The 56,366-nt window shown below is 58.0% G+C and carries 55 protein-coding genes and 1 pseudogene (2 of these 56 cut by a window edge); 28 read left to right on the top strand and 28 right to left on the bottom strand.

The annotated features are described in order from the left end of the window. Positions 1 to 340, top strand: the 3' portion of a protein-coding gene (locus AO242_RS07485) for a DNA-3-methyladenine glycosylase (protein ID WP_099268217.1). Its footprint begins 332 nt before the window's first position; the window shows 340 of its 672 coding nt (coding positions 333-672); its start codon lies off the left edge, out of view; its stop codon occupies positions 338 to 340. A 2-nt stretch (positions 341 to 342) separates the two neighbouring features. Then, complete coding sequence (locus tag AO242_RS07480) at positions 343 to 1,659, top strand: bifunctional DedA family/phosphatase PAP2 family protein (RefSeq protein ID WP_099268216.1); 1,317 nt, start codon at positions 343 to 345, stop codon at positions 1,657 to 1,659. 640 nt (positions 1,660 to 2,299) lie between these two features. Here AO242_RS07480 and AO242_RS07475 read toward each other — a convergent pair. Genes AO242_RS07475 through AO242_RS07465 form a run of 3 tightly spaced genes read right to left on the bottom strand, consistent with a single transcriptional unit; the run spans position 2,300 to position 3,975 of the window. Further along, a complete protein-coding gene (locus tag AO242_RS07475; RefSeq protein ID WP_027897921.1) occupies positions 2,300 to 2,890 on the bottom strand; it encodes an LON peptidase substrate-binding domain-containing protein in 591 nt (196 codons plus the stop codon). A gap of 10 nt (positions 2,891 to 2,900) precedes the next feature. Beyond that, positions 2,901 to 3,617: an LrgB family protein gene (locus AO242_RS07470; RefSeq protein ID WP_027897920.1), complete on the bottom strand. Its 717-nt coding sequence runs from the start codon at positions 3,615 to 3,617 to the stop codon at positions 2,901 to 2,903. Then, positions 3,607 to 3,975, bottom strand: coding sequence for a CidA/LrgA family protein (locus tag AO242_RS07465; RefSeq protein WP_099268215.1), 369 nt, complete (start codon positions 3,973 to 3,975; stop codon positions 3,607 to 3,609). The genes AO242_RS07470 and AO242_RS07465 overlap by 11 nt, the downstream gene beginning before the upstream one ends. A gap of 189 nt (positions 3,976 to 4,164) precedes the next feature. On the opposite strand from AO242_RS07465, the gene AO242_RS07460 reads away from it, so the two are divergent. The 3 genes from AO242_RS07460 to AO242_RS07450 all read left to right on the top strand — a co-directional run bounded on the left by AO242_RS07460 (position 4,165) and on the right by AO242_RS07450 (position 7,148). Then, on the top strand, positions 4,165 to 4,620 hold the full coding sequence (locus AO242_RS07460; protein ID WP_027897918.1) for a MaoC family dehydratase: 456 nt from the start codon (positions 4,165 to 4,167) through the stop codon (positions 4,618 to 4,620). A gap of 136 nt (positions 4,621 to 4,756) precedes the next feature. Then, positions 4,757 to 6,481 carry a C13 family peptidase gene (locus AO242_RS07455; RefSeq protein ID WP_099268214.1) on the top strand — a complete coding sequence of 575 codons (1,725 nt, stop codon included), beginning with the start codon at positions 4,757 to 4,759 and terminating at the stop codon, positions 6,479 to 6,481. 25 nt (positions 6,482 to 6,506) lie between these two features. Continuing rightward, on the top strand, positions 6,507 to 7,148 hold the full coding sequence (locus AO242_RS07450) for an oxidoreductase (RefSeq protein ID WP_099268213.1): 642 nt from the start codon (positions 6,507 to 6,509) through the stop codon (positions 7,146 to 7,148). A gap of 173 nt (positions 7,149 to 7,321) precedes the next feature. Here AO242_RS07450 and AO242_RS07445 read toward each other — a convergent pair whose 3' ends face one another. The 3 genes from AO242_RS07445 to mpl are packed head-to-tail and all read right to left on the bottom strand — an operon-like array spanning position 7,322 to position 9,574. After that, positions 7,322 to 7,606: a YceK/YidQ family lipoprotein gene (locus AO242_RS07445; protein WP_027897915.1), complete on the bottom strand. Its 285-nt coding sequence runs from the start codon at positions 7,604 to 7,606 to the stop codon at positions 7,322 to 7,324. Further along, positions 7,599 to 8,228: a flavin prenyltransferase UbiX gene (gene ubiX, locus AO242_RS07440; protein WP_027897914.1), complete on the bottom strand. Its 630-nt coding sequence runs from the start codon at positions 8,226 to 8,228 to the stop codon at positions 7,599 to 7,601. The genes AO242_RS07445 and ubiX overlap by 8 nt, the downstream gene beginning before the upstream one ends. Beyond that, a complete protein-coding gene (gene mpl, locus AO242_RS07435) occupies positions 8,225 to 9,574 on the bottom strand; it encodes a UDP-N-acetylmuramate:L-alanyl-gamma-D-glutamyl-meso-diaminopimelate ligase (protein WP_099268212.1) in 1,350 nt (449 codons plus the stop codon). The genes ubiX and mpl overlap by 4 nt, the downstream gene beginning before the upstream one ends. A gap of 258 nt (positions 9,575 to 9,832) precedes the next feature. Between mpl and exaC the strand changes: the two genes are divergently transcribed. The 9 genes from exaC to AO242_RS07390 all read left to right on the top strand — a co-directional run bounded on the left by exaC (position 9,833) and on the right by AO242_RS07390 (position 22,211). Further along, on the top strand, positions 9,833 to 11,353 hold the full coding sequence (gene exaC, locus AO242_RS07430; protein ID WP_099268211.1) for an acetaldehyde dehydrogenase ExaC: 1,521 nt from the start codon (positions 9,833 to 9,835) through the stop codon (positions 11,351 to 11,353). A gap of 341 nt (positions 11,354 to 11,694) precedes the next feature. Continuing rightward, a complete protein-coding gene (locus AO242_RS07425; protein ID WP_099268210.1) occupies positions 11,695 to 13,089 on the top strand; it encodes an ethanolamine ammonia-lyase subunit EutB in 1,395 nt (464 codons plus the stop codon). Positions 13,090 to 13,100: 11 nt separating this feature from the next. Then, positions 13,101 to 13,937 carry an ethanolamine ammonia-lyase subunit EutC gene (eutC, locus tag AO242_RS07420; protein ID WP_176560583.1) on the top strand — a complete coding sequence of 279 codons (837 nt, stop codon included), beginning with the start codon at positions 13,101 to 13,103 and terminating at the stop codon, positions 13,935 to 13,937. Between the two features lie 88 nt (positions 13,938 to 14,025). After that, positions 14,026 to 14,484 (top strand): GNAT family N-acetyltransferase, encoded by a 459-nt coding sequence (locus AO242_RS07415; RefSeq protein ID WP_027898136.1) that lies wholly within the window; start codon positions 14,026 to 14,028, stop codon positions 14,482 to 14,484. 375 nt (positions 14,485 to 14,859) lie between these two features. Next, positions 14,860 to 15,507 (top strand): DedA family protein, encoded by a 648-nt coding sequence (locus tag AO242_RS07410; protein WP_027898624.1) that lies wholly within the window; start codon positions 14,860 to 14,862, stop codon positions 15,505 to 15,507. A gap of 3 nt (positions 15,508 to 15,510) precedes the next feature. Continuing rightward, on the top strand, positions 15,511 to 16,323 hold the full coding sequence (locus tag AO242_RS07405) for a zinc-dependent peptidase (protein WP_099268208.1): 813 nt from the start codon (positions 15,511 to 15,513) through the stop codon (positions 16,321 to 16,323). 111 nt (positions 16,324 to 16,434) lie between these two features. Next, the gene (gene ppa, locus AO242_RS07400) at positions 16,435 to 16,962 is read left to right on the top strand and encodes an inorganic diphosphatase (protein ID WP_003317259.1); all 528 of its coding nucleotides are present in this window, start codon (positions 16,435 to 16,437) and stop codon (positions 16,960 to 16,962) included. 375 nt (positions 16,963 to 17,337) lie between these two features. Continuing rightward, entirely contained in the window at positions 17,338 to 18,063 is a 726-nt protein-coding gene (locus AO242_RS07395; RefSeq protein ID WP_099268207.1) for a LexA family transcriptional regulator, read from the top strand. A 698-nt stretch (positions 18,064 to 18,761) separates the two neighbouring features. Then, complete coding sequence (locus tag AO242_RS07390) at positions 18,762 to 22,211, top strand: glycosyltransferase (RefSeq protein WP_099268206.1); 3,450 nt, start codon at positions 18,762 to 18,764, stop codon at positions 22,209 to 22,211. 632 nt (positions 22,212 to 22,843) lie between these two features. Here the strand turns inward: AO242_RS07390 and AO242_RS07385 are convergent. Continuing rightward, complete coding sequence (locus AO242_RS07385) at positions 22,844 to 23,128, bottom strand: hypothetical protein (RefSeq protein WP_257153392.1); 285 nt, start codon at positions 23,126 to 23,128, stop codon at positions 22,844 to 22,846. A 124-nt stretch (positions 23,129 to 23,252) separates the two neighbouring features. Then, a complete protein-coding gene (locus AO242_RS07380; protein WP_099268236.1) occupies positions 23,253 to 23,708 on the bottom strand; it encodes a winged helix-turn-helix transcriptional regulator in 456 nt (151 codons plus the stop codon). A 141-nt stretch (positions 23,709 to 23,849) separates the two neighbouring features. Here AO242_RS07380 and AO242_RS07375 point away from each other — a divergent pair, with 141 nt between their 5' ends. Then, positions 23,850 to 25,079: an MFS transporter gene (locus AO242_RS07375; protein ID WP_099268205.1), complete on the top strand. Its 1,230-nt coding sequence runs from the start codon at positions 23,850 to 23,852 to the stop codon at positions 25,077 to 25,079. A 147-nt stretch (positions 25,080 to 25,226) separates the two neighbouring features. On the opposite strand, the gene AO242_RS07370 is transcribed toward AO242_RS07375, so the two are convergent. The 4 genes from AO242_RS07370 to AO242_RS07355 form a co-directional block, all read right to left on the bottom strand. Next, complete coding sequence (locus tag AO242_RS07370; protein WP_099268204.1) at positions 25,227 to 26,120, bottom strand: helix-turn-helix domain-containing protein; 894 nt, start codon at positions 26,118 to 26,120, stop codon at positions 25,227 to 25,229. 341 nt (positions 26,121 to 26,461) lie between these two features. Beyond that, positions 26,462 to 27,538 (bottom strand): Fic family protein, encoded by a 1,077-nt coding sequence (locus AO242_RS07365; RefSeq protein WP_099268203.1) that lies wholly within the window; start codon positions 27,536 to 27,538, stop codon positions 26,462 to 26,464. Between the two features lie 240 nt (positions 27,539 to 27,778). Further along, positions 27,779 to 28,750: a FecR family protein gene (locus AO242_RS07360; protein WP_257153391.1), complete on the bottom strand. Its 972-nt coding sequence runs from the start codon at positions 28,748 to 28,750 to the stop codon at positions 27,779 to 27,781. A gap of 48 nt (positions 28,751 to 28,798) precedes the next feature. After that, a complete protein-coding gene (locus AO242_RS07355; RefSeq protein ID WP_027902034.1) occupies positions 28,799 to 29,317 on the bottom strand; it encodes a sigma-70 family RNA polymerase sigma factor in 519 nt (172 codons plus the stop codon). A gap of 217 nt (positions 29,318 to 29,534) precedes the next feature. Between AO242_RS07355 and AO242_RS07350 the strand changes: the two genes are divergently transcribed. From AO242_RS07350 to AO242_RS07340, 3 genes are all read left to right on the top strand, one after another. Next, positions 29,535 to 31,988: a TonB-dependent siderophore receptor gene (locus AO242_RS07350; protein WP_257153390.1), complete on the top strand. Its 2,454-nt coding sequence runs from the start codon at positions 29,535 to 29,537 to the stop codon at positions 31,986 to 31,988. A 160-nt stretch (positions 31,989 to 32,148) separates the two neighbouring features. Next, complete coding sequence (locus tag AO242_RS07345) at positions 32,149 to 33,726, top strand: PepSY-associated TM helix domain-containing protein (RefSeq protein WP_218927828.1); 1,578 nt, start codon at positions 32,149 to 32,151, stop codon at positions 33,724 to 33,726. A gap of 207 nt (positions 33,727 to 33,933) precedes the next feature. Further along, complete coding sequence (locus AO242_RS07340; protein ID WP_099268201.1) at positions 33,934 to 34,239, top strand: DUF3649 domain-containing protein; 306 nt, start codon at positions 33,934 to 33,936, stop codon at positions 34,237 to 34,239. A gap of 3 nt (positions 34,240 to 34,242) precedes the next feature. On the opposite strand, the gene AO242_RS30065 is transcribed toward AO242_RS07340, so the two are convergent. Continuing rightward, positions 34,243 to 34,956 (bottom strand): methyl-accepting chemotaxis protein, encoded by a 714-nt coding sequence (locus AO242_RS30065; protein WP_373562199.1) that lies wholly within the window; start codon positions 34,954 to 34,956, stop codon positions 34,243 to 34,245. Between the two features lie 141 nt (positions 34,957 to 35,097). After that, a pseudogene (locus AO242_RS30060) lies at positions 35,098 to 36,132 on the bottom strand (methyl-accepting chemotaxis protein); the annotation flags it as partial. Between the two features lie 325 nt (positions 36,133 to 36,457). Between AO242_RS30060 and AO242_RS07330 the strand changes: the two are divergent. Next, positions 36,458 to 37,780 (top strand): UDP-glucose dehydrogenase family protein, encoded by a 1,323-nt coding sequence (locus AO242_RS07330; RefSeq protein ID WP_099268199.1) that lies wholly within the window; start codon positions 36,458 to 36,460, stop codon positions 37,778 to 37,780. A 334-nt stretch (positions 37,781 to 38,114) separates the two neighbouring features. Here the strand turns inward: AO242_RS07330 and AO242_RS07325 are convergent, their stop codons facing one another. Together AO242_RS07325 and AO242_RS07320 are read right to left on the bottom strand one after the other, a co-directional pair. After that, positions 38,115 to 38,996: a LysR family transcriptional regulator gene (locus AO242_RS07325; protein ID WP_099268198.1), complete on the bottom strand. Its 882-nt coding sequence runs from the start codon at positions 38,994 to 38,996 to the stop codon at positions 38,115 to 38,117. Between the two features lie 50 nt (positions 38,997 to 39,046). Further along, complete coding sequence (locus AO242_RS07320) at positions 39,047 to 39,799, bottom strand: maleate cis-trans isomerase family protein (protein ID WP_099268197.1); 753 nt, start codon at positions 39,797 to 39,799, stop codon at positions 39,047 to 39,049. Positions 39,800 to 40,048: 249 nt separating this feature from the next. On the opposite strand from AO242_RS07320, the gene AO242_RS07315 reads away from it, so the two are divergent. The 3 genes from AO242_RS07315 (at position 40,049) to dxs (ending at position 43,231) form a co-directional block, all read left to right on the top strand. Further along, positions 40,049 to 40,291 (top strand): exodeoxyribonuclease VII small subunit, encoded by a 243-nt coding sequence (locus tag AO242_RS07315; protein WP_027901904.1) that lies wholly within the window; start codon positions 40,049 to 40,051, stop codon positions 40,289 to 40,291. After that, a complete protein-coding gene (locus tag AO242_RS07310; protein ID WP_027901905.1) occupies positions 40,288 to 41,175 on the top strand; it encodes a polyprenyl synthetase family protein in 888 nt (295 codons plus the stop codon). Before AO242_RS07315 ends, AO242_RS07310 begins: the two co-directional genes overlap by 4 nt. Before the next feature lie 160 nt (positions 41,176 to 41,335). Continuing rightward, positions 41,336 to 43,231, top strand: coding sequence for a 1-deoxy-D-xylulose-5-phosphate synthase (gene dxs, locus AO242_RS07305; RefSeq protein ID WP_099268196.1), 1,896 nt, complete (start codon positions 41,336 to 41,338; stop codon positions 43,229 to 43,231). A 372-nt stretch (positions 43,232 to 43,603) separates the two neighbouring features. Here the strand turns inward: dxs and AO242_RS07300 are convergent, their stop codons facing one another. The 11 genes from AO242_RS07300 to nrdR all read right to left on the bottom strand — a co-directional run bounded on the left by AO242_RS07300 (position 43,604) and on the right by nrdR (position 51,959). Further along, positions 43,604 to 44,236 (bottom strand): Vat family streptogramin A O-acetyltransferase, encoded by a 633-nt coding sequence (locus AO242_RS07300; RefSeq protein ID WP_099268195.1) that lies wholly within the window; start codon positions 44,234 to 44,236, stop codon positions 43,604 to 43,606. 157 nt (positions 44,237 to 44,393) lie between these two features. After that, complete coding sequence (locus tag AO242_RS07295; RefSeq protein WP_099268194.1) at positions 44,394 to 44,831, bottom strand: MFS transporter; 438 nt, start codon at positions 44,829 to 44,831, stop codon at positions 44,394 to 44,396. Beyond that, complete coding sequence (ribA, locus tag AO242_RS07290; RefSeq protein ID WP_027901909.1) at positions 44,828 to 45,445, bottom strand: GTP cyclohydrolase II; 618 nt, start codon at positions 45,443 to 45,445, stop codon at positions 44,828 to 44,830. The genes AO242_RS07295 and ribA overlap by 4 nt, the downstream gene beginning before the upstream one ends. Before the next feature lie 359 nt (positions 45,446 to 45,804). Continuing rightward, on the bottom strand, positions 45,805 to 46,314 hold the full coding sequence (locus AO242_RS07285) for a phosphatidylglycerophosphatase A family protein (protein ID WP_027901910.1): 510 nt from the start codon (positions 46,312 to 46,314) through the stop codon (positions 45,805 to 45,807). Beyond that, entirely contained in the window at positions 46,311 to 47,276 is a 966-nt protein-coding gene (thiL, locus tag AO242_RS07280; protein ID WP_099268193.1) for a thiamine-phosphate kinase, read from the bottom strand. Before thiL ends, AO242_RS07285 begins: the two co-directional genes overlap by 4 nt. Before the next feature lie 159 nt (positions 47,277 to 47,435). Beyond that, a complete protein-coding gene (gene nusB / locus AO242_RS07275; RefSeq protein WP_027901703.1) occupies positions 47,436 to 47,936 on the bottom strand; it encodes a transcription antitermination factor NusB in 501 nt (166 codons plus the stop codon). After that, entirely contained in the window at positions 47,933 to 48,409 is a 477-nt protein-coding gene (gene ribH, locus AO242_RS07270; RefSeq protein ID WP_027901702.1) for a 6,7-dimethyl-8-ribityllumazine synthase, read from the bottom strand. The genes nusB and ribH overlap by 4 nt, the downstream gene beginning before the upstream one ends. A gap of 114 nt (positions 48,410 to 48,523) precedes the next feature. Continuing rightward, the gene (gene ribBA / locus AO242_RS07265; protein ID WP_099268192.1) at positions 48,524 to 49,615 is read right to left on the bottom strand and encodes a bifunctional 3,4-dihydroxy-2-butanone-4-phosphate synthase/GTP cyclohydrolase II; all 1,092 of its coding nucleotides are present in this window, start codon (positions 49,613 to 49,615) and stop codon (positions 48,524 to 48,526) included. Positions 49,616 to 49,633: 18 nt separating this feature from the next. Next, positions 49,634 to 50,305 (bottom strand): riboflavin synthase, encoded by a 672-nt coding sequence (locus tag AO242_RS07260; RefSeq protein ID WP_027901700.1) that lies wholly within the window; start codon positions 50,303 to 50,305, stop codon positions 49,634 to 49,636. A 47-nt stretch (positions 50,306 to 50,352) separates the two neighbouring features. Further along, positions 50,353 to 51,453 carry a bifunctional diaminohydroxyphosphoribosylaminopyrimidine deaminase/5-amino-6-(5-phosphoribosylamino)uracil reductase RibD gene (gene ribD / locus AO242_RS07255; protein WP_176560582.1) on the bottom strand — a complete coding sequence of 367 codons (1,101 nt, stop codon included), beginning with the start codon at positions 51,451 to 51,453 and terminating at the stop codon, positions 50,353 to 50,355. 41 nt (positions 51,454 to 51,494) lie between these two features. Beyond that, positions 51,495 to 51,959 carry a transcriptional regulator NrdR gene (gene nrdR, locus AO242_RS07250; RefSeq protein ID WP_027901698.1) on the bottom strand — a complete coding sequence of 155 codons (465 nt, stop codon included), beginning with the start codon at positions 51,957 to 51,959 and terminating at the stop codon, positions 51,495 to 51,497. 219 nt (positions 51,960 to 52,178) lie between these two features. Here nrdR and AO242_RS07240 point away from each other — a divergent pair, with 219 nt between their 5' ends. From AO242_RS07240 to trxA, 3 genes are all read left to right on the top strand, one after another. Then, the gene (locus AO242_RS07240) at positions 52,179 to 52,631 is read left to right on the top strand and encodes a hypothetical protein (RefSeq protein WP_027901697.1); all 453 of its coding nucleotides are present in this window, start codon (positions 52,179 to 52,181) and stop codon (positions 52,629 to 52,631) included. Beyond that, on the top strand, positions 52,628 to 53,329 hold the full coding sequence (locus AO242_RS07235; protein ID WP_099268190.1) for a class I SAM-dependent methyltransferase: 702 nt from the start codon (positions 52,628 to 52,630) through the stop codon (positions 53,327 to 53,329). The genes AO242_RS07240 and AO242_RS07235 overlap by 4 nt, the downstream gene beginning before the upstream one ends. 133 nt (positions 53,330 to 53,462) lie before the next feature. Next, the gene (gene trxA / locus AO242_RS07225) at positions 53,463 to 54,335 is read left to right on the top strand and encodes a thioredoxin (protein ID WP_027901696.1); all 873 of its coding nucleotides are present in this window, start codon (positions 53,463 to 53,465) and stop codon (positions 54,333 to 54,335) included. A 10-nt stretch (positions 54,336 to 54,345) separates the two neighbouring features. Here the strand turns inward: trxA and AO242_RS07220 are convergent, their stop codons facing one another. Beyond that, entirely contained in the window at positions 54,346 to 54,702 is a 357-nt protein-coding gene (locus AO242_RS07220) for a hypothetical protein (RefSeq protein WP_099268189.1), read from the bottom strand. 515 nt (positions 54,703 to 55,217) lie between these two features. On the opposite strand from AO242_RS07220, the gene AO242_RS29275 reads away from it, so the two are divergent. The 3 genes from AO242_RS29275 to AO242_RS07200 form a co-directional block, all read left to right on the top strand. Continuing rightward, positions 55,218 to 55,412, top strand: a complete 195-nt coding sequence (locus tag AO242_RS29275) for a hypothetical protein (protein WP_141562192.1) — start codon at positions 55,218 to 55,220, stop codon at positions 55,410 to 55,412. 203 nt (positions 55,413 to 55,615) lie between these two features. Beyond that, a complete protein-coding gene (locus AO242_RS07205; protein WP_099268187.1) occupies positions 55,616 to 56,209 on the top strand; it encodes a DUF2796 domain-containing protein in 594 nt (197 codons plus the stop codon). A 74-nt stretch (positions 56,210 to 56,283) separates the two neighbouring features. Further along, positions 56,284 to 56,366, top strand: partial view of an ABC transporter ATP-binding protein gene (locus AO242_RS07200; protein WP_099268186.1) — the 5' portion only. 628 nt of this gene lie beyond the right edge of the window; 83 of the gene's 711 nt are visible here — the first part of the coding sequence; the start codon lies at positions 56,284 to 56,286; its stop codon lies off the right edge, out of view.

Genomic DNA, 56,366 nt, shown 5'->3' with positions numbered 1-56,366 from the left:
CCTTGCCAGAATGCAGTTGAACAACCCCGATGCCAGCGGCGCGCTGCGTGCGCCCGAGCGTCTCTGTGCAGGCCAGACACTGCTGTGCAAAGCGCTAGGCCTTAAAGTGCCGATGTGGGACGCGAAACGTTTCGATGCAAATTTATTGCTCGTGGAAGATGTGGGCCAAACGCCACCCCGTATCATCCAGACCACGCGGCTGGGCATACCTCTGGGCCGTGATGAACACCTGATGTACCGCTTCGTGGACCCTGAATACGCTCGCTTCTGCACACGGAACCCGCTGCGACGCGGTCAGGTCGAAGGGCGCGACTACTTTTATCTCGATCAAGGAAATTAACCATGGGCCAATGGCTCGACAGCATCACCGGCTGGCTGGCGGTCAATCCCTCGTGGCTGAGCGTGGCTATCTTTTTGATCGCGTTCGTTGAATGCGTAGCGATTGTCGGGATTATCGTGCCGGGGACAGTCGTACTGTTTGCTGTTGCAGCGTTGGCCGGCAGCGGGATTCTGCCGCTGGGTGAGGTCCTGCTGCTGGGTTTTCTCGGCGGCCTGTTGGGCGATGCTGTTTCCTACTTCATTGGTCGCAAGTACCATCAGAGCATTCGACGCCTTCCGGGCCTTCGTACCCATCCGGAGTGGATCGGCGGCGCAGAAACCTATTTCCAGCGTTACGGCATCGCCAGCCTGCTGGTCGGGCGCTTCATTGGGCCACTGCGGCCGATGCTGCCCATGGTGGCAGGCATGTTCGACATGCCGTTCCCGCGCTTCGCCGCCGTAAGCGTCATCGCTGCGGTGGGCTGGTCGATTGCTTATCTGCTACCGGGCTGGGCTGCAGGCGCGGCTGTTCGCTTGCCATTGCCGGAAGGTTTCTGGCCTCAGGCGGCCGTAGTCGGCGGTGGACTGGCGATACTGATCGGCGTCGCCATCCAGACCAGCCTGCGCTCCAAAAAGTACGCCACTGAAATCATCGCGGCGACCAGCGCAGTTCTACTTGCCGCCATATTCTTCGGCTGGCCGCACCTGACGCAGCTTGATAACGGCATCATGACGCTGATTCAGGAACACCGCAGCACGGTGGTCGATCAGTTCGTGATCGTTGTGACGGGCCTTGGTGATTTCCGTACCCAGTTCTTCGCCGCAGCCTTGTTGCTGGTGATATTGCTGATCACCCGACAATGGCGGCATGCGCTGTTTGCGTGCATCACCACTCTGGGTACAGCCTGCGCTAATGGCGGGATGAAATGGGTGTTCGCACGCCAGCGTCCGGAAGTGCTGCTTGAACCATTGACGACTTACAGCATGCCGAGTGGACACAGCTCTGCCGCATTTGCATTTTTCATGACCATGGCAGTACTGGCTGGTCGCGGCCAGCCGGTGCGGCTGCGCCTGACATGGCTGATGCTCGGCGGATTACCGGCGATCTCGATTGCCATGTCACGGGTTTACCTCGGCGTGCATTGGCCAACCGACGTACTGGCCGGAATGCTGCTGGCATTCACGCTGTGCGCTATCAGCTTGAGCGTGGTGCAACGTCAATCGTCGCTGCCAGCCTTGCCGGTGCGTATCTGGTGGCTGATATTGCCTTCGCTGGCCGTGCTGTTCACCGGCTTCGCGCTGCACTCGCTGCCCCATGCGGTGCTGCGTTATCAGTACTGACCCAGAAGCTGAGTGAAAGAAACTCCCGGTAGGAGCGAACTTGTTCGCGAGACGATAGACCTGCTTGCACAGAACTGACGCCTCGCCAACAAGTTGCCTCCTACCCGTTCTGCGGTATCAGTACTGATCCATAAGCTGAGTGAAAGAAACGCCCGGTAGGAGCGAACTTGTTCGCGAGACGATAGACCTGCGTACACCGGTATGACGCCTCGCCAACAAGTTGCCTCCTACCCGTTCTGCGTTATCAGTGCTGACCCAGAAGCTGAGTGAAAGAAACGCCCGGTAGGAACAAACTTGTTCGCGAGACGATAGACCTGCTTGCACAGATATGACGCCTCGCCAACAAGTTAGCTCCTACCCGTTCTGCGTTATCAGTACTGATCCATAAACTGAGTGAAAGAAACTCCCGGTAGGAGCGAACTTGTTCGCGAGACGATAGACCTGCTTGCACAGATATGGCGCCTCGCCAACAAGTTAGCTCCTACCCGTTCTGCGTTATCAGTACTGATCCATAAGCTGAGTGAAAGAAACTCCCGGTAGGAGCGAACTTGTTCGCGAGACGATAGACCTGCTTGTACAGAGCTGACGCCTCGCCAACAAGTTGGCTCCTACCCGTTCTGCGTTGTTCCAAGGAGCAGGATCAAGCCTGAAGATCGCCCTGCATTTCGTCGAGCAGATCCTGAATGGCGTCCAGACGATCTTCCGGGTCGTCGATTTCCAGCAGCTCGATCTTGTCCTCTTCGGTGAACGGCAGCAGGTAGGCCAACTGATTGGCCAGCGACCACTGACCATTGGCCTTGAGCCCCATATTCAAGGCCTCCACCATCGGATGCTCAGCCAGGGCTGCCAGCAGCGCTACCAAGTCAGCGTCTTCCTCCTGAAGCGGACGTTCCTGCGGCTCATCCAGCCATTGCACCTGTGCGATCAGTAACTGATCGCGCTGGGTTTCGGTACTCAACACGCGAAACCGCCGCCCGCCTTCGACGCGAATCCCCAGCAGACCGTTGTCCTGCTTCTGGAAGTCACGCACCAGTGCTTCACAGCCAATCAGGGAATATCCGCTGGGAGCATCGCCGACTTCACTGCCCTGGGTGATGCACACCACGCCAAAACCTTCTCCCTGCTTCATGCAGCGCCCGATCATGTCCAGGTAGCGCGCCTCGAACAATTGCAGATCGAGAATGCACCCTGGAAACAGCACAGCGTTAAGTGGAAACAGCGGCAATGTCATACATGCACCTTTAAACGACCAGAGACACCGCCAACGGCAGGAACAACGCCGTCGCGACTCCCATCAGACTCATCCCGAGCGCAGCGAACGCGCCGCACTCCTCGCCTTCCTGCAACGCGATTGAAGTCCCGACAGCATGCGCCGTCAGGCCCAGCGCCATACCCCGCGCAGCAGGATTATCGACCCGCGCCAGCGTCAGCAAGCCGGGCCCGAATATAGCGCCAAGCACGCCGGTGATCAGAACGAACACTGCGGCCAGTGCTGCAACTCCGCCGATCTGCTCAGCCACCAGCATGGCGATCGGTGACGTCACTGATTTCGGCGCCATGGTCATCAAAATCATGTGATCGGCACCGAACCACACACCCAGCAGCAAACACAGCCCGGTGGCGAACACGCCGCCCACTACCAGCGTAGTTAAGGTCGGCCACAACAACTGACGAATTCGACGCAAATTCAAATAAAGGGGCACGGCCAGCGCAACGGTCGCCGGGCCCAGCAGGACGCTGAGGATTTCCGTGCTCTTGCGGTACTCCACGTAGCTCACGCCACAGGCGGTCAGCACACCAATCAGCACCAGCATGGAGATCAACACCGGTTGCAGGAATACCAGACGAGTCTTCTCATAAGCGGCCAGCGCCAGTTGATAAGCGCCCAGAGTAATCGCTATACCAAATAGCGGATGATGAATCACCGACATCCCGGCGCCGTACCAATCAAGCGTCATGATGCCTCCCGGCACGCGCCTGACGTTCGATCAGTTTCTGCATCAGCCATCCGGCAAAAGTCAGGGCAATCAGCAGCGACAGCACCAGCGCGCCGACAATCGCCCAGAAGTCTTCGGCAATCGCCACTGCGTAAACCATCACGCCCACTGCAGGCGGCACCAGCAACAGTGGCAGGTAGCGCAGCAGGCTGCTGGCAGCCTGACTAATGGGCTCACTGACTTCGCCGCGCACCATGAGGAATGCCAGCAACAGCACCAGACCAATGATTGGTCCCGGCAAAATGGACAAGAACAAATGATTCAGCGCGGTGCCGAGCAATTGAAACAGCACCAGCCAGGTCAGGCCCCTTAGCAACATAGAAAGCTCCAGCAGATTCGCGGGCCATTATAAGCACCTTGTAGAGCTATGGATGGGCATTCGCGACATTAGGCTTCCTTGACCAATCCCACTCTCTCTGCTGATCTTGGTGTCGCAAGCGCAGGCAAAATCCTACGCAATAACACGCAAAAAGCGACAACAACATCAGCCAGAACAAGGAGAGTGGACATGCCTTTCGTACCTGTTGCAGAGCTCAAGGACTACATTGGCAAGGAGTTGGGACATTCCGAATGGCTGACCATCGACCAGGAACGCATTAATTTATTCGCTGAAGCCACGGGCGATTACCAGTTCATTCACGTCGATCCGGTCAAAGCTGCGCAGACGCCATTTGGCGGGACCATCGCCCACGGTTTCCTGTCGTTATCGTTGATTCCCAAGTTGATGGAAAACCTGCTGGTGCTGCCTGACGGTTTGAAAATGGTGGTCAACTATGGGCTGGACAGCGTTCGCTTCATTCAGCCAGTCAAAGTCGATTCACGCGTTCGTCTAAAAGTCGCGCTGACTGAAGTCACCGAGAAAAAACCCGGTCAATGGCTGCTCAAAGCCACGGCCACACTGGAAATCGAAGGGCAGGAAAAGCCCGCATTCATCGCCGAACCTTTGTCGTTGTGCTTCGTGTAAAACGGCCGAAACACGAAACAGTCGTTACAGACTGTTTCGTCACTAATACTCGCTGCGGCATACTCCCTGCGGCTGTGCACATAACGCCACCTGATCGTCACTTGCACGCCTGAAATCATCTTGCTCAGGATTGACCATGCGCGCGCTTGTTCCCTTGGCTCTGACTCTTCTTCTCGCTGCTTGCGGAGAGGGCGAACCGCTGTCCCCTCCTGACGCGCGCCTGCCAGACGGCGGTCGATATCGTGGCGACGTGGTCAATGGCTTGCTGCAGGGCCAGGGCCGCATCGACTATCCCAACGGCAGTTGGTATGCGGGGGAATTTCACGACGGTCTATGGCAGGGCCACGGCGAATGGCATGCGAGTAATGGCGACACCTATAAAGGTGGCTTCGCCAACGGTCTGTTCGACGGTGAAGGCACACTGACTACTCACGGTGGTGTCTACGTCGGAGGTTTCAAACAAGGACGCCGCGAAGGCGAAGGTACGCTCAAAGAGAAGGGCCTGACTTATCGCGGGGCCTTCAAGGCTGACCAATACGAAGGGTTGGGCCGTATCGAACTCGAAGACGGCAGCCAGTACCAAGGCATGTTTGCCCGCGGCAAGCCCAATGGCGAAGGTCTGCGCAGCGACGCCAGCGGTAACCAGTTCAGCGGCAAATTCGTCAACGGCAAGCTGGAAGGCAACGGCAGCTTTACCAGTGCCGAAGGCGATCAGTACGTCGGCGGCTTTCGTAACAACCAACTGGATGGCCGCGGCCGCTACGAAAATAGCGATGGCGACGTGTGGGTGGGCCAGTTCAGAGCAGGCGCATTAAACGGCAAAGGCGAATTGATCGGTGCCGATGGCAGCCGCTACCAAGGGGAATTCACTAACTGGCGCTTTACCGGCCAAGGCCGCTTGAGGCTGGTGGATGGCACGACTTACGTTGGGCAATTCGCTGATGATGTCTACCAGGGCCAAGGCGTGCTGACTCCGATTCAGGGCAGCGTGCAAAGCGGCACATGGGCCAACGGACAATTGATCCGCGACGCCAAGGGCAAACTGCTGCCCGATACGCTGGAGGCTGGCTTGCTGGCCCAAGGCCCGCTGCTGGAGAAATCTCTCGCTGCGGTACCGGCCTCAACGCCTTCAGTAGAGCTGTTCAGCCTGGTGGTGGGCGGCGACGGCAAACAAAGCGTGTTCCTGCGCGAAGCCGACTACGTCAACAATTTGCTGGCCTCACGCTTCGGCGCTTTTGGGCAGATTACGCTGGTCAACCATCGCGACCACATGATTGATCGTCCTCTGGCCACTCGGGAAAGCATCAGCCGCGCAGTGAAAACCCTGGCACAACGCAGCGGCCCGGAAGATCTGGTGTTCATTTACCTGACCAGCCACGGCACTTCCGAGCATGAACTGGTACTCGATCAGCCTCGTCTGGAACTGGCCGACCTGCCCGCCGACGAACTGGCTGAAGCACTGGCCCCCTTGAAGAATCGCGACAAAGTCATCGTCATTTCAGCCTGCTACTCCGGCGGCTTCATCCCGGCACTGAAAGACGAGCGCACGCTGGTCATGACCGCCTCCCGTGCTGACCGGGTTTCTTTTGGCTGCTCGGAAGAAGCGGACTTCACTTATTTTGGTGATGCACTATTTGCCAAGGCGCTGGTCGAAACCGATGACCTGCAACAAGCTTTCAGCGACGCCAAAGCTTTCGTCGCAGAGCGTGAGATTGCAGATAACTACGAAGCGTCTGAGCCGCAGATCTGGGCACCCAAGGGCGTGATCTCCCGCTGGCAATTGCTGCGCAAGAACCAGGCGGAACGGGCCCTGAACACCGCGATGATCCGCAAGGAAGCGAAGACTGCTGCAAGCCACTAAGCTGTCGGTATCAAGGGAGAATGCTATGTACTTGACGCCTCAACACATCCTGCTTGCGGGAGCTACCGGTCTCACTGGCGAACACTTGCTGGATCGCCTGCTCAATGAACCCACCATCAGTCGCGTATTGGCACCGACGCGTCGGCCAGTGCCTGAGCATTCACACCTGGAAAACCCGGTCGGCGATCTGAGCGGGCTGTTGCCTGGCTTGAGTGGCCAGGTCGATATCGCGTTCTGTTGCCTGGGTACGACGATCAAACAGGCAGGGTCACAGGAGGCATTCAAGGCGGTCGATCTGGATCTGGTCGTGGCGTTCGCCAAGCGCGCGCGAGAGCTCGGCGCGCGGCATTTGCTGGTCATCAGCGCCATCAATGCAGATCCGAAATCCAGCGTGTTCTACACCCGAATCAAAGGTGAGATGGAACAGGCGCTCATCGCTCAGGACTGGCCACAACTGACCATCGCCCGCCCTTCCCTGCTGGTGGGCAACCGCAGCGACCAGCGTCTGGCCGAACAACTTGCTGCGCCCCTGGCCAAGCTGATCCCCGGCAAATACGGCGCGATTGAAGCGTGCACGTTGGGCAGAGCGCTATGGCGTCTGGCGCTTGAAGAGCAATCCGGGGTGCGGATTGTGGAGTCGGATGAATTAAGGCGGTTGGGGAAGTGATGTTCTTATCGAACGATGCTCTCGCGGTTAAAGCCGCTCCTACGAACGCTATATAACCGTAGGACCGGCTTTAGCCGGGAGAGGGCCGGTACATCCAGCGTATTTTTCTGGTCCGGAACAATGTCCTCCCGGCTAAAGCCGGTCCTACGTATTAATGCGCTCAAGCCAATCAGCTACAACCCACCACTCGCCTGAAAGCCCACTCCTGCGGCGGTCAATAGAGACAGTGGCAGCAGCAACGTATCGAGCAACGCGCTGGCCGGAAGGTCCAGCCCTGGATAGCTTGGCGCATGCGCACCAAAGCGGTCCATTGCACAGCAGCCACCTTGCATCGCGTACAAATCCAGCCGCGTGCCGGCGTACACCACTGGCGCGCCGGGCTGTGCTGCATTGAGCGTACGGGCGGTGGCGCAGCCCGTCAGGCTCAATGCCAGCGCGATCAGCAGCAGCTTATTCATCGCCGCCCATGTGATGCTCACCCCAGCGTGGCAGCATGTCTTGCGGAATGTTGAGCAGGTTGAGAATCCGCGCCACAACGAAGTCCACCAGATCATCAATGGTCTGCGGCTGGTGATAAAAGCCCGGCGAAGCAGGCAGAATCACAGCCCCCATGTTCGATAGCTTGAGCATGTTCTCCAGGTGAATGCTGGAAAACGGCGCCTCACGCGGGACCAGAATCAACTGCCGACGCTCTTTGAGGGTCACGTCAGCAGCGCGCTCGATCAGGTTGTTGCAAGCGCCGGTCGCAATGGCCGACAACGAGCCGGTGGAACACGGCACCACCACCATTGCGGCGGGCGAGCCTGAGCCTGAAGCCACCGGAGACATCCAGTCCTCTTTGCCATACACCCGAATCTGCCCGGCGGCAGCGCCGGTGTATTCGGTAAGGAAGGCCTGCATCATCGCCGACTTGGGCGGCAGCGAAACGTCGGTCTCCGTCGCCATCACCAACTGCGCGGCCTTGGAGATCAGGAAGTGTACCTCCCGATCTTCACGCACCAGACAGTCCAGCAGCCGCAAGCCGTACTGCGCGCCGGACGCACCGGTCATCGCCAGGGTAATGCGCTCCGGGCCGCTCATTGCAGCGCCTCGGCGAGTTTGCCGTGCAGGCCGCCGAAGCCGCCGTTGCTCATGATTACCACGTGTGTACCGGGCTGAGCCTGGCTTTTCACGCGAGCAATAATGCCTTCAAGAGAATCACAGACCACTGCCGGTACTGAACACTGCGCAGCGGTCGCGCCCAGGTCCCAACCGAGATTGGCCGGTGCGTACCAGACCACCTGATCAGCCTGCTGCACGCTTTCCGGCAAACCGTCGCGGTGAGCGCCGAGCTTCATGGAGTTGGAGCGCGGCTCAATGATCGCGATCAAGGGTGCATCACCGACTTTCTTGCGCAGGCCGTCCAGCGTGGTGGCGATTGCTGTCGGATGATGAGCGAAGTCGTCGTAGATGGTAATGCCGCGCACTTCCGCGACTTTCTCCATGCGACGTTTGACGCTTTTGAATACACTCAAGGCTTCGACGCCCAGCGCAGGTACGACGCCAACATGGCGTGCAGCTGCAAGCGTAGCCAAGGCATTCGCAACGTTGTGCTGACCGGTCATGCCCCAGTCCACCGTCCCCTGCACTTCGCCTTCGAAAATGACTTCGAACTGCGAACCGTCCTCGCGCAACAAACGCGCTTGCCACTGACCGCCCTGGCCGGTGGTTTGCACCGGCGTCCAGCAGCCCATCTGAATCACGCGGGTCAGCGCGGGCTCGGTGGTCGGATGAATGACCAGGCCTTCGCTTGGGATAGTCCGCACCAAATGGTGGAACTGGCGTTCGATAGCAGGCAGATCGGGGAAGATGTCAGCGTGATCGAACTCAAGATTATTGAGGATCGCGGTGCGTGGACGGTAATGAACGAACTTGGAGCGTTTGTCGAAGAAGGCGCTGTCGTACTCGTCGGCTTCGACCACGAAGAACGGCGTGCCGCCCAAGCGGGCCGACACCGCGAAGTTCTGCGGTACACCACCAATCAGGAAACCGGGGCTCATGCCCGCGTGTTCCAGCACCCAGGCGAGCATGCTGCTGGTGGTGGTCTTGCCGTGGGTGCCCGCGACCGCCAGCACCCAACGGCCTTGCAGCACGTGATCGGCCAGCCATTGTGGGCCGGACACATACGGCAAACCTTTATTGAGCACATATTCAACGGCAGGGTTGCCACGCGACAGCGCGTTGCCAATCACCACCACATCCGGCGCAGGGTCCAGTTGCGCCGGGTCGTAACCCTGCGTCAGCTCGATGCCCTGAGCCTGCAATTGAGTGCTCATCGGCGGATAGACGTTGGCGTCGGAACCGGTCACCCGATGTCCCAACTCTTTGGCGAGCACCGCCAGAGAGCCCATGAACGTGCCGCAAATACCAAGGATATGAATATGCATGACCACCTCTTAAAACATCCGCGCAGGTTAGCTCACAGAGGGTGAAATGGCACTTAGTATCAACACCCGGTAGGAGCGCGCTTGCCCGCGACAGCATTGTGTCGGCCTACACACATGTCGAAGTCGAAATTGCATCGCGGGCAAGCGCGCTCCTACAAAAGCGTATTTGCACCCTTTGCTCTACGCTTGAACAACCGCACGATTCGGAGCTACTGTCTTGTCAGCTCTCCCAACAACAAAAAATCAGGAGAAATCACCATGCGTTACGCACACCCCGGTACTGAAGGCGCTCTGGTCAACTTCAAAGAGCGCTACGGTAACTATATTGGCGGCGAGTTCGTTGCGCCGGTCAAAGGTCAATATTTCACCAATACCTCGCCGATTACCGGCAAGCCCATCGCTGATTTCCCGCGCTCTACGGCCGAAGACATCGACAAAGCCCTGGACGCTGCTCATGCCGCCGCCGACGCCTGGGGATCGACCTCTGTTCAGGCGCGCTCACTGACCCTGCTGAAAATCGCCGACCGTATCGAGCAGAATCTCGAAATCCTGGCGATCACTGAAACCTGGGACAACGGCAAGGCCATCCGCGAAACCCTGAATGCCGACATCCCGCTGGCAGTCGATCACTTCCGTTACTTCGCAGGCGTACTACGCGCTCAGGAAGGCACCGCAGCCGAGATTGACGGTAATACTGTGGCTTATCACATTCATGAACCGCTGGGCGTGGTCGGGCAGATCATCCCTTGGAACTTCCCGATCCTGATGGCCGCCTGGAAGCTCGCCCCAGCCTTGGCTGCCGGTAACTGCGTAGTTCTCAAACCTGCCGAACAAACCCCGCTGGGTATCAGCGTGCTGGTTGAACTGATCGGCGACCTGCTGCCGCCCGGCGTACTCAACATCGTGCAGGGTTATGGCCGTGAAGCGGGCGAAGCCCTGGCCAGCAGCAAGCGCATCGCCAAGATCGCCTTCACCGGCTCGACCCCGGTGGGCTCGCACATCATGAAGCTGGCGGCGGATAACATTATTCCGTCCACCGTCGAGCTGGGCGGCAAGTCGCCGAATATCTTCTTCGAAGACATCATGAACGCCGAGCCCGAGTTCATCGAAAAAGCTGCTGAAGGCGTGGTGCTGGCGTTCTTCAATCAGGGCGAAGTCTGCACTTGCCCTTCCCGCGCGCTGGTACAGGAGTCGATCTACCCGCAGTTCATGGAAGTGGTGATGAAGAAGGTCCTGAAGATCAAACGCGGCGACCCGCTGGACACCGACACCATGGTCGGTGCGCAAGCTTCGCAGCAGCAGTTCGACAAAATCCTCTCTTATCTGGAAATCGCCCAGGGCGAAGGTGCCGAGCTGCTGACGGGTGGCAAAGTGGAGAAACTGGAAGGCGATCTGGCAACCGGTTACTACATCCAGCCGACGCTGCTCAAAGGCAACAACAAGATGCGCGTCTTTCAGGAGGAAATCTTCGGTCCGGTGGTCAGCGTGACTACCTTCAAGGATGAAGCCGAAGCAGTGGCCATCGCCAACGACACCGAGTTCGGCCTGGGTGCGGGCCTGTGGACGCGGGACATCAACCGCGCCTACCGCGTGGGCCGTGCGATCAAGGCTGGTCGTGTGTGGACCAACTGCTATCACCTGTATCCAGCGCACGCGGCGTTCGGTGGCTATAAGAAGTCCGGTGTTGGCCGCGAAACCCACAAAGTCGCGCTTGAGCATTACCAACAGACCAAGAACCTGCTGGTGAGCTACGACACCAACCCGCTGGGCTTTTTCTAAGACGGGTTGATTGACTGCCAATGGCCTCTTCGGAGGCCATTGGTGTTTTTGGAGCCACCCCCAATCCCTGTGGGAGCTGAGCTTGCTCGCGATAAGGCTGGATGCGATCTGAAGTGAACCGTGTCCAGCCTTATCGCGAGCTAGCTCAGCTCCCACAGGAAGGATTGCATTCCAGTTCACAGAGAGCTTAACGCCCCAAAACAGTTCACAAAACGCCGCCACCCACTGCATTCACGACACGCCGCCCCCGGTAATTGGCACCTTGGCCCGTGATGGAGTATTAATTGCTTACTTTGCTGCCTTCGCCCCGTATTTGAACCGGGGCGTCATGGAGATTCTGTATGGCAAGCTTTTCCCACTCCGTCGGCGCACAGACGTATCGCTTTGATAGCCTCAAAGACGTCATGGCCAAGGCCAGTCCGGCGCGCTCCGGGGATTTTCTGGCGGGCGTAGCGGCGCTCAATGATGGCGAACGGGTTGCCGCGCAAATGGCGCTGGCTGATATTCCCCTCAAGCACTTCCTTGAAGAAGCGCTGATCCCGTATGAACAGGACGAAGTCACCCGACTGATCATCGACACCCACGACACACTGGCTTTCGCCCCCGTCAGCCATCTGACTGTCGGCGGTTTCCGTGACTGGTTGCTCAGCGATAAAGCCGACGAAGCCAGCCTGCGCGCCCTCGCCCCTGGCCTGACGCCGGAAATGGCCGCTGCTGTGTCGAAGATCATGCGCGTTCAGGACCTGGTACTGGTGGCGCAGAAGATTCGTGTGGTCACAAAGTTTCGCGGCACTCTGGGCCTGCGCGGTCGACTGTCGACACGCCTGCAACCCAATCACCCTACCGACGAACCTTCAGGTATCGCGGCAAGCATTCTCGACGGTCTGCTGTACGGTAACGGCGACGCCATGATTGGCATCAACCCGGCCACGGACAGCACCTCGTCCATCGTCGCCCTGCTGGAAATGCTCGACGCAATCATCCAGCGCTATGAAATCCCGACCCAGGCCTGTGTGCTGACCCACGTCACCACCTCGATTGAAGTCATCAACCGCGGCGTACCGGTGGACCTGGTCTTCCAGTCGATTACCGGCACCGAAGCGGCCAACTCCAGTTTCGGCATCAACCTCAATCTGTTGCAGGAAGGTTATGAAGCGGGGTTGAGCCTCAATCGCGGCACGCTGGGCCAGAACCTGATGTATTTCGAGACAGGTCAGGGCAGCGCACTGTCGGCCAACGCCCATCACGGCCTCGATCAACAAACCTGCGAAACCCGCGCCTACGCCGTGGCCCGGCACTTCAACCCGTTTCTGGTCAACACCGTGGTCGGTTTCATCGGCCCGGAATATCTCTACAACGGCAAACAGATCATCCGCGCCGGGCTTGAAGATCACTTCTGCGGCAAGCTGCTGGGTGTGCCCATGGGTTGCGACATTTGCTACACCAACCACGCCGAAGCCGATCAGGACGACATGGATACCCTGCTGACGCTGTTGGGCGTGGCGGGCATCAATTTCATCATGGGCATCCCCGGCTCTGACGACATCATGCTCAACTACCAGACCACCTCGTTCCACGACGCACTCTACGCCCGGCAAACACTGGGCCTGCGTGCAGCACCGGAATACGAAGCCTGGCTGGAAAAAATGGGCATCTTCACCCAGGCCGATGGCCGTATACGCTTCGGTGACAGCCTGCCGCCCGCCTTTCGCAACGCCTTGGCGCACCTGGCATGAGTGACGAGTTGATGGACGATCTCCCTGAAAGCAGACCCGACAACACGCCAAACCCATGGCTGGAACTGCGCCGCCTGACACCCGCGCGAATCGCCCTGGGCCGCACCGGTACCAGCCTGCCCACCAGTGCGCAACTGGATTTCCAGTTTGCCCACGCGCAGGCTCGGGATGCCGTGCATTTGCCGTTCGATCACGCAGCGCTCAGCGAACAACTGACCGCCAAAAACCGCGAGACCCTGCATTTACACAGCGCCGCAACCGACCGCGACAGCTACCTGCAACGCCCGGACAAGGGCCGTCGTCTGGACGAGGCTTCCGCGCAAACCCTTCGCGATTACGCAGCGGCACATCCCGGCGGGATTGATGTGGCTGTAGTGGTCGCCGATGGATTGTCGGCTCTGGCCGTACATCGCCACACGGTGCCGTTTCTGGCGCGCATGGAAGAACTGGCCAGCGCCGAAGGCTGGACGCTTTCACCGGTGATTCTGGTGGAACAAGGCCGGGTCGCGATTGCTGACGAAATCGGCGAATTGCTCGGGGCGAAAATGTCGGTGATCCTGATCGGCGAACGTCCCGGCCTCAGCTCGCCAGACAGTTTGGGGCTGTATTTCACCTACGCCCCCAAAGTCGGTCTCAATGACGCGCACCGCAATTGCATCTCGAATGTACGACTTGAAGGGCTGAGTTACGCAATGGCCGCGCATCGTCTGCTTTACTTGATGCGAGAGGCCTGCACGCGGGGTATATCCGGGGTCAATCTCAAGGACGACGCGCAACTCAACAGCCTGGAATCCGATGAGCCGTTGAACACGAAAGGCAACTTTCTACTGGCAGGGCCATCGGACTGAGCATTAGATTGCGCTTTCTAAACTCATTCGGCAGCATCGGGCGGCAAGCCTGATGGAACATTTGTCATCGAGAAGTTGAGGCTCAACCATGCGGATCGTTAAAGCCACACTGGAACACCTGGACCTGCTAGCCCCGCTATTCGTCAAATACCGCGAGTTCTATGGCGAACTGCCGTTTCCGGATTCGTCCCGCGCCTTCCTCGAAAAACGCCTGAGCCGGGATGAATCAGTGATCTACCTGGCGCTGGCTGCCGACGATGACAAAAAGCTGCTGGGCTTTTGTCAGCTGTATCCGAGCTATTCTTCGCTGTCGCTGAAACGCGTGTGGATCCTCAACGACATCTATGTCGCCGAAGATGCCCGTCGCCAACTGGTGGCCGACCACCTGATGCGTACCGCAAAGAAAATGGCCAAAGACACCCAGGCCGTCCGCATGCGCGTATCGACCAGCAGCAACAACGAAGTGGCGCAAAAGGTATACGAATCCATCGGGTTTCGCGAAGACACCCAGTTCAAGAATTACGTTCTGCCGATCAGTGAGGATTGAAACGGTTATAGGAATCTACTTTGTGGGAGCGAATTCATTCGCGAAGGCGGTAGCGCACGCGACACAAATGTATTGAATGTACCGCCCTCTTCGCGAATGAATTCGCTCCCACCAGTGCGGTGTCCAGGCTCAAGATGAGCTTTGCCACATGACAACAGGGACCGAATTCCACCGTTACTTCTTGCGGGAGCAGAGCTTTCTCGCGATTCAGGCGCGGAGTTACGCCAGACAGACCGCGCAATCGCTCATCGCGGGCAAGCCTCGCTCCAACATATCCCCCCCGATCAACATTCTGCTTCTATAATCCCGCCGCAACCTCCTCAGTAGTTACTTCCGCACGTGACCCGGTCTGGGTCTCCGCTATTGGTGCCATACATGGATTTCAACCCGCTCGACCTGATTCTGCACTTGGATGTGTACCTCGATTTACTCGTAACCAACTATGGCACCTGGGTCTACGCGATCCTGTTTCTGGTGATTTTTTGCGAAACCGGTCTGGTGGTCATGCCGTTCCTGCCGGGTGATTCGTTGCTGTTCATTGCTGGCGCGGTAGCCGCCGGTGGCGCCATGGATCCTGTATTGCTGGCATGCCTGCTGATGGCGGCGGCGATCCTTGGTGACAGCACCAACTACATCATTGGCCGCACCGTAGGGGAAAAACTCTTTCAGAACTCTAACTCGAAGATTTTCCGCCGCGACTATCTGGTCCGCACCCACGAGTTCTACGACCGACATGGCGGCAAGACCGTCACCCTCGCGCGCTTCCTGCCGATCATTCGCACCTTTGCGCCCTTCGTCGCTGGCGTCGGCAAAATGCATTACCCGCGCTTCCTCGGCTTCAGTGTGCTGGGCTCGGTGTTGTGGGTCGGCAGCCTGGTCACCCTCGGCTACTTCTTTGGCAACGTACCGTTCATCAAGAAGAATCTGTCGGTATTGGTGTTGGCGATCATCGTGATCTCGCTGCTGCCGATGATCATCAGCGTGGTTCGCGGTCGCATGACTCGCTCGGCGGACGCCCGCTAAGGGATGTGGTCATTCAGCCAATGGCGTCGGCAACGCAGGCTGGCCAAAAGCCCCGTTGCCGCCGAACTGTGGCAGCGGGTGCGTCAGGGTTTGCCAATCCTTGATGGCCTGAGCGCCGAGCAAGACGCCCTGCTGCTTGAAAACAGCGTGCTGTTCCTGCAAGACAAGCACATCACCTGCCTGCCGGGCGTTGAGTTCAGTGACGAACAGCGCCTGCATCTCGCCGCGCAGGCGCAACTGCCATTGCTCAACCTTGGCGACCTGAACTGGTATCAGGGCTTTCACGAACTGGTGATCTACCCCGACGACTTCGTCAGCCCGCAGCGCCATCGCGATCCCAGCGGCATCGAGCACGAGTGGGACGGTGAGCACAGCGGCGAAGCCTGGCAGCAAGGCCCGGTCATCCTCGCCCTGCCCGGCGTGTTGTCCAGCGGCAACTGGGAGCCTTATAACCTGGTGATCCACGAACTGGCGCACAAACTCGACATGCTCAACGGCGACGCCAACGGTCTGCCGCCGCTTCATGACGACATGCAGGTCAGCCAGTGGGCCAGCGTCATGCAACACGCCTATGACGACATGAACCGCCAGCTCGATGCAGATCCAGACATCGAAACCGCCATCGACCCCTACGCCGCCGAAGACCCGGCCGAGTTTTTCGCCGTGACCAGCGAATACTTCTTCTGCGCGCCGGATCTATTGATTGACGCCTACCCGGCGGTCTACCAGCAGCTCAAAGCCTTCTATCGTCAGGACCCGCTCAGCCGCCTGCAAAACCTGCAGCGTGATGAACCTTCCTACCAGAATCAGGACTAACCCCTGCAGGCTGCCACGCGTAGCAACACCAACAGAATATGCCTATAATCCGGCCCACTTTTTGGCGTAACCAGCCAAAGCCGTCTGGTCAATCAAGGGGGGCAATGCCCAATGAGCTACAGCAAGATTCCGGCCGGTAAAGACCTGCCGAACGACATCTACGTCGCGATCGAAATTCCGGCCAACCACGCGCCGATCAAATACGAAATCGACAAAGATTCCGATTGCCTGTTCGTTGACCGTTTCATGGCGACGCCGATGTTCTACCCGGCCAACTACGGTTTCATCCCGAACACCCTGGCTGACGACGGTGACCCCCTCGACGTGCTGGTTGTGACCCCTTACCCGGTTACTCCAGGTTCGGTTATCCGTGCCCGCCCAGTCGGCATCCTGCACATGACCGACGACGGCGGCGGCGATGCCAAAGTTATCGCAGTCCCACACGACAAGCTGTCCCAGCTGTACGTCGACGTGAAGGAATACACCGACCTGCCTCCACTGCTGCTGGAGCAGATCAAGCACTTCTTCGAGAACTACAAAGATCTCGAGAAAGGCAAATGGGTGAAAATCGAAGGCTGGGGCAACGCAGACGCCGCCCGTGCCGAGATCACCAAATCGGTTGCTGCCTACAAAGGCTGATCGATTGCTGCATCGTCAACGGAGCATCTGCAACAGATGCTCCGTTAACATCCCTCGCAAAACCCTCCGCTTCTTTAAAACGCTCCCGGCAAACATTCATGCCGATTGATCGTTCTGCGAAAACAATCAGTTTTTTCAGTAAACACCCGCCAAACAAATAACTTCCCCCGTTAAACCCGATAAACAGACCTCCAGGCCTGCCATTGCGCGCTGAACAAAATCCGCACTGTTTACCCGCCACAAACCAATGACAGAAGCGCCCTACAAAACCCGTCAAACCCTGTAATCCCGGGGCTCGCAGGACAATTAGACACACCGCTCATTTGAACACCTCGTTTATTTAAACCCGCTAACGAGCGCCGTAAACTCAGGGTCATGAATACATCAGGTGATCGACTACGCGCCCTCCTGCGGGAGTGCCACCTCTCAGCCACGGACTTCGCCGCCAACCGGAAGGTCACGCCTCAGCATGTGAACAACTGGTTCAAGCGGGGCATCCCCATGGCCCGTCTGGACGAAGTGGCTGAACTGTTAACCGTCAACGCACGGTGGCTGCGCACGGGCGAAGGCCCCAAGCATCCGTGCGACTCGGCCAATGAAAACAATGGCGGCGACAGCGGCGCGTCCCGCCACTCCAACCGCAGCTCGCTGCGCAGCGACGTGGAAGTGCCGGTCTATAAGGAAACCGAATCGGACACCGGCGACACCCTTATCGCTGAAGCCCCCGGCAAGAAAATCCGCCTGCCGCTGCATGTGCTGCAAAGCATGAATATCAACATCGACAACGCCATCTGCGTCGCCATGATCGGCAACAGCATGGCCGACAAGATCCAGGACGGCTCCGTACTCGGCATCGACCGCGGCCTGACCCGAATCATCGACGGCGAAATGTACGCCCTGGAACACGGTGGCATGCTGCGCGTGAAATACCTCTACCGCCTACCCGGCAACGGCCTGCGCCTGCGCAGCCACAACAGCGCCGAATACCCCGACGAGCTGTTCACGGCAGAACAGATCGAGCAACAAGGTATACGCGTGCTGGGCTGGGTGTTCTGGTGGTCGACGCTGAACACGCGGCGGCATGGGATAGCGTTTCGGTGAGCTGATCCATCGCAGGGTGGTCACCTGTCTGTAGGAGCTGCCGAAGGCTGCGAATCGTTCAGTCATGAAAACCCTTTCGCAGCCTTCGGCAGCTCCTACAGAGAATCGTGGCGCGTCAGATGGACTTTCATTTCTCCAGCAGCCTTAACGACGGATCTTCCAACAAAGTGTTTCAAGACTGGGCAAGCGCCGCGAACATCAGTATCCTCTGCGCCATCCCGACCCGAAGCACACAACGCCTCGACGCCGACGGTTACGCCCAGACTGAAACCTGGTCAGCGTCACCATCCTAATTAGCGCCACTCGCTGAGCGCACCTGTTAAAGGCGAGCACGGTTTGCCAAAAACAAACCAAGTTCGTCCTTGAGAAGCCGGCCACAAGCCGGCTTTTTAATTTCTTACGAATAACCCTGCCCCGCCCAAGAATCTCTCCTGATAGCTTGGCTCTTCGGTAGTTTCAGGCATTCCTGTGTCAGATGGTCCTCACCGCCATGACGGCCCTTGCCGAGGACGCACAGGAATATCTGCCTGGCAATCGCGCGACCACCTTACCCGCCAACTATTTCTGATCAGTCTCTATTACGCCCCCTATCTCGACCCTGACGATAACTTCATTGACATGAAGAACTCAGCAGGTTGCAATCGGGCTATAGCGTTGTTTTTCGGCTATTTACTCATTGAGACGCTAGAGGGAAAGGTATGCAAGATCGTACGAGGCGTAATGACCCGTTGATCGAGGAGCTTGAAGTGCTGGTCATGGAGCATCCCTCTCTCGAAAACGGTGAGCCGCCAGTTGGCGTGGTCATTCATGTCTGTCAGCCCGATGTGCTGCGAGACATTTTGGTCCGTTTGATTCACCTGCAAGAACGCCTGCACCTCTACGTAACTTGCGTGACCGGCCGTGACGATACGGTACGTACCCAGTTAGCGGCCAGCGGGCTGAGTTATTCGCTGTACCGGGTGCCCGATCACGGGAGGGATGTTTTACCATTCCTGCGGGTGCTGCCGTTTTTACGTGCCGATAACATCCACACACTGATCAAGCTGCACACCAGGCGCACGGTGCACTTGGGCGTGACTAACTCCTCTGCCCATGACCTTTTCGATGATCTGCTAAGCCCGGTACGCTTCCGCCGATCGGTAGAATACCTTGCCGACCCGGCGCACCATCCAATGCTTGGCATCGATAAGTACCGGCTGCCGGTCATCAAAAACCTCGATGAAAGCGAACGCACGCACCTGGTCACCCTGGCCGAACGTGCCGGCATTGATCAACAACGAATCAATGAGGCGGATTTTTTTGCCGGCGCCATGTTCTTCGTGCGCACCGAAGCGTTGTCCCCCCTGGAAAGGATACAACTGACGGGCAAAGATTTCGAAACCGAGCGTGGTCAGCTCAACGGCACACTGGCACACGCCTTTGAACGCTTTTTCGGCGTGCTGGCGGATCTCGGCAAACAGCAGCGCAATATCAACCTGTATCGGCGCTGGCTGGACACCCGGCAACTGACTGCCGCCGAGTTCGAAGGTTTGCCGACGCGACTTGCGAGCTGGCCGAGTCAACCGGATGTGTTGTTGGTATTGACGGATACCACCGGTGACATTGCGCTGTTGCGTTCCAGTCTGGAAAGCATCGACCGCCAGCTTTACGGGGCGGCGGCCATCGTAGTGCTGTCCAATGCCGAACCGGTAGGGGTGACGCCGACCGACAATCTGGTCTGGCTGCCGCTGGCGGAGTCTTGGCCGAGCCAGCTCAATGAGCTGCTGCAGGACATCCAGACCGACTGGTGCTACCTGCTGCGGGGCGGCGACGAACTCGCCCCCCACGCGCTGCTGTTGCTCGCCGAGGGCATCGCCCTGAACCCCGGCGTCAGCGTTTGCTATAGCGATGAAGACTCGCTGACCGCAACTGGATGCCAGAATCCGGTGTTCAAGCCGGATCTGAACCTGGACCTGTTGCGAAGTTATCCGTATGTCGGTCGAGCCCTGGCCTTCAGCCGCGAGGCCGTGCTAGGTGCCGACGGCTTCGATCCCGCCTTCGCCGAACTGGCGCCCCATGACCTGCTCTATCGGCTAGTTGAAACTCATGGGCTAGGCACCGTCGGGCATCTCGCTGAAGTGCTGGTACACCAAGTAATCAACTTCGGCCAGTGGCTCGGCGAAGGCCAGGTCATCGCGCACTCCGCGGCAATCGTCGAGGCGCACTTGCAGCGCCTGGGCGTGGCTCATGAACTGCACGCAGGCCCCTTGCCGATGGCCAACCGGGTCGTTTACCAACACGCCGGGCAGCCGTTGGTGTCCATTGTGATCCCCACAAAAGATCAGCTGCCGATGCTGATGCGCTGCATCGAAAGCTTAATGGAGAAAACCCGCTACACGAACTACGAACTGATCATCGTCGACAACAACAGTGAGACCGCCGAAGCCCAGGATTGGTTAACGGGTATGGAGCGCCTGAACGACGCCAAGGTGCGTATCCTGCGTTACCCTCACCCTTTCAACTATTCGGCAATCAACAATTTTGCCGTCAGCCAGGCCCGGGGCGATTACCTGGTGCTGCTCAACAATGACACCGCCGTCATTGACGGGGACTGGCTTGGCGCGATGCTCCATCACGCTCAGCGGCCGGAAGTGGGGATAGTCGGCGCCAAATTATTATTCCTCGACGGGACTATCCAGCATGGAGGCGTGGTACTCGGCTTGCGCGGCGTGGCAGACCACCCATTCGTCGGCGACCCCATGCAGTCCAACGGCTACCTTCACCGTTTGCAGGTTGACCAGAACTACAGCGCGGTGACCGCTGCCTGCCTGATGATCCGCACCGAGCTGTATCACCAGGTGGGAGGAATGGACGAGGCTAGCCTGGCGGTTTCCTATAACGACGTAGACCTGTGCCTGAAAGTCGGCCAGGCCGGGCAACTGATTGTCTGGACGCCTTATGCGGTGCTCATGCATGAAGCCAACGTGAGCCAGAACAAGGTTGACACGACCAAGCTGGAAGCCAAGCGAGAACGCTTCAAGCGCGAACAATCGGTGATGTACCGGCGTTGGCTGCCGCAGCTCGCCAACGACCCGGCCTACAACCGCAACCTGACCCTGGAAGGCAGCGGCTTCGCGCACGAATCCCGTAGCGAGGGCGGCTGGCAACCGTTCGCCAGTCGCCCGTTGCCTTACGCGCTGTGCTACCCCGGCGACTCTTTCGGCAGCGGACATTATCGGGTACGCCAGCCCTTCGCTGCCCTGAAAGCCGCGCAACTGGTAGAGGGCGCGGTGAGCGACTGGCTGCGTCAACCGGTAGAGCTTGAGCGCATGGCGCCGGACACGATCATTTTCCAGCGACAATTCACAACACCTCAGCTGGAAATGATCCAGGACGCCAAGGCATTCTCCAAGGCCTTCAAGGTTTACGAGCTGGATGACTACATGCTCGACGTGCCCACCGGCAACGGAACCCGCGAACTGCTTCCCGAAGACATCGCCAAGCGCCTGAAAAAAGTCGTGGGGCTGTGCGACCGGTTAGTGGTGTCGACCCAGCCACTGGCCAATGCGCTGAAGGGTTTTAACGCCGACATTCGCGTGGTAGAGAACCGCCTGCCAAGCCAGTGGTGGAGCGGCCTGATCACCCATCGCCAACAAGGCCGCAAGCCTCGGGTCGGCTGGGCAGGTGGCTCGAGCCACCGCGATGACTTGCAAGTGATTGCCGAAGTGGTTCGTGAACTGGCTGGGGAAGTGGAATGGGTGTTTATGGGCATGTGTCCACCGGCACTGCGTCCCTATGTCCACGAGTTTCATAGGGGCGTGAGTATCGAGAAGTACCCGGCATATCTGGCCAGCTTAAACCTGGACTTGGCTTTGGCCCCCCTGGAAGACAACTTTTTCAACGCCTGCAAAAGCAATTTACGATTATTGGAATACGGCGCCTGTGGCTTCCCGGTGATCTGCTCGGACATCCTTTGTTATCGCGGCGATTTGCCGGTGACCCGGGTCAGGAACAAGCCAAAAGACTGGATTGCCGCTATTCGCGAACATCTCGCCGAACCCGACGCCAGCGCCGGGGCCGGAGATGCCCTGCGCAGCCTGGTACTCGATAACTGGATGCTCAGGGAAGAACACCTGTTGGCGTGGCGAGGAGCCTGGCTGGCAGATTGAATGGCCCGTTTGTTATCGAAAAACCGTATGGAACGGAGTTTTGTATCGGGGGTGCACAAACGGTGCATTTCCCCGGGGAAGCCGCTCTTTGCCAAGCTGGTCGGGGGTAGTCATTGAGCGGTTTACCAATGCACTGAGGCCTGTCAAATCTTGGGACGGCTTTCATGATGAGCCGAACCTGAAGCTCGGCTTTGTTACCTGAAATGAAATTCTTCGTGCCTCCCGCGCTCGACTGGAAGCTTTTCGGGAAAAACTGCACTACACCGCGACACACAGTAAACACTGCAATACCTCCTTCAATCGCTGCTAAGTAGCCGATTAGAACTGAGGCGTTTTCGCAAACAGACACTGGGGCGGGACAGAAGTGTTAAGCGCAAAAAAACCGGCAAAACAAGGCATCAATAAAAAACCCGCCGAAGCGGGTTTTTTGTCCAGTACCATTCCAACTCCCTGTCGGCGGCATCCTTTCATGGTCGATCATCCTTGATCCTGACGGGCTTCCTGCTCGTCAGTGGTTGAATACAAGACTATGCCTGTCGGGCAGGTCTGCAAATGGCAGTTTTTCTCTATCATGTGTAAGCGTTTGGCTATGTGTGGATTGAGACTTTTCAAACGGCCTGGATAACAACTCATCAACCAGCAGATGCGGAGTCTGAATAAGCATCCAGACCAAGCCTTCTCCGCCTGGCAACCAATGCCCGTCGAAACGACAAATCCGCATACTCCATGAACAGCCGGGCCAAGTGATTCAGGGCGGCCTCCTCACCTTCGCTCCCTACAACGAAATCAAACCCCAATGCCCGCTTGTTCTTGTCAGGCAGCTCCTCCCAGCTTGTCATCAGATAGTCGTACATAGCGCTGACGACTTGGAGCTTGGTCAGCGTTTCAGGAGGTGAAGCGGATTCATTGCAGTTCATAAATGGCTCGAGTCCTTGCGTAATTGCGAGCCATTTTTCAATGCTGCCGCCCGGATGACCACACGCTATAGCGTGCTTTTGTCCGGTTTGGGGTGAGCTGAGTTGATGAGTAGTCTTCCCGCCATTACGCCCCCTTAACCACCCGCCCCCGATAACAATCCTCCGGCCCAAGCAGTCGCCCTTCTGCAGACCGAACCTCTAACTCAACCACTTGCTGCTCACGCGCTTTATCCAGCAGCACCGAATGCACTTCGCCCGTCTGAAACAGGTGCTGTTCTCCCCATTGGCGCATCGAGACGACGATGGGAAAGACCGCACGGCCGCGCTCTGTCAGCACGTATTCCTTGTAGGCGCTCCCATCTGAGGCGGGGTGGATTTCGAGAATCTGCAGTTCGACGAGGGTTTTCAGGCGTGCGGCGAGGATGTTTTTAGCCATGCCGAGGTTTTTCTGAAACTCGCCGAACCGTCGAACGTTGTCGAAGGCGTCGCGGATGATGAGCAGCGACCAGCGATCGCCGATGGCTTCCAGGGTTCTTGCCACTGGGCATTCGTCGCCTTGGACAGTTGAATGATTCGCCATTTTGGGTTCCCGATCAGCCATCAGAGGAAGTCTCGCCAGCAGCAACGCCATGAAAAACTGGTTGCAGATTAAAACCGGACTTGGTAGAAATCAATGAAGTGGTTTTCAATTGAAACCGGAATCAGCATCAAGGATGGATCCATGGCCTCCAATATCAATGCCGCAAGCGAGCTCGACTCTTGTGAAGCCCGGTCGGAGAGCACTCCCGAGATATCTCCAGCATTGACGCTGCTGTTGTCGATCACCTGCGCACTGGCCGTTGCCAATGTCTATTTCGCGCAGCCGTTGCTTGATTCTATGGCTCAAAGCCTCGGCGTCGACCCAGGCATGATCGGCATCGTGGTCACCGCCACTCAGGTTGGCTACGGCGTGGGTTTGGTTTTTATTGTGCCGTTGGGTGATCTGATCAATCGCAAGGCTTTGATCCTGACTCAAGTGTTGCTGTCGGCTGTTGCGTTGATAGTGGTCGGGTCTGCTCAGCAATGGTCGGCCTTGCTGGGTGCGATGATTTTGGTCGGTCTAATGGCGGTGGTTGTTCAAGTGGTCGTGGCTTATGTCGCTGCGCTGGCAACGCCATCACGACGCGGGCAGGCCGTTGGCACGGTAACGAGCGGGATTGTCTTGGGGATCCTGCTTGCGCGTTTTACATCAGGGCTTATTGCTGATCTGGCCGGGTGGCGGGCGGTTTATTTTGTTTCCGCGGGGTTGATGCTGACCCTGGCCGTTGTGCTGTGGAGGGCTATCCCGAGCAAAGGTTTGCCGCGTATTGAAAGCACCTATTGGGCGCTTCTGTTGTCGACGTTCACACTTTTTGTCACCGAGCCGGCTTTAAGGATCAGGGGTGTTTTTGCGCTGCTGATCTTTGCTGCGTTCAGTGTTCTGTGGACGGCGATGGTGTTGCCGCTGAGTGCGCCGCCGTTGAGTCTTTCGCATACGCAGATTGGCTTGTTTGGCCTCGCCGGGATAGCGGGCGCGTTAGCGGCATCGAGGGCTGGTCGCTGGGCCGATCAGGGCTTGGAACAGCGCATTACGGGGATTGCTTTGGCATTGCTGGCGCTGTCCTGGGTGCCTATCGCGTTCGCGGAAACATCGTTGCTCGCACTGATTGTCGGAGTGGTCGTTCTGGATTTCGCGGTTCAGGCGGTGCATGTCACTAATCAGAGCCTGATATTTGCGGCGAGGCCCGACGCGCAAAGTCGGTTGGTCGGTGCTTACATGTGTTTTTACTCGCTTGGAAGTGCGCTAGGGGCGGTTGCGGCCACCCAGGTTTATGCACGTTGGGGCTGGGTGGCGGTATGTTTGTTGGGGGGCTCGATTAGTCTTGTGGCGCTTGGGTTTTGGGTATGGACAAGAGTTGCGGGGCGTTCGTGATTAGCCCCTTTCCCGTTGGAGCGAGGCTTGCCCGCGAATCAGTCGACTCGGTGGGTCAGCTACACCTCGCAATCGTTTTTTCGCGGGCAAGCCTCGCTCCAACAGGATCTGCGTCCATCTTGTAGGACCGGCCGGCCCGGTCTTACGTCAGACGCCCTCCATCTCCGCCGATGCCTCAATCTCCGCCGTCTGATACTGAAGCAGCGGGATGTCCACCAACGCCACTTGCGACGGCGAGAAGTGGTTTTCTTCTTCCGAATCCCGTGTGCTCAGGCTGATGCCCAGCGGCATGCCCGCGTAGGCGTCCAGCACGAGGTTGTAGATGTCGGCGTTGGCGGCGCGCACGTTGGCGGTTGTGCCGCTTGCGAGATGGACGTGGGTATCGCTGATCAAGTGCATGACTTTCGCGCTGGTCAGATCATGTTGGGCGATCAGCGTATGGATCACCTGTTGGGCCACCGGTGAGTTGTTGGTGTCGAACGCAAGTTCGTCGGTGAAGTATTCACCAAGCGCGCGATAGAGCTCCGGTGTCAGGCCTTGTTCGCTGTCCCAGCCGAGTTGCCAGGCATCGTCTTCCGGGCGGTCTGCGGCGTCGTCGAGCAGGCGGATGCGTCGGATCAACGCGGGATTGAGCAGCAGTTTTCGGTTGTTCAGGGTGCTGACCACCAACCACTGTGGCTCTGCATGCTCAATGCTCAGCGAGTCGGTAATCTGGGAATATTCCGCGAAGGTAACGGGATACCAGGTGCAATTGGTTTCGCCGGGAAGCAGCAAACCCATGCGGCCCCAGAATCCGTCAAAGATGGCATCGTCGCCCGGTACCCAGTGCTGGGAGGTGATTCTTCGACCGCTGGTGGCGAAGTCCATCAGGTCATCAACATTGGTGCCCAGCAGCGTGGCGATATCTCTCAAGGCCGGAACGCCGGGCTCAGCCTCGCCGCTTTCCCACTGCCCGATAACCTGTTCAGACACGCCCAGTGCCTTGGCAAAATCGGCCATCGGCACGCCTAAAGTGGTGCGTAATTCTTGTATGCGCTGCATGGCTTACTCCAACCGTTAGTTCTTCCAGAAGCAGATGCTGAGCCAGCAGGTGACCGGTACGTCAGCATCTATCGGAGGGAGAAATTAGCGGGAGTGAGCAGGCGCGTTCGGGGAGAGGGTTTATGGGAGGCGTAGTTGATTACGTAAAAGGCTGACGGAAGATTCTTACAAAGCACCGGAACTCATACCATTGAGGAAGCCGCTATTTTTAAGACTTTGCATCAGGATTAATAAGAAACTACCAAGCCAAAGTGTCGATCAAATCGACACATCATAAAAACATGTTTAAAAAAACGAAAAAAATCGACACGTTCATGTGACGTGTCGATTGCATCGACATTTCAGAGCGTAAGCTCATTCAGTAGGGCGTCATTGATGTAGTACTTTTCCCTGCCCGCTTTGTGCTCCCGCAGCACTCCCATTCTGGCAAGGGTCTGCAGGTAGACTGAGGCGGTCTGCCGTTTGGCTAAACCAAGATCAATTACGAACTGAATTTTTGTATAAGGCTGACGAAAAATCAGCTCTACCAAATCCTTGGTGTAGATTCCCGGCGCATCGCGCTGGACTTGCTCACGCACTACTTCCATCAAGGCGAGGACACGAGTGACCTGATCAAACGTCTGTTGCGCTGTGCTCTCAACTGCCCGAAGCATGAACAGAATCCAGTTCTCCCAATCCTGCTCTTCCGTGACCAGTCGCAGACCTCGGTAGTAGTCCTGTCGATTGGCAATAATGTAGCGAGACAGAAACAAGACCGGAATGTCGAGCAAGCCTCGGTCCACGAGGTAAAGTAGGTTGAGGATGCGGCCGGTACGACCATTACCGTCAGAAAACGGGTGGATCGCTTCGAATTGGTAATGCAGCACTGCCATTTTTACTAGCGGATCCAGATCATCCTCGGCATGCAGGAATTGCTCAAGGTTGCCAAGCAGATCGCGAATATTGGCTGGTGACTCCGGCGGCGTGTAGATGACATCACCCGAGTCATTTTTCAAAGCAGTGCCGGGAACGGCACGGATATCCAGGTCTACCTGTTTAATCAAGCGCACAATCTCGATGAAAAGATTGGTATTCAGAGGACGATCTTTCAGTGATTGAAAACCCAGATAAAGCGCTTGGCGATAACGCAGCACTTCTTTGGTGTGAGGGTCGGCTTTGCCATCCGCATCAGCATCCGCACGATACAACTCATCGTTCGTCGTCACGATGTTCTCGATTTCCGAAGACAACCGCGCTTCCTGCAATACGATGCTATTTATCAACAACCCTTGGTTTGGAATGCGCGCAGCCAGACCCCGCAGGTTCGCCAGTGCTCGATTGGCAGCAATTGCTTGTTTCAATACTGCCCGAGTCTCCAACTCAACACTTGGAGGCAACAATGGCAAATCGTTGTATGGGAGCGATCGATCAAATGCCATGCCTCCACCTCCCTGGCTTCAGACGAGCGGAGTTTGCCGAAGATTTGCTTCCACTGACGGATACAGCAGCAAAGTTGGCTCCCGAAAAGATAGTGATAAAGGTCATTTACTGCTCCCATACCCTCCTACGATGCAGGGCTTCAGATTAGTCAGTCCTCAGAGAAAACACTGGAGGCATAGTCGAGGGCACAGTTTGAGGCTATTCACCGCTACACAGTGAGGTAATAAGTACTACCTCCATCAAATCCCCACCTTAACCTCTTTCACCGCCTCGCCATTCATCACCACGGTCAACCAAGGCAGTTGATAGATCCGCACGGGCTGGGTTTGGGACAGCACGTTGAGCATGCCGGGTACGTCGTCGAGGTTGAATACGCCGCTGACGGCGGTGTCGGGCAAGGTGCCCGCGACGACCAGTGAGCCGGGCATGTAGCGTTCGATGTCGGCGAAGACTTCGGTCAGCGGGCGGCTGTTGAAGATCAGTTTGCCGCGTTGCCAGGCGGCCGCGGTGGTGGTGTCCAACGGGCTGGTGGTGGAAGGAGGTGAGCCGCTTTCGAACTCGAGTTGCTGGGCCACTTTCAGGGGGACGGCTTCGCCGCCTGAAGAGACTTTGACTTCACCTTCGGTGACGCCGACGCGGACACGCTGGCTTTGGCGGTCGACGTCAAAGCGGGTGCCAACAGCCTGCACGCTGCCGCCAGAGGCCTGGACAACGAAGGGCCGGTTGGCGTCTTTGCTAACTTGAAACAGTGCTTCGCCTTTGAGCAGACTGATGTCGCGACGGTTAGCCGAGTAATGCACGGACAACGCTGTGGCGCTGTTCATCCAGACCTGGCTGCCGTCTTCGAGGGTGAGCATTTTGCGCTCGCCGACTGCGGTGGTGTGGTCGGCGAAATAGACCTGAACAGGTTCTGTAAAACTGGTCAGCGCCAACGCGCCCAGTCCGGCAGCCAGTGCGACCCAACGCAAAGGACGGCGCTGCGGCGGGGCTGGGGGCACGAAGACTTCAGCGGTCCGGGTCTTCGGGATGGCCTGCCACATCTGTTCGGCCAGCCTGGCGGCGGCTTCATGCGCAGGGCTTTGCTGGCGCCAGCGGGCGAACGCGGCGTGCTCCGATTCACTGGCACTGCCCGAGGTTAGCCGCACCCATTGTTCAATGGCCTGATCTTCCAGCTCAACGTTGGGCATCGCGTGGTTCATAGGCTCGGTCATGGTGATGGGCTCAAAGAAGCCGCCAGTGGAGAGTGCATCTTGCTCATTCTAAATGCACTCCGACTGGCGTAGCCAATCCCGACAATGGCGCATGGCCTGGACAATGTATTTGCCCACCGAGCTTTCCGATACCCCCAGACGTGTAGCGATCTGCGCGTGGGTCATGCCTTCGAGGCGATTGAGCAACAACGCCAGCCGTGCATTGCTTGGCAAGAGGTGCAGCGCCTTGTCGAGCTGCTCCACGGCTTCGGTCGCCAGAAACGAGCGTTCCGGCGATGCCATCGGGTCGCAGAAGTCCTCATCCAGGTCATCGGCCTGCAATGCAGAGCGCCGTTGTTCCTGACGTAAACGATCAATGGCCAGATTGCCCGCCACCCGAAATACAAAGGCCCGAGGCTCCAGAATCTGCGCCGTATCGGACAACCCTGCCAGCCGCAAGTAGGTGTCCTGGGCCACATCAGCGGCCTTTTCCACATTCCCCAGACGACGTGCGAGAAAGGCCAACAGGTCGCTGTAATGCTCCTGAAAGACTGTCAGCAAGTGATTTGAGTTGGGTGAAACAGACATTCGGACTGCCCCGGCTGGTAAGGCATGCATCCTATCTCAACTGAGAACAGTTATCATCAATATCTCCCCGCCAGGCCGGTTTTGATCTATCGGCGTCACGCGAATAAAAATTATTTCAATAATCGACGGCAAGGTTGGTGGGGATGATTCGTCGTTGGGGTGGGCGCGAATAATTCTCATGTCGTGTCACCACCACTCTTCAATACGGACGATTGAAATGCAGGCACCTTCCAAGTTCTTTGCTCCGGTCAGCGGTCGCACGTTGACCCTGACGCTGATGTTGACCATGGCTGGCAGCCTGCCCTTGATGCCGCTCACTGCGATGGCCGCTGACACATCGACCAGTATTGATCTGAAGCTGCCGGAGCAATCCCTGGATCAGGCGCTGACTCAGCTTGCGGATCAGGCCAACGTCCGTCTTATATTCAACTCCAGCGACGTAGGCGCACTGCGCACCAAGGCGTTGCAGGGCAAGTACACACTGGGCCAGGCCATGGACACGCTGCTAAAGGGCAGCGGTTTCACTTGGCGCCTGCTGGACGAACGCACCGTGGTGCTGGAAAGACTGCCGGTTTCGGGCGACTCCGCCATGGTGCTGGGCGCCACTAATGTGAATGCGGCGGGCCAACTCGGGACGACCACCGATGGGACAGGGTCTTACACCACGGGAGGAAGCAGCACCGCCTCGAAACTGAACCTGAGCCTGCGGGAAACACCGCAGACGGTCAGCGTCATGACTCGACAGCTGATGGACGACAAGAAACTTACCAGCCTCGACAAGGTACTGGAGCAGACGCCCGGTATTACTTTTCAGTACCGCAACTTCGGCGGCCACGTTTACACCTCGCGGGGCTTCTCGCTGCTGGCTGAAAGTTTTTTGATTGATGGCGTGCCGGGTCAGGGCTACCAGATCACCGGCTGGATGAAACCTGATACCGCTATTTACGACCGCGTCGAGGTATTGCGCGGTGCTTCCGGACTCTTGGTGGGTGCGGGTGAACCTGGCGGCGCGGTCAATCTGGTGCGCAAACGTCCAACTGCGGAGAACAAACTGACGGTACAGGCCAGCGCAGGCTCCTGGGACCGCTACCGCATGGACCTCGATGCCAGCGGCAAGCTCAATGATACCGGCACGGTGCGCGGTCGCATGGTCACCGCTTACGAGGACAGCGGCTCGTACATTGACGAACGGGACACCCGCACGCCATTGATGTACGGGATTGTCGAAGCCGATGTGAATGACGACACCACGCTGACCCTGAGCCTGCGTCATCAGGAAAACGTCATCAACGGCTATTCGATTTACGGACTGCCGCGCTACAGCAATGGCAACTCGCTGGATATCTCCCGCTCCACCTCGTTGGTGCAGGACTGGAACCGTCACGAGAGCGACATGAGCGAGGTGTTTGCCGAGGTTGAGCATCGCTTCAATGATCGCTGGAGCAACACGACGTCGATGACGTATTCGGAGGGTGGGTTTGATCAGCAGGTTGCTTATGCCCAGGGCGCAATCAGCCCTGTTACCAACGCAGGCTCGACTTTTCGCAGGGTGTTGTTCCGCCGGGATGAGGTGGCAAGCACCGGGCTGGACAGCCATTTGAATGGCAACTTCGATGCGTTCGGGCTGACCCATGAAGTGACTGTGGGTGCGACTTGGTCTCGGCAAGAGGCCAATACCAAGCAATCGACGGTCACTTTTAGGCCAACAATCCCCACCGATGTCTTCAACGTTGATCACCACGCCTTCGCGAAACCCGCCCGGCCTGCATGGATGACGGACATCGACATGACCGAAGAGCGTTCGGGCGTTTATGCCAATACACGACTGCGCCTTACCCAAGAGCTGAGTTTGATATTGGGCGGGCGAGCCAGTTGGTATGACTACACCTACGATGTCGATAAAGGTGGCGCCCTTCCCTATAACTCGAAGGTCACCCGCGAAGTAACGCCCTATACGGGCTTGATCTACGACATCAACGACAATTGGTCCTGGTATGCGAGCTACGCGGAAATCTTCAACGCTCAGGGTAACTATGTCGATGCCAGCGGCGCACCACTGTCACCCTCGACAGGTGATAACTATGAAACAGGCATCAAGGGTGAGCTGTTTGATAAACGCCTGAACCTGTCGATGGCCCTGTTCTATATCAAGCAGGAAAATGTCGCGATCGCAGACCCTTCAAACATCGGCTGCACCGAGACAGATGTCGACGGCGTCTGCTACATCAACGGAGCCATCAAGCGCAGCAAAGGCATCGACATCGAAGCCAGCGGCGAAGTACTCCCGGGCTGGCAAGTATTCGGCGGCTACACCTACAACCTGCTGCGCAACACCGCAGAGGTCGAAGTCGCCTACGAAACCCCAAAACACATGCTGCGCCTGCAAACCAGCTACAACCTGCCAGGAGTCTGGAATCGCCTCACCATCGGTGGCGGTGTTTCAGCGCAATCCGGTTACAAGGCCGCTGTTGAAGGACTGGATTTCGGCAGCCAGGGTTACGCCATCTGGGATGCCCGCGCCACTTGGAAGCTGGACGAACACTGGAAGGTTTCGCTGAACGCCGAAAACCTGTTCGACCGTCGCTACTACACCACCGCCGTGGCCACCGACCGCTCGAACCTGTTCGGCGATCCTCGCAGCTACATGTTCACGCTGCGGGGCGATTTCTGATTAAAGCCCGGGCAAAACCCTACCGCGGGGCGAACACTTCCCCTGTAGGAGTGAGCTTGCTCGCGATACGTTCTTTCAGTTGGCAAATCACGGCCAGCCAGGACGCTATCGCGAGCAAGCTCACTCCTACAGAATTTGCTTCAAATCAGCGAACCCAATCGTGAAAGGTAAATTCCGCCAGTCCATGTCGTGGCTCCACACCTGGTGCGGGCTGGTGTGTGGATGGTTGTTGTGTGCGATTTTCCTGACCGGCACGTTGAGCGTTTTCCGGGAACCCATCACGCGCTGGATGGAAGCGCAGCCACTGGTTGCAGTCGACCAAAACGCGCCCACCAGTGACATTTCGGGTGCTGCGCGCTATGCCGAGCATTACCTGCTTGAACACGCAACCGGTGCCCGATTCTGGCGGGTCGAATTCCCTCAGTATCCGGGCCAGGCCCTACAAGTGGCGTGGCGTTCGGGGTCGACCCTTCAGCAGGTTTCGCTGTCGGCTGAAACCGGCGAAATACTTCCTAGAGGCATCGCACGGAAAACCGAGGGCGGACGCCATTTCATGTCGTTCCACTACATGCTGCACCTGCCGGTGCTGGGCTTCTGGCTGGTGGGCTGGCTGACCGTGGGCATGCTGGTTGCGCTGGTGTCTGGCGTAGTGATCCACCGGCGAATATTCCAGGATTTCTTCACCTTCCGACCTGACAAAGGTCTGCGCTCCTGGCTCGACGCACACAACGCCACGGCGGTCATGACCCTGCCCTTTCTGATCATGATTGCCTACACCGGGCTGGCCGTTTTCTATACCAGTTACATGCCCTGGCCTCTGCAAGCGGCTTACAGTTCCAGCCCGGATGCCTACAGTCAATTTCAGTCGGAGCTGTCGGGAAAAGCAGGCTCTATCGACAAGACCGAAAACACCGCGACTGATTGGCCCTCGCTTCTGCGACAGGCGCAAACCCTGACGGGCCAGGACGCACGCATGCTACTGGTGCAGAACCCGGAGTCGCAGAAGGCTACGGTCCGGGTGATGGGTCGCCACGATGAAGCTCACCCTTCCCAGACACTGTTCACGCCGCAAGCCAGCGTGCTGTTTGACGGTATAACGGGCGCGACTTTGCAGGTCCAGAAGCCGCTGCCGGAAACCCTGTCGCTGGGCGATCAGATCTACGGCGTACTGCGTTCACTGCACTTTGCCGAGTTGGGTGGCTGGGGCATGAAGTGGCTGTACTTCGTCAGCGGGTTGCTTGGCATGGCGATGATGGCGACCGGTACGCTGCTGTTCACCATCAAGCGACGCAACAAGAGTCAGCGAGAATTCGGCACCGCGACTGCCAGGGTTTACCGTTGTATCGAAGCGTTTAACGTGGCGAGCATTGCGGGCATTGGCGTGGCGTGTATTGGATATTTCTATGCCAACCGGTTCATACCGGTGGATATGGCGGACCGAGCCACATGGGAGGTTCGCAGCTTTCTGCTGATCTGGCTGGTGACGTTGGGTCATGCGCTGTGTCGACCGGTCAGCAAGGCGTGGGCCGAGCAACTGACCATCGCCGCAATACTGTGCTTATGCCTGCCGCTGCTCAATTTTTGCACAACAGGGCAGCATATTGGTCGCTACCTCAATGCCGGGGATTGGCAGCGCGCGAGCGTTGAGATTGTGGCGCTGGGGTTTGGGGTCGGACTGGTGATTGTTTTGTTGAAGCGGCGAGTGGATAACCAGCGAACTCACAGCTTATCGATTTGAAATACGATTTTCTGTAGGACTGGCTTTAGCCGGGAGGAGGCCAGCAAATTCGCTGCATTTGGGTCGTAGAAATATTGCCCTCCCGGCTAAAGCCGGTCCTACGAGGTCAAGAGCCAAGCAAATGTGCGGGGGGAGCAAAGAATCCCCCCACATAAAATCGCACTCCAATTCAGAAAGTTATTTGTGGCATCTACAGGGTCATATGCAATGAAGAAAACCACCAACACACACCTCTACCGCTGGATGATTCTCAGCCGGGTGCTGGCCGCCACCCTCGGCGGTTATGTTTTGTCTGCGCTGGTCACGTCATTGCTGGCGCTGTTGTTGCCGCGCGTCTCAGGCAGCGATCCCGCAAGCGTCGTGCAGATCACGACGCTGCTAAGTTTTGTGCTGTACACCGCCATAGTCATCTGGGTATTCAGCACCGCCAGCGCCTGGCGGGCATGGTTCGGCCTTGGGCTGGCGGCGCTGTTGACGGGCGCGGTGATCGTCGGGCTGACGATCACCGTGTGAGCGTTAAACCTTGAAGTGCCCAACCATCATCTGCAACTGACCACCCAATCGCGCTAATTCAACGCTGGATGCGGCGGTCTCTTCACTGGCTTCCGCCGTTTGCTCACACACGTCACGCACGCTGACAATGCTACGGCTGATTTCGTCAGCCACCGAGCTTTGCTGCTCAGCCGCTGCGGCAATTTGCTGGTTCATGGCCTGAATACTGGAAACAGTCTGAGTGATGCTTTCCAGCGAGGTGCCCGCCTTGCGCGTCAGGGCAACGCTGTTGTCGGTCAAGGCGCGGCTGCCGAGCATGATTTGCGAGACCTGACGAGTACCGTTTTGCAGCCCGGCAATCAGGCTTTCGATCTCTTCAGTGGACTGTTGGGTGCGTTGCGCCAAACCCCGTACTTCATCGGCAACCACCGCGAAACCTCGCCCTGCTTCACCGGCACGTGCCGCTTCGATGGCAGCATTGAGCGCCAGCAGGTTGGTCTGCTCAGCCACGGCCTTGATCACGTCCATGACTTTGCCGATCTTGTCGCTTTCCTGCTCCAGCAAGGTCATGGCATCGCTTGAACGCAGCACTTCACTGGCCAGTTTTTCGATCTGCGTGATGGCTTCGCCCACCACTTTGTCGCCGTCCCGGGCTTGGGTGTCGGCGTTCGCAGCGGCTACCGAAGCCTGCTCGGCGTTGCGCGCAACTTCGTGGACAGTGGCAGACATTTCCTGCATCGCGGTGGCGACCTGATCGGTTTCGATCTTTTGATTGTTGACCCCGGCGCTGGTCTGCTCGGTGACGGCGGACAACTCTTCAGCCGCGCTGGCAATCTGCGTCACGCCATCACGAATCCCGCTGATCAGATCCCGCAGCGTGGCGCCCATGCGCTGAATACCTTGCTGCAACACGCCCAGTTCATCGCGACGGGTAATGGTGATGGTGTGAGTCAGATCCCCGGAGGCAATGCGGTTCACCACTTCCAGGGTTTGCTGCAACGGACGGGTGATCTGACGCGTGATGATGATCGCCGCAAAAATACCCAACAGCAGGGCCAACACAGCACCGCCGATCTGCATGCTGCGAGCCTTGGTGGTGTCTTGCGCGGCAAGGCTACGCTGGATTTTGGAGAGCTCTTCGCCGAGGTTAACGATTTCGTACCCCTGGGCGGTCATGTCTTTGCGCGCCGACACAATCGTATCGTTGGCAGTTTTGTAGGCTTGAACCAGAGTCAGGTAGTTACGCAGAGAGGCTTCAAGCTGTGCCACTTCGGTGCCATAGGTCGCATTGAAAACAGCCTTCAGCTTGTCGACGTTTTTAATCGACGTTTCAAGTTGGCTGAACGCAGCCTGCTCGGTCTTTTCATTCGAGTTGCTGGTGTAACCGCGCACTTCATAACGAACCAGCTGGAAATCCATTTTGGCGTCAGCCATCAGTTGCAATTGGTCCGAACGCTCAGGGTTCGAGGGGTCCTGTTTAAGCACCGAGTCATTGATGGCAGCAATCAACTGAGCACCTTTGGTGGCCTCCACGCCCATATCGGCACGGACCTTGGTGCTGACCTGATAGCCACCGCGCATCTGCTCCAGCGACGTCTCGTAGTTTTTGATGATGTCGGTGAGCTGAGAAAGGGCTTTGGCGTTAAGCGGATTAGTGAAGGTGGACAGCAGCAGTTGCTGTTGCTTCTTGAAGTCGTCCAGGGCGGCCTGCACTTTTTGTGCGGCAGCTTCGTCACCATTGGCAAGCATGTATTGCAGACGCGCGACGCGTAATACCGTCAGGCGATCAGAAAGCTCAGCGATGTCACCGATTCTGTCGGTGCGGTAGATCAGCTTATCCAGACTGGTCCACCCCAGAAGTGAAAGCAGTGCAGTGAATATAAGCACCGCCCCGAACCCCAGGGCTAACTTCATGGTGACGCTGATATTGGCCAAGCTGCTGTTCATAAACTCTCCGTGATATGTATGTGTTTCCCCAATGCACGCTGTTGTTATTTTTATTGAGAGCAACCTGTGCACAGGGCATATCGGCCAACACAACGGATAACTTGACCGTTTATGCGCTTTTTTGAGTCCCCCTGCTGATTAAGGACCACGCCGAAAGCATTGATCCAGAGCCATCAGCGCAACGTAATTCATCGCCGGACAAGCGAATTCATCAGGTTGCACTGGCTGTAACACGCGCTCGATACCCTCATGCCCGTCACCACGCTGTGCAAAAAACCGAGGGTAATGACTCATGAAGATCAGCGTTTTTGGATCAGGCTACGTAGGTCTGGTGGCCAGTGCATGCCTTGCCGATGTCGGGCATGACGTGCTGTGCGTGGACATCGATGAGCAGCGAATAGAGCTACTCAAATCAGGCGAAACGCCGATTCATGAGCCCGGCCTGAACATGCTCATTCGCAGCAACGTGCATGCGCAAAGGCTGTTCTTCTCGACCGATGCCGCACAAGCCGTTGCCTTTGCTGACCTGCTGTTCATCGCGGTAGGCACGCCCTCCGATGAGGACGGCAGCGCTGACCTGCAATACGTCCTCGCAGTCGCGCGAAGCATCGGCCAGCACATGCAGACCTGCAAAACCGTGGTCAACAAGTCCACCGTTCCGGTCGGCACCGGGGAGAAGGTGGCAGAGACTATTCGTACGACGCTGGAAAACCGCGACCTGCAGATACCCTTCGATGTCTGCTCCAACCCCGAGTTCCTCAAGGAGGGCGCGGCCATCGAGGACTTCACCCGTGGTGCCCGGATCATCATCGGCACCGACTCAGAGCGTGTCAGAACGCTCATGCGCGAGTGCTACGCGCCTTACAACCGCAATCACGACAAGCTGATGTTCATGAGCCTGCGCGCCGCCGAACTGACCAAGTACGCTGCCAACGCAATGCTGGCGACAAAGATCAGCTTCATGAATGAAATGGCCAACCTGGCCGAGCGCCTGGACGTGGATATCGAACAAGTACGCCACGGCATCGGCAGCGATCCGCGCATTGGTTATGACTTCATCTATCCCGGTTGCGGCTATGGCGGCTCCTGCTTCCCCAAGGACATTCAGGCACTGAGTCGCACAGCCCATGAAGTCGGGTACAACCCGCAACTACTCAGGGCTGTGGAAGAGATCAACCAGCGACAGAAAACCGCGCTGTTCAAAAAGCTCGAACGAGCTCTTGATGGGCAATTGGCAGGCAAGACCATCGCCGTCTGGGGACTGGCCTTCAAACCCAATACTGACGACATGCGCGCCGCGCCGAGCAGAAACTTGATGGAATCACTGTGGAGCGCCGGAGCCAGCGTTCAGGCGTACGACCCCGAGGCGATGCAGGAATGTCGAAGAATCTACGGCGAACGTGACGATCTGGTCCTGGTCGGTGATCGCATCCAGGCAGTCAAAGGCGCGGATGCATTGGTGATCTGCACCGAATGGAAAGCTTTTCGCAGCGTCGATTTCACCTGGCTCAGGCAACAACTCAGATGCGCGATCGTGATTGACGGGCGCAACCTTTATGAGCCCAAAGCGTTGGCGGATGCGGGGTTGAGTTATTCGAGCATGGGTCGGGCCTGAGTTTCGGGGACGAAGTGAAATGCACTCCTATTTCGCGCCACACGGCCGATCTGTAGGTGCAGGAAAAGTCTGCGGATCGCCGCCAATCCTGTGGGAGCCAGGCTTGCCTGCGATAAGACTGGACTCGATATACCTGACATTTGCGGTGCCTGTATTGTCGGAATGCCGCCCAGATCAAGCTCTGCTCCTATCAAACAAAATATAAATCACTGAATAAACGGGGGTTGTTGGAGCGAGTGGGCGGTGTCAGGGATACAGGGCTAGCTCCCACAGGTCCAGCGGCGTGCGGGCCTACAGGGTCATGCCTGCCTAAGGACAGGTGGCTGGCGCTGACTCAACCGCCCAGCAAATGCTCCAGAAACAACCCCGCCGCGCTCGACAGCCCTTCACGCGGGCGGATGCAGACCATCAATTCCCGCTCTGCCCACGACTCATCGAGCACCACCGTTCGCACGCCTTCCAGCCTGTAAATCCCGACGCTACCTTGCGGCAGGATGCCGATACCGACGCCCGCCTGAACCATCAGACACAGCGCGTCGTAGCTGGACACTTCCATGCGGATTTTCAGCGAGCGCCCCACATCGTTGGCGGCTTTGATCAACTGGAAGTTCAGGTGAGTACCGCTGCGCAGCGCTACGTAAGGATGATCAAGGGTTTCGCTGAAGGTGACGCTGTCACGGCCCGCCAGCGGATGCGTGTCGGGCACCAGCAACACCAGCCGATCCTTGCGAAATGGAAAGACTTCAACATCGGTGCCGTGGGGCAAGCGGGTAAAGATTCCGATATCAGCGCGGTTTTCGGCCACGGCTTTGGTGATGGCCAGGCTTTCCTTTTCTTCAAGCCGGATATCGATCAGCGGGTTCAGATCCATGAACGACTTGATCAGCTCCGGCATGAACTGGCTGATGGCCGAGATGTTCGCCAGCACATGCACGGAGCCGCGACGGCCATGGCCGTATTCGCGCATCTGCACGACGATTTCATTGAGGCTGTTCAGGGCACTGCGGGCCATGTACAGGAGGGAGATACCCGCCGCAGTAGGCGTGACGCCCTTGTTGGTGCGCACCAGCAAAGGCGCGTCGAGCAACTCTTCCAGCTCACTGAGCCGCTTGCTGACCGCCGCCGCAGCAATGTGCTCGCGCTCGGCGGCGGCAGCGATGGTGCCTTCTTCGATAACACTGACGAACAGGCGCAGCGAAACAGGATCGAGCTTCATGGGAAGTACCGGACGTGAAGTCCGGTCATAGTACGCGTTCAATCAACCTCTCAAAACGCGCCCGACAACAGATGACCGGCGTTTGGCACTTTGGCTTCCAGCCCCAGGGTTTTCAGGATCTGATAAACGGTGGCGACCGAGGCGGACAATACCGGCTTGTCGAGCCGATCCTGCACGACCTGAATCGCAGGCAATGACGGCATCTGCACGCAGCATGACAACACCACACCATCCGCCTGACCGATATTCAAACGATCGGCATGCGCCACCAGATTCATCGGATCAAGACGCCCTACCGCCAGATTGTCGGCCACCTCCAGACTGATGGAGTCCGTCACTTCGATCCCTGCAGCTTCGATGTAATCAATTACTTGCTGGGTCAGCGGCTTCATGTACGGCGTAATAATCGCGACTTTTTTGTAGCACAGCACATTAAGGCTGTCGATCAGTGCCCCTGCCGAACTTAGCACCGGGGTTGGCGCTTCGTTACCGGCAACCACGTTGCCAAGGCGTTCCTGAGACACTTTGTGATAACCCGCGCCCTGACACATGATCGCCACCAGACAGGCGTAAGCCATGACATCAACACGTGCGTCGCTCAGTTCCAGCGCGCAACGGTCGCTGTCGATGTCCATTTTTTTCAGCTCTTCCGGGCTGACCTTCATCATGCGCATGCGCGCCGAGTGAAAGGTGAAGTGCTCTTCGGGGAACAGCGAGTAACGCGAGGTCAACATCGCCGGAATTTCGGTTTCCATGGTGGTGTTGGAGCTGGGGACGATCTGCCCGATACGGAAATTCTTCATTGTTCTGCCCTCGATAAAGCAAACGATCCAAAGATTACAGGCTTGCGATGCTAGAAGCGCTGAACGAGCGCGTACATCAGGCATTGATGAGGCTGCCATCGCGGATGACGATGGCTATCCGGCAGATGAACGGTGTAACAAACCGCTGGTTTACCCTGCCCTAACAGCCATTTTAGCGCCGCCCAATTTGCCCAGAAGCCCTCGCTCTGCTAGTGTCGCGCCGGTTTAACCTCTACCGGAATAGCCCCCATGGCCCGCAAGAAAGCTGCACTGGATTTCGAACAATCACTCGCTGATCTGCAAACGCTGGTAGAGCGTCTGGAGAACGGCGAGCTGTCGTTGGAAGACTCGCTGACTGCCTTCGAGCAAGGTATCCGCCTGACTCGCGAATGCCAGGGCGCGCTGGCGCAAGCCGAACAGAAGGTTCAAGTGCTGCTCGAACGCGACGGCGAACTGGCCGAAGAGCCATTCGACGCGGAACAACCTGAATGATCGCGACTTATCAGGCACTGAGTCAGACCCGCGTAAACGCGGCGCTGGAAGGTCTGTTTGCAGCACCCGCTCCAGAGTTGACCCGCCTGTACGCCGCCATGCGCTACAGCGTGATGAACGGCGGCAAACGCGTGCGCCCGCTGCTGGCCTACGCAGCCTGCGAAGCGCTGGGCGGTAACGCGGAGGATGCCAACGGCGCAGCCTGCGCCGTTGAGCTGATCCACGCATATTCGCTGGTTCATGACGATTTACCGGCGATGGACGATGACGATCTGCGTCGCGGCCAGCCAACGACTCACAAAGCGTTCGACGAAGCCTGCGCGATTCTGGCCGGTGACGGCTTGCAAAGCCTGGCATTCACGGCTCTGCTCGACCCACGCCTGACCTCGCGAGACGCCGAAGCCCGCCTGCAAATGGTCAGTGCCTTGGCATTGGCCGCTGGCCCTGCCGGGATGGTCGGCGGTCAAGCCATCGACCTGGGTTCGGTAGGTCTGAAACTGGATCAGGCTGCACTGGAATTCATGCACCGGCACAAGACCGGCGCGCTGATCGAAGCCAGCGTAAAGCTTGGCGCACTGGCCAGCGGCAATGCTGACCAGACCAGACTCGATGCGTTGCAAGTCTATGCCCGGGCCGTTGGTCTGGCATTTCAGGTGCAGGACGACATTCTCGACGTTGAAAGCGATACCGAAACCCTCGGCAAACGCCAGGGCGCAGACATCGCCCGCGACAAGCCAACATACCCTGCCCTGCTGGGACTGGAACCTGCCCGGCTATATGCCTTGCAACTGCGTGATCAGGCCATAGACGCCCTGCGACTTTTCGACGCGTCGGCTGATCCGCTGCGTGAGCTGGCTCGTTTCATCGTCGAACGGCGCAACTGATCCCTTTAACTCGACTGCAAATACTCCGAACCGGTCTTGTCTGGCCGGGTCAGAAACGTGTGTTCCCCAGGTTTGCCGACGTATCAAAAACTGCACTTCATGGGCAGCATGCGATGCATCAGGTAAACTGCCGCCTCTTTTACTTATAACGATTCGCCTGATGCCCACGACGTTTAAAGAGATTCCCCGCGTGCGCCCAACCACGCCGCTGCTCGACCGCGCTGATACGCCGGACGGCTTGCGTCGCCTGGGCGAAGCCGAGCTGGAAGACCTGGCCGATGAACTGCGCCTGGAGCTGCTCTATTCCGTTGGCCAGACCGGCGGGCACTTCGGTGCCGGCCTGGGTGTGATCGAGCTGACCATCGCCTTGCATTATGTCTTCGATACCCCGGACGACCGTTTGGTCTGGGACGTGGGCCATCAGGCGTATCCGCACAAGATCCTCACCGGCCGTCGCCAGCGCATGAACACCCTGCGCCAGAAAGACGGTGTTGCCGCCTTCCCGCGCCGCAGCGAGAGCGAGTACGACACTTTCGGCGTCGGCCACTCCAGCACCTCGATCAGCGCAGCATTGGGCATGGCCATCGCCGCCCGTCTGCAAGGCAGCGACCGCAAGTCCATCGCCGTTATCGGTGATGGCGCGCTGACTGCGGGGATGGCGTTCGAAGCGCTGAACCACGCGCCTGAAGTCGCCGCCAACATGCTCGTCATCCTCAACGACAACGACATGTCGATCTCGCGCAACGTTGGCGGGCTGTCGAATTATCTGGCAAAGATTCTTTCCAGTCGCACCTACAGCAGCATGCGTGAGGGCAGCAAAAAGGTTCTGTCGCGTTTACCCGGTGCCTGGGAAATTGCCCGCCGCACCGAGGAATACGCCAAAGGCATGCTGGTGCCCGGCACCCTGTTCGAAGAGCTGGGCTGGAATTACATCGGGCCTATCGACGGTCACGACCTGCCAACCCTGATCGCCACGCTGCGCAACATGCGTGACCTCAAAGGTCCGCAATTCCTGCACGTTGTGACCAAGAAAGGTAAAGGCTTCGCACCCGCTGAAGTCGACCCGATCGGCTACCACGCCATTACCAAGCTGGAGCCGCTCAACGCTCCAGCTGTTGCCCCGAAAAAGGCCAGCGGGCCGAAATATTCCGGTGTGTTTGGTCAGTGGATCTGCGACATGGCCGAGGCCGATTCGCGTCTGGTGGGCATTACCCCGGCGATGAAAGAAGGCTCGGACATGGTCGAATTCGCCGAGCGCTTCGCGGAGCGCTACTTCGACGTGGCCATTGCCGAGCAGCACGCTGTAACACTGGCTGCGGGCATGGCCTGCGAAGGCGCCAAACCAGTAGTAGCGATCTACTCCACCTTCCTGCAACGCGGTTATGACCAGTTGGTGCACGATGTAGCAGTGCAGAACCTCGACGTTCTGTTCGCCATCGACCGCGCAGGCCTGGTGGGCGAAGACGGCCCGACCCATGCGGGCAGCTTCGATCTGTCGTACTTGCGATGCATTCCCGGCATCGTGGTCATGACGCCGAGCGACGAAAACGAATTGCGCCTGATGCTCAACACCGGCTACCTGCATAACGGCCCCGCCGCAGTGCGCTATCCACGCGGTACCGGGCCGAACGCATTGATCGAGAGCGGCCTCGCACCGATAGAAATCGGTAAAGGCATCGTTCGCCGTAATGGTCAGGGCGTTGCCATTCTGGTGTTCGGCGTGCAATTGGCTGACGCGCTTAAAGTCGCAGAAAAGATCGACGCCACCGTGATCGATATGCGTTTCGTCAAACCGATTGATGAGGCACTGATCCGCGACGCTGCAGCCAATCATGAATTGCTGGTGACCGTCGAAGAAAACGCCGTCATGGGCGGTGCCGGTGCTGCCGTCAGCGAGTTTCTGGCACGGGAAAACATCCTCAAGTCCGTGCTGCATCTCGGCTTGCCGGATGTCTACGTCGAACACGCCAAGCCTGCACAAATGCTGGCTGAGTGCGGATTGGATGAGCCGGGTATTGAAGCGGCGATTAACGAGCGACTAGTGTTGATTGGCTAATCGTTGAAAGCATCAAAAAGAAAGGCGCTCATTGAGCGCCTTTTTTTGTGCAGTTTGGTTGATGACTGGCAGCGAATGGCACTGTGTCCCGATAACGCTCTGTCGCTAAGCAAACACAGAACTGTAGGAGTGAGCTTGCTCGCGATTCGATTTTTCTGTTTATAAATCATCGACTGGCCTGACGCTATCGCGAGCAAGCTCACTCCTACAGGGAGATGCATTTCACCCGATGACTATGCGTCTCGCTGAGCAAACACGGAACTGTAGGAGCGCACGAGCAGCGCGAGGCCGCGATAGCGGTTTGTCTGACACACCGCCATCGCTGGCCTCGTAACCTCGGTGAGCCCCTAAGGAAATGTGCGCGTATTTACGCTAAACAGCTGCCTCTAACGCCTCGATATCACCTGAAACAATCATCTGCAGATTCCGGGTAATTTTCTCTATGGGCCAGTCCCACCAGGCAATGGTCAAAAGTCGCTGGCTGACTTCAGCCGGGAAGCGGTGTTTCAGGACTTTGGCCGGGTTACCGCCAACGACGCTGTAAGCAGGGACATCACCCACCACTACCGAGCGCGAAGAGATGATCGCCCCGTCGCCGATTGTCACGCCCGGCATGACCAGCACGTCGTAGCCCATCCAGACATCGTTACCCACCACGGTATCGCCTTTATAGGGCAAGTCACCCGGCTCAGGGGTGACCTTCTCCCAGCCATTGCCAAAAATTTGAAACGGATACGTCGAGATGCCACTTATCTTGTGGTTGGCACCGTTCATGATGAATTTAGTGCCCCGCGCCAGTGCGCAGAATTTGCCAATGATCAGTTTGTCGCCAATGAACGGGAAGTGATAAAGGACGTTGCGCTCGAAGTTTTCCGAATCTTCGGGGTCATCGTAGTAGGTGTAATCGCCCACAATGATATTCGGATTGTTGAGGGTGTTCTTAATGAAACACACCTGCGGGAAGCCATTCATTGGGTGGGGATTTTTCGGGTCAGGTCCGTTCATGGAAAGCTCCTTTTATATGCAGTGACTCCGTCCGTAGGACCGGCTTTAGCCGGGAGAGCATTATTTCTGACGAAAGAGATTTAGAGAATGTATCGACGCCCTCCCGGCTAAAGCCGGTCCTACGGATAGTGTTCAATCAGAGGGTACAGGATGCCTTTCAAACCAGTTGCCGCGGTATCCGGTAAAGATACAACAGCACCGCACTGGAGAACGCCAACAGCAGCAGCGGAACCGTTTCCAGCCCGACAAAAACCGCCAGTGCAGCGATCCATGCCGGTAACCCCGCAGGCTGAAACGCGACGCGACGGGCGTCAGCGAGGTTGATCCAGGCCGCGGACTCTTCAGGGGTGTCGCGGGCAGCGCCGGTAGCGCCGGTAGCGCCGGTAGCGATCAGCGCATGTTTGTAGCGGCCGAATGGCTTGAGGCTGACAAACATCGATAACAGCCCGACGACGAAAAGAGGCATCGCCAGCACGGGAAAAACAGCGTTTTTGCTATCGAACGCGCCACTGATCACAAACAGCGGCGCTAGGGTCAACACCAGTTGCCACCACCACGCGAGAGCGAAGCGGCGTCTGGTGTTGTGGCGATTCAAGCGCGATCAGCCTCGCCCTGGTGCTCATTGCCCATCATGTGCCCGAGCTTGCCGGCCTTGGTCGCCAGATAGAGCTTGTTGTGCGGGTTATGGCCGGTGTGCAGCGGTACACGCTCGGCAACGTTGATGCCCATCTCGGTCAAGGCTTTGACCTTGCGCGGGTTGTTGGTCATCAGACGCAGGGATTCGACCCCCAGGTGCTGCAGCATTGGCAGGCAGATAGCGTAATCGCGCTGGTCTGCGGCAAAACCCAGACGCTCATTGGCTTCAACGGTATCAGCACCACCATCCTGCAGTTCGTACGCGCGAACCTTGTTCAGCAGGCCAATGCCCCGGCCTTCCTGACGCAGATAGAGCAAAACGCCGCGACCTTCAGAAGCGATGGCACGCAAGGCAGCTTCGAGCTGTGAACCGCAATCACAACGCTGACTGAACAACGCATCGCCGGTCAGGCATTCGGAATGGACACGCCCCAGCACTGGAGCACCATCGGATACGTCGCCCAGGCTCAACACAAGATGTTCGCGACCGGTCGCATGCTCAAGAAAGCCATGCATGGTGAATTCGGCAAAAGGGGTAGGCAGCTTGGAAGCGGCTACAAATACGACGGGCACCGTGTGCTCCTGATCAGTATGGGACTGGAAATTCGCAAGGCACGCATTGTAGCAGCACGCCTCGGCAGACGCTTATGCCGAATTGTGGGGCATACAGATCGGGAAGTTAGATTGATGCCCTGTGGGAGCGTGGCTTGCCCGCGATAAGGTTGAACGCGATTCACTTTAGATCGCGTCCAACCTTATCGCGGGCAAGACTCCCACATAGACCGAGCTATTCCGTAGGACCGGCTTTAGCCGGGAGGGCGTCGGGACATTCACTACATATTCCTCGTCAGAAATACCGCTCTCCCGGCTAAAGCCGGTCCTACGGGATTTCAAGCAAACATAGAATCTCCCACAGGAAAGCACATTGCGGCTCAAATCCACGCCCAGACCCAGACGATTCCCTGCATCGCCGCCCAGGCGAATACGCCCGCTAGCACGTCATCGAGCATGATCCCGACGCCACCGTGCACCTTGCGATCGATCCAGTGAATGGGCCATGGCTTGAGAATGTCGAAAAAGCGGAACACCAGGAACCCCACCAGCAGCCAGACCCAGCCCTCGGGCACTAGCCACAAGGTGATCCACATGCCGACCATTTCGTCCCAGACGATGCCTTCGTGGTCGTGTACGCCCAGATCATCCGCGACTTTGCCGCACAGCCAGAAACCGAACAGCATGGTGATGCCGAGCATCAGCCAGTAGCCCCAGTCCGGAAGCATTTGCCACAGCGGAATGAACGGCACGGCAACCATGGAACCCCAGGTGCCCGGCGCTTTGGGCAGGGTGCCGGAGCCGAAACCGAACGCCAGGAAGTGCCACGGGTTGGTCCAGACCGAAGGTGGAACGAATTCCGCCGGGACCTGCTTTGGATGATCTGTCACGGTGTCTCCCGAAAATGTTGGTAGCCGCGTGCCAGGACAGGAATGTCGTGACCCATGGTGTCGATCAGCGCGACGCCCTCGCCCGCCTCGACTCGCCCGATGACATGGATGGGTAATCCTGCGTCGAGCAAATCCTGTAAGTGTTCTGGGGGCAACGTGAACGCCAGCAAATAATCATCACCACCACTCAACGCTGCTTCCCTCGCGTCCTGCTGCCCGATAAAGGCTAGCAAAGGCTCGGACATCGGCAGCGTTTCCTGCTCGACCAATAGCCGAACTTTTGATGCCAGCGCGATATGTCCGCAGTCTGCCAACAGACCATCGGAGATATCCAGGGCGGCGCTGGCCTTGCCACGTAGCGCCAGCCCCAGGGTAAATTGCGGTTGTGGCGACCAGTAGCGCGCCAGTAAAGCCTCTGCGGTAGACGCCTCAGTGGTGCGCTGGTTCAACACAAGCGGCAATGCACCCGCCGCATCGCCCAACGGTCCACCGACACACAGCAGATCCCCCGGAAGTGCGCCGCTGCGAGTCAATGCCTGACCCGTCGGCACGCGGCCGAATACCGTGACTGTAAGGCTTAATGGCCCCCGAGTCGTATCGCCGCCCACCAGTCGCAAGCCGCAACCTTGCGCCATGAGGTTCAAACCTTCGGCGAAAGCCTTCAGCCAGTCGGCAGATACTTCAGGGAGGGTCAACGCAAGGGTAAATGCAACGGGCGTGGCGCCCATGGCCGCCAGATCACTGGCAGACACGCCAAGCGCACGCTGGCCGAGCAGGAAAGGATCGCAAACGTCGGGAAAATGCACGCCGATAACCAGCGTGTCGGTAGAGATCGCCAACTGCTCACCGGGCGGCAGCGTCAGCAAAGCGCAGTCATCACCAATCCCCAGCGCCACGCCTTCACCCGCTTGGGCACAAGGCGCAGCGGCGAAGTAATTGCGGATCAGCTCAAACTCGCCCATCAGGATCTCTTATTGTGCTTGATGACACCCGGCAGCATTACATAGATCCGGTAGGAGGCAACTTGTTGGCGAGGCGTCAGTTCAGGCTAATCATTAGCGCCTGATACACCGCCTCGCCAACAAGTTGCCTCCTACCGGGGTTGCGTCCAGCCTGAAGGCTTAGCGCTTGTACGCTTTGACTTCAGCTTCACGCAGGCGCGGGGCCAGTTTGTCCAGGACGCCATTGACGAACTTGTGGCCGTCAGTGGAGCCGTAGACTTTCGCCAGCTCGATACCTTCGTTGATCACCACGCGATACGGCACGTCGACGCGTTTGAGCAACTCGTAGGTGGACAGGCGCAGGATGGCCAGTTCAACCGGGTCGAGTTCTTCAATGGTCAGGTCCAGGCATGGCGTCAGGGCCGCATCGATTTCGTCGATGTTGGTCGGTACGCCGCGCAGCAGCTCACTGAAATAAGGGCCGTCGACGTCTTTGAAATCGTTATCGACGCGGAACTGCGCTTCGATTTCATTCAGCGAATGACCCGCCATGTGCCACTGGTAAAGCGCTTGAGTGGCCAACTGACGGGCTTCCCGGCGCTTGACGCTCTTGGATGGCTTGCCAGCGTCCGCAGGTTTTGGATCGCGCGGGTTGAACTGATCGCTGTCGTCGGAAATCACTTGGCCTCCAACTGCGCCAGCAGGCTGACCATTTCAAGAGCAGACAACGCAGCTTCTGCGCCTTTGTTACCGGCTTTGGTGCCGGAACGCTCAATGGCTTGTTCGATGGTGTCGACAGTCAGGACGCCGAAAGCAACCGGCACGCCGAACTCCATGGAAACCTGGGACAGGCCTTTGACGCATTCGCCAGCCACGTATTCAAAGTGCGGAGTACCACCACGGATCACTGCGCCGAGAGCGACGATGGCGGCGAACTCGCTGCGCTGGGCAACTTTCTGCACGACCAGCGGGATTTCGAAGGCACCCGGAGCGCGGATGATGGTGATATCGCTTTCTTTGACGCCGTGGCGTACCAAAGCATCAACAGCACCGCTCACCAGACTTTCCACGACGAAGCTGTTGAAACGGCCAACTACCAGAGCGTAGCGGCCTTGGGGAGCGACGAAGGTACCTTCGATGGTCTTCAGGGTCATTCGTGTAAGTCTCGTATTAAAGAGCAAGTACGCCTTGGGGCGGACTATAGGGATGTTAGGCCACGAAACAGATCAGCCGGTGGCACGCACAAAAGCGCACCACCCGACCGGTCTTTATTCGGAGGGCACGTATTCTACAACTTCCAGATCGAAACCGGATATCGCATTGAACTTCATTGGCGAACTCATCAGGCGCATTTTACGCACACCGAGGTCACGCAGGATCTGCGAACCGGCCCCCACGGTGCTGTAAGTGGTCGGCGATTTGATCGGCAATTGCCCGGCGGTTTCACGAATATGCGCCAGCAGCACATCGCCATCCAGCGGGTGACCGAGCAACAGGACAACACCGCTGCCCGCCTCGGAAACCTTGGTCATCGCGGCGCGCAGGCTCCAGCGGCCAGGTTGTTTGACCATCAAAAGGTCACGCAGCGGGTCCATGTTATGCACCCGCACCAGGGTCGGTTCTTCTGCGCAAATCTTGCCCAGCGTCAGTGCGAGGTGGACGTCACCTTCCACTGAGTCGCGATAGGTCACCAGGTTGAACTGGCCCAATTCGCTGTCCATTGGCTGCTCGGCAATCCGCTGAACGGTACGTTCATGGATCATCCGGTAGTGAATCAGGTCGGCAATCGTACCGATCTTGATGTCATGTTCCGCCGCAAAAGCTTCCAGTTCAGCCCGACGCGACATTGTGCCGTCGTCGTTCATCACTTCACAGATCACGCCGCTTGGCTCGAAACCGGCCATGCGCGCCAGGTCACAGGCTGCCTCGGTGTGCCCTGCCCGGGATAATGTACCGCCGGCCTGAGCCATCAACGGGAAAATGTGGCCGGGGCTGACAATGTCTTCCGCTTTGGCGTCTTTGGCCGCTGCAGCCTGCACGGTGCGGGCACGGTCAGCAGCAGAAATGCCAGTGGTCACGCCTTCGGCAGCTTCGATGGACACGGTGAACTTGGTGCCAAAACCGGATCCGTTACGCGGTGCCATCAGTGGCAGCTTGAGAGCCTCGCAGCGCTCACGGGTCATAGGCATGCAGATCAGACCACGCGCGTAGCGGGCCATAAAGTTGATGTGTTCAGCCTTGACGCACTCGGAAGCCATGATCAGATCGCCTTCGTTCTCGCGATCTTCGTCATCCATGAGGATGACCATTTTGCCCTGGCGAATATCTTCAACCAGATCTTCGATACTATTGAGCGCCACGCGGCACCCTCCTTCAATTCAGGATTTGAGGTAGCCGTTGGCGGCCAGGAAGCTTTCGGTGATGGTGCCGGACTGCCCTTTCGAGGAGTCGGCGGCCTTGTCGCCCATCAGCAAACGCTCCAGATAACGCGCCAGCAAATCCACCTCAAGGTTGACCTTACGGCCCGGACGGTAGTCGGCCATGATGGTTTCGGCCAGGGTATGCGGCACGATGGTCAGCTCGAACTCGGCACCGTCAACGGCGTTCACGGTCAGGCTGGTGCCGTCGACCGTGATAGAACCTTTGTGCGATATGTACTTGGCCAGCTCGCGGGGGGCACGCACTTTGAACTGGATAGCGCGGGCGTTTTCTTCGCGGGAAACGATCTCGCCAACACCATCGACGTGGCCGCTGACCAGATGGCCGCCCAGACGTGTAGTCGGGGTCAGGGCCTTTTCCAGGTTGACCGGGCTGCCGGTCTTGAGATCGATGAACGCCGTGACGTCGAGGGTTTCACGGCTGACGTCAGCCCAGAAGCCATCGCCGGGCAGCTCTACAGCAGTCAGGCAAACGCCGTTGACCGCGATGCTGTCGCCCAGTTTGACGTCGCTCAGATCAAGTTTGCCCGTCTCGACATAAACACGGACATCGCCGCCTTTAGGGGTGATGGCGCGGATGCTGCCGATGGATTCGATGATGCCAGTAAACATGGGTCCTCCAGGAGAACAAGCCCAGCGCGCTGAGCGAAAGGCCGAAATTATACGCCGGGTGGGAGCTTGGGGGTTGCAATGACTCGCCAGTCATCACCCACGGCGCGTATATCCGTAATTTTCAGCTCAAAAGCCTCGCTCATCTGCGCCAGCGGCAGATCAAGCAATGGGCGAGCAGAAGAGCCAAGGAACTTGCCTGCGACGAAAATCTGGAATTCATCCACCATCCCCAGGCGAGTAAACGCTCCCGCGAGACGCGGGCCCGCTTCGATCAGCACGTCGTTGATACCGCGAGCCGCCAGCTCGACCAGCAACTTGCGCAGGTCTACATGACCGCCGCTGCCGGCCAGGGCCAGCATGTCGTGGCCTTCATCGTGATAACGCTCGCGGGCTGACGCCGCAGCGCAGGTCACCACCAGCGCATGCCCGGCCTGAAAGAACGGCGCATCCAGCGGCACCCGCAATCGGCCGTCGATCAACACCCGCAGCGGCGGACGCGTCATAGCCAAGCCGGTGAGCTCGGCATTCAGGCCCAGTTCATCAGGACGTACAGTCAGGCGAGCCTTGTCGGCCAGCACGGTGTCAGCGCCAGTCAACACGACACTCGATTGTGCACGCAGACGCTGTACCGCCCCACGCGCAGCCGGGCCGGTGATCCATTGGCTTTCGCCGCTGGCCATGGCGGTGCGACCGTCCAGGCTCATGGCGAGCTTGACCGTCACATACGGCAAGCCTTTGATCATGCGTTTGAGAAAGCCTTTGTTCAGCGCCCGGGCTTCGTCTTCCAACACCCCGCATTGCACCGAAATACCGGCATTCATCAAACGCAGCAAACCGCGTCCGGCCACATCGGGATTGGGGTCCTGCATGGCTGCGACCACTCGCGCCACGCCATCATCGACCAGCGCATCGGCGCACGGCGGTGTGCGGCCATGATGACTGCAAGGCTCCAGCGTCACATAAGCCGTCGCGCCTTTGGCCTTGTCGCCCGCCTGACGCAAGGCATGCACTTCGGCATGCGGCTCGCCAGCGCGAGCGTGCCAGCCTTCGCCGACAATCTGCCCGTCGCGCACGATCACGCAGCCGACTCGTGGGTTGGGATGGGTGGAGTAAATCCCTTTGCGCGCCAGTTCCAGCGCGCGCGCCATGTAATGGGTGTCCAGCGCGGTTTGCTCAGTCAACGAAGCACTCACTCTTTAGCTGGCTCGCGAGCCAGGCGATCGATTTCTTCGCGGAATTCGTTGAGGTCCTGAAAACGCCTGTAAACAGAAGCAAAGCGGATATACGCCACTTCGTCGAGCTTTTGCAGTTCGCCCATGACCAAATTGCCCACCACCAGCGACTTAACCTCGCGCTCGCCAGTCGCGCGCAGCTTGTGCTTGATGTGCACCAGTGCAGCTTCCAGCCGCTCGACGCTGACCGGGCGTTTCTCAAGGGCACGCTGCATACCGGCGCGCAGCTTCTCTTCATCGAAGGGCTGACGGCTACCGTCTTGCTTGATCAGGCGTGGGAGCACCAGCTCGGCGGTTTCGAACGTCGTGAAACGCTCACCGCACGCCAGGCATTCGCGACGACGACGAACTTGATCGCCTTCGGCAACCAGGCGGGAATCGATGACTTTGGTGTCATTGGCACCGCAGAAGGGACAGTGCATGGTGGCAGGCAACAAAAATAGGAAGGGCCGCCATGGTAGCGCATCCCGCTGGCAAGACAAGTCTTGGACTTTGCGCTATATAGACGCGCATCTGGCGCGGTGTTCAGCGATACTGCTGGCCATTGGGCTATTTATCGGCGCTTGCGGGTAATTTAGCGTTACCGTCATTGAGCGGTTTGCTGCTGTCCTTCGTATTGATTTTTTTTGTTGGAGCTGTTCATGACGCTACGACCGCTGATGTTGCTCAGCCTGATTGGCCTGCTTGCCGCCTGCAGCAGCAATGAGACACCTGACACTGCCCCGGCCAAACCTGCCACGGTGCCCGTTGTTAAAGTACCGGCCGGTCCCGGCCCCTTGCAGCCCTTCCAGCGAGAGCTGAGCGGCCAGTTGCTGGGCGTACCGGCTGGCGCCGAAGTTGAATTGGCGCTGCTGGTGATCGACGAGCGCGGTCGTCCGCAGAAACTGCTGACCAGCACCAAGCTGCAAGGCAACAATCAGTCGCTGCCCTTCCAGCTGCGTTTCAATCCGGAAGCCTTCCCGGTGGGTCAGCGCGTAGAACTGCGCGGCCGTGCCAGCAAGTCTGGGCAATTGATCCTGCATCTGCCGTCGATGCGTATTGAACAACCCGTCACACAAGCGCTGGGGCCTTTGCAGTTCGAAACCGCTCCATGATTGCACCGCAACACCTGCAACAGGCACTCAGCGAATTGCTTGGCGATGCGCAACTGGTCGCCACAGCACTGCCGGACACCGATTTGCGGCTGTGGCTGGTCGACGCCGAGAACATGGATCGCGCCTTCAGCCCCGAAGAAACCCGACGCATCCTTGAAGAGCCGCCGTACTGGAGTTTCTGCTGGGCCAGCGGCCTGACGCTGGCGCGGTTTCTGGCAGAGCAACCGCATTGGGTCGCCGGTAAGCGAGTGCTGGATTTTGGCGCAGGCTCTGGTGTTGCAGGGATTGCAGCGGCTAAAGCGGGCGCACTTGAAGTGGTGGCCTGTGATCTTGACCCGCTGGCCCTTGAAGCCTGCCGCGCCAATGCTGAACTGAACGGCGTGCAGTTGAGCTACTCGGCGGACTTCTTTGCCGAAGCGGATCGCTTCGATTTGATCATCGTCGCTGACGTGCTCTACGACCGGGCCAATTTACCCTTGCTGGATCAGTTCCTCAGTCGCGGGCGGCAAGCCTTGGTGGCGGATTCGCGAGTGCGGGATTTTCAGCACCCGGCTTATCAACGGCTGGATATCTTTGAAGCGCATACGTTGCCGGATCTGGCCGAGCCCCATGAGTTTCGTCACGTGAGCCTGTATCACGCTGCCCGAGTTGAAATGCAATTCCCTGTTGGAGCGAGGCTTGCCCGCGAAGAACGATAACGCGTTGTCCTTGCCACACCGAGGCGACTGATTCGCGGGCAAGCCTCGCTCCAACAGATCCCTCTACTCATCGCTTTGCGCAAACCCAAGCGCCCTTTATAGTTGGCCCCATTCAGATCCCCCGAGATTCGCAATGAACCAGGACACTACCTACATCTTCGACGCTACGGCGGCGACCTTTCAGCAACTGGTCATCGACAAGTCTTTCGACCAGCCCGTACTGGTGGACTTCTGGGCCGAATGGTGCGCGCCCTGCAAAGTGCTGATGCCATTGCTGGCGCAGATCACTGAAAGTTATCAGGGCGAATTGCTGCTGGTGAAGGTCGATTGTGACGCCGAGCAAGACATCGTCGCCCGCTTCGGCATACGTAGCCTGCCGACGGTTGTGCTGTTCAAGGATGGTCAGCCCATCGACGGTTTCACCGGTGCGCAGCCTGAATCAGAGATCCGCAAGATTCTCGAACAACACGTGGTCATGCCTGCGCCAGTCGCCGCTGACCCGCTGAAGCTGGCTCAGGAAATGTTCGCTGAAAGCCACTTCGCTGAAGCCGAAGCAGCTTTGCAACAGATTCTGACTGAAGACAACACCAACGCCGCAGCGCTGATTCTTTACGCACGCTGCCTGGCGGAGCGCGGTGAACTGGGCGAAGCACGACAAGTCCTGGACGCGGTGAAGACTGACGAACACAAAGCTGATCTGGCCGGTGCTCGTGCGCAGTTGACCTTCCTGGCTGAAGCCAAGGCATTCCCTGACGCAGCTGACCTCAAAGCTCGTCTGGCGCAAAACCCGCAGGATGACGAAGCCGTGCATCAACTGGCGATTCAACAACTGGCCCGCCAGCAATACGAAGCGGCGCTGGAAGGCTTGTTGAAGCTGTTCATCCGCAACCGCAACTACGCCGACGGCTTGCCACACAAAACCCTGCTGCAAGTCTTCGACCTGCTGGGCAACGACCACCCGCTGGTCACTGCCTATCGTCGCAAGTTGTTTGCTGCGCTGTACTAAGCTTCCGGCATCAGGCGTCTGTGCCAACCCAGCTGTAGAGGGGCGCGTCCTGCCCGCTCTCGACCTTGACTTGCGAACTGTGGCGCAAGCGCACTAACAGGCGCTTGCCTGCCGCTGTGCTGCCGGTCAGACCTTCCAGTTGATCCAGCAACTCAGGGCCATTTATCTGCCCGGCGTTGCGCAGCAGATCCAACGCGATCAGCCAGATCTTGTCGTCCTGACTGGCCGGTTTGCTGACCACGGCTGCGGCGGTGGCTTCAGGTTTGGCGGCTTTGAGTTGAGCGCCAAGCTGCGCCCAATCGCCTTCGTCCAGCTCCAGCGTCAAATCCACCGGCCAATCGCCAACGGTTCCACGAATACGCAACATGGGTGCTTCCTCTTTTTTTGCAGGGGGACATGCTCGCATAGGGATGCATGGATTGTCCTGCCGGGCATTTTTGGTGACTGTACTGGCCCTTTCCCGGCTAAAGCCGGTCCCACCGAATAGCGCAGATCCTGTTGGAGCGAGGCTTGCCCGCGAAGAACGATAACGCGTTGTGTCTGGCATACCGAGTCAACTGGTTCGCGGGCAAGCCTCGCTCCAACAACCAGGCATTCAGGCAGAGACCATTCCTACATTCTGAATCGCTGTTGTTACCTCGTGGATCGCGTTCCGCGTCGGTAATGTGCGCCGGTCGTTGCAGCAGCAGCGAACGGGTTTCGCAGCCCGATTGTCGTAAGTTTCCACGAACAGCTAGCCTGTAAGTTATATGGCCGCTGTGCGCGGGACATCTTCGGATGTGCCGGGACCCTTACGACTCGGTCTGCGAACCTGCGCACAGTTGCCACCCATTCGAATCGCAGCGTTTGAAGGCAACTCCAGAAAATCGTAAGGAGCTTCAAATGAAATCAAAAAGAAATTCTCACCAACCCATCGACTGCCTCCACGAAGCCAAAACCCAAGGCTTCGCCTACCTCACGCCCGATGAACATCGACTTATAGAAACCCTGCGCTGGACCAGTCATGGCGGGCGGGCAATTATTTACACGTTGGCTCAAGACCTGGGCCGGGCGCGGCCCTGGGGTCAGCGCGTTTAATAATTGGAATACATCACCCGGTAGGAGGCAACTGTTGGCGAGGCGTTGGACCTGCGCAACCAGAACGACTGTCTCGCCAACAAGTTGCCTCCTGCCGGGGAAGTGATCCTTACCCAAATCCAAATTCCAGCTCACGCCCGCGACAATAATTGTTATAAGATCACATAACGATCTTTATCCAGTCATGCCCGGAGTCTGTTTTTATGCGCCGTCTGCTGCTCGCTTTGCCCTTCGCCCTGCTTCCACTCGCCATGGCTAATGCGGCCCCCGAGCATGATCACGACCACGAGCACGGTAGTCTCGGCGCGCATGAGCACGGTGTGGGTCGGCTGGACGTTGCGCTGGTCGGCGGCACGCTGGAGTTCGAACTGGACAGCCCAGCCATGAACCTCGTCGGGTTTGAGCATCTGGCTACCAGCGCCGAAGACAAAGCCAAAGTAGCCGCGGCCAAAGATGTGCTGCTCAAGCCCCACGCCCTGTTCAGCATCCCTGAAGCTGCCGAGTGCAACGTGGTTTCCCAGAAGCTGGAAAGCCCATTGTTCGGTGACAAGCCTGAGGCTGACGCGGACCATGATCACGATCATGACGCCAAAGACGCCCACGATGAGCACGAGCACAGCGAAATCCACGGCACTTACAAATTCACCTGCAAGGTCCCGGCCGTGCTGAAAACCCTCGACCTGTCGACCATCTTCAAATCGTTCCCGGGCACCGAAAAACTTCAGGTTCAGTTGATCTCGCCAAAAGGCCAGTCAGGTGCCGAAGTACGCCCAAGCAATCCAAGCCTGAAATTCTGATTCAGCTATTGTTGAAAACCGACCGGGCTTGCCCGGTCGTTTGATTTACACTCAGCCGGATTCCGAAGACGGTTATGACCCAAGCACTTATCGAATTGGCAGACCTTGGCTTCACGTGGCCAGGCCATGCGCAATTGCTGGATATCCCGGCGTTCCG

This window comes from Pseudomonas sp. ICMP 561, from assembly GCF_002699985.1.
Taxonomy (GTDB): Bacteria; Pseudomonadota; Gammaproteobacteria; order Pseudomonadales; family Pseudomonadaceae; genus Aquipseudomonas; species Aquipseudomonas quasicaspiana.
The sequence above is the reverse complement of the archived record's forward strand: the minus strand, read 5'-3'. Positions and strand labels throughout refer to the sequence as shown.

What these genes read in the sequence shown, in the direction of transcription:
- AO242_RS07395 (WP_099268207.1), top strand. Translation starts at nt 17,338, where the DNA reads ATGAATACATCAGGTGATCGACTACGCGCCCTCCTGCGGGAGTGCCAC.
- AO242_RS07370 (WP_099268204.1), bottom strand. Translation starts at nt 26,120, where the DNA reads ATGCAGCGCATACAAGAATTACGCACCACTTTAGGCGTGCCGATGGCC.
- AO242_RS07385 (WP_257153392.1), bottom strand. Translation starts at nt 23,128, where the DNA reads ATGAACTGCAATGAATCCGCTTCACCTCCTGAAACGCTGACCAAGCTC.
- AO242_RS07465 (WP_099268215.1), bottom strand. Translation starts at nt 3,975, where the DNA reads ATGTTGCTAAGGGGCCTGACCTGGCTGGTGCTGTTTCAATTGCTCGGC.
- ubiX (WP_027897914.1), bottom strand. Translation starts at nt 8,228, where the DNA reads ATGAGCGGCCCGGAGCGCATTACCCTGGCGATGACCGGTGCGTCCGGC.
- AO242_RS07240 (WP_027901697.1), top strand. Translation starts at nt 52,179, where the DNA reads ATGACGCTACGACCGCTGATGTTGCTCAGCCTGATTGGCCTGCTTGCC.
- ppa (WP_003317259.1), top strand. Translation starts at nt 16,435, where the DNA reads ATGAGCTACAGCAAGATTCCGGCCGGTAAAGACCTGCCGAACGACATC.
- AO242_RS07425 (WP_099268210.1), top strand. Translation starts at nt 11,695, where the DNA reads ATGGCAAGCTTTTCCCACTCCGTCGGCGCACAGACGTATCGCTTTGAT.
- ribD (WP_176560582.1), bottom strand. Translation starts at nt 51,453, where the DNA reads ATGGCGCGCGCGCTGGAACTGGCGCGCAAAGGGATTTACTCCACCCAT.
- dxs (WP_099268196.1), top strand. Translation starts at nt 41,336, where the DNA reads ATGCCCACGACGTTTAAAGAGATTCCCCGCGTGCGCCCAACCACGCCG.
- nrdR (WP_027901698.1), bottom strand. Translation starts at nt 51,959, where the DNA reads ATGCACTGTCCCTTCTGCGGTGCCAATGACACCAAAGTCATCGATTCC.
- trxA (WP_027901696.1), top strand. Translation starts at nt 53,463, where the DNA reads ATGAACCAGGACACTACCTACATCTTCGACGCTACGGCGGCGACCTTT.
- AO242_RS07375 (WP_099268205.1), top strand. Translation starts at nt 23,850, where the DNA reads ATGGCCTCCAATATCAATGCCGCAAGCGAGCTCGACTCTTGTGAAGCC.
- AO242_RS07355 (WP_027902034.1), bottom strand. Translation starts at nt 29,317, where the DNA reads ATGTCTGTTTCACCCAACTCAAATCACTTGCTGACAGTCTTTCAGGAG.
- AO242_RS07475 (WP_027897921.1), bottom strand. Translation starts at nt 2,890, where the DNA reads ATGACATTGCCGCTGTTTCCACTTAACGCTGTGCTGTTTCCAGGGTGC.
- AO242_RS30065 (WP_373562199.1), bottom strand. Translation starts at nt 34,956, where the DNA reads ATGCAGGAAATGTCTGCCACTGTCCACGAAGTTGCGCGCAACGCCGAG.
- AO242_RS07205 (WP_099268187.1), top strand. Translation starts at nt 55,616, where the DNA reads ATGCGCCGTCTGCTGCTCGCTTTGCCCTTCGCCCTGCTTCCACTCGCC.
- AO242_RS07405 (WP_099268208.1), top strand. Translation starts at nt 15,511, where the DNA reads ATGTGGTCATTCAGCCAATGGCGTCGGCAACGCAGGCTGGCCAAAAGC.
- AO242_RS07340 (WP_099268201.1), top strand. Translation starts at nt 33,934, where the DNA reads ATGAAGAAAACCACCAACACACACCTCTACCGCTGGATGATTCTCAGC.
- mpl (WP_099268212.1), bottom strand. Translation starts at nt 9,574, where the DNA reads ATGCATATTCATATCCTTGGTATTTGCGGCACGTTCATGGGCTCTCTG.
- AO242_RS07310 (WP_027901905.1), top strand. Translation starts at nt 40,288, where the DNA reads ATGATCGCGACTTATCAGGCACTGAGTCAGACCCGCGTAAACGCGGCG.
- AO242_RS07260 (WP_027901700.1), bottom strand. Translation starts at nt 50,305, where the DNA reads ATGTTTACTGGCATCATCGAATCCATCGGCAGCATCCGCGCCATCACC.
- thiL (WP_099268193.1), bottom strand. Translation starts at nt 47,276, where the DNA reads ATGGGCGAGTTTGAGCTGATCCGCAATTACTTCGCCGCTGCGCCTTGT.
- eutC (WP_176560583.1), top strand. Translation starts at nt 13,101, where the DNA reads ATGGACGATCTCCCTGAAAGCAGACCCGACAACACGCCAAACCCATGG.
- AO242_RS07300 (WP_099268195.1), bottom strand. Translation starts at nt 44,236, where the DNA reads ATGAACGGACCTGACCCGAAAAATCCCCACCCAATGAATGGCTTCCCG.
- AO242_RS07380 (WP_099268236.1), bottom strand. Translation starts at nt 23,708, where the DNA reads ATGGCGAATCATTCAACTGTCCAAGGCGACGAATGCCCAGTGGCAAGA.
- AO242_RS07470 (WP_027897920.1), bottom strand. Translation starts at nt 3,617, where the DNA reads ATGACGCTTGATTGGTACGGCGCCGGGATGTCGGTGATTCATCATCCG.
- AO242_RS07350 (WP_257153390.1), top strand. Translation starts at nt 29,535, where the DNA reads ATGCAGGCACCTTCCAAGTTCTTTGCTCCGGTCAGCGGTCGCACGTTG.
- AO242_RS07360 (WP_257153391.1), bottom strand. Translation starts at nt 28,750, where the DNA reads ATGACCGAGCCTATGAACCACGCGATGCCCAACGTTGAGCTGGAAGAT.
- AO242_RS07390 (WP_099268206.1), top strand. Translation starts at nt 18,762, where the DNA reads ATGCAAGATCGTACGAGGCGTAATGACCCGTTGATCGAGGAGCTTGAA.
- AO242_RS07320 (WP_099268197.1), bottom strand. Translation starts at nt 39,799, where the DNA reads ATGAAGAATTTCCGTATCGGGCAGATCGTCCCCAGCTCCAACACCACC.
- AO242_RS07480 (WP_099268216.1), top strand. Translation starts at nt 343, where the DNA reads ATGGGCCAATGGCTCGACAGCATCACCGGCTGGCTGGCGGTCAATCCC.
- exaC (WP_099268211.1), top strand. Translation starts at nt 9,833, where the DNA reads ATGCGTTACGCACACCCCGGTACTGAAGGCGCTCTGGTCAACTTCAAA.
- AO242_RS07365 (WP_099268203.1), bottom strand. Translation starts at nt 27,538, where the DNA reads ATGGCATTTGATCGATCGCTCCCATACAACGATTTGCCATTGTTGCCT.
- AO242_RS07410 (WP_027898624.1), top strand. Translation starts at nt 14,860, where the DNA reads ATGGATTTCAACCCGCTCGACCTGATTCTGCACTTGGATGTGTACCTC.
- AO242_RS07415 (WP_027898136.1), top strand. Translation starts at nt 14,026, where the DNA reads ATGCGGATCGTTAAAGCCACACTGGAACACCTGGACCTGCTAGCCCCG.
- AO242_RS07235 (WP_099268190.1), top strand. Translation starts at nt 52,628, where the DNA reads ATGATTGCACCGCAACACCTGCAACAGGCACTCAGCGAATTGCTTGGC.
- AO242_RS07325 (WP_099268198.1), bottom strand. Translation starts at nt 38,996, where the DNA reads ATGAAGCTCGATCCTGTTTCGCTGCGCCTGTTCGTCAGTGTTATCGAA.
- AO242_RS07450 (WP_099268213.1), top strand. Translation starts at nt 6,507, where the DNA reads ATGTACTTGACGCCTCAACACATCCTGCTTGCGGGAGCTACCGGTCTC.
- AO242_RS07455 (WP_099268214.1), top strand. Translation starts at nt 4,757, where the DNA reads ATGCGCGCGCTTGTTCCCTTGGCTCTGACTCTTCTTCTCGCTGCTTGC.
- AO242_RS29275 (WP_141562192.1), top strand. Translation starts at nt 55,218, where the DNA reads ATGAAATCAAAAAGAAATTCTCACCAACCCATCGACTGCCTCCACGAA.
- AO242_RS07460 (WP_027897918.1), top strand. Translation starts at nt 4,165, where the DNA reads ATGCCTTTCGTACCTGTTGCAGAGCTCAAGGACTACATTGGCAAGGAG.
- AO242_RS07445 (WP_027897915.1), bottom strand. Translation starts at nt 7,606, where the DNA reads ATGAATAAGCTGCTGCTGATCGCGCTGGCATTGAGCCTGACGGGCTGC.
- AO242_RS07220 (WP_099268189.1), bottom strand. Translation starts at nt 54,702, where the DNA reads ATGTTGCGTATTCGTGGAACCGTTGGCGATTGGCCGGTGGATTTGACG.
- ribH (WP_027901702.1), bottom strand. Translation starts at nt 48,409, where the DNA reads ATGACCCTGAAGACCATCGAAGGTACCTTCGTCGCTCCCCAAGGCCGC.
- AO242_RS07330 (WP_099268199.1), top strand. Translation starts at nt 36,458, where the DNA reads ATGAAGATCAGCGTTTTTGGATCAGGCTACGTAGGTCTGGTGGCCAGT.
- AO242_RS07315 (WP_027901904.1), top strand. Translation starts at nt 40,049, where the DNA reads ATGGCCCGCAAGAAAGCTGCACTGGATTTCGAACAATCACTCGCTGAT.